We start from the raw sequence: 57671 nt of genomic DNA on the forward strand, positions 1-57671 counted from the left end.
CCAGCGCTACGAGCAGCTGGCGCGGGAGATCGACCAGGCGCTGAACTTCATGCACGCCTGCGGGGCCGACCCGGAGGAGTTCAAGACGGTCGAGTTCTACTCCTCGCACGAGGCGCTGCTGCTCGACTACGAATCGGCGCTGACCAGGGTGGACTCGCGCACCGGGCAGCTGTACGACGTCTCCGCGCACATGGTGTGGATCGGTGAGCGGACCCGGCAGCTGGACCACGCGCACATCGAGTTCGCCTCGAAGATCCGCAACCCGATCGGCATCAAGCTCGGCCCGACGACGACGGCCGAGGAGGCGCTCCAGTACATCGAGCGCCTGGACCCGGAGCGGGAGCCGGGCCGGCTGACCTTCATCGTCCGGATGGGCGCCGACAAGGTCCGTGACCGGCTCCCCGAGCTGATCGAGAAGGTCACGGCCTCGGGCGCCACGGTGGCCTGGGTGACGGACCCGATGCACGGCAACACCTTCGAGGCGGCCTCCGGGCACAAGACCCGCCGCTTCGACGATGTGCTGGACGAGGTCAAGGGCTTCTTCGAGGTCCACAAGGGCCTGGGCACCCACCCGGGCGGCATCCACGTCGAGCTCACCGGTGACGATGTCACCGAGTGCGTGGGCGGCGGCGACGAGATCTTCGTCGACGATCTGCACCAGCGCTACGAGACGGCCTGCGACCCCCGGCTGAACCGCAGCCAGTCCCTCGACCTGGCCTTCCTCGTCGCGGAGATGTACAGGGACCAGTGACGGGTTCACCTGTTACAGGCAGATGAAGTAGGGCGTGGATCACATACGATCCACGCCCTACAGCACTTTTGAGCCGCCCGAACGACGGGTAAGGTTAGGTTAGCCTCACCGATCATCGGGACGGCACGACCTTACGAATCCCGTCGGGAGGTGACCCGCGTGTACGTCTGCAACTGCTTCGGAGTGACCGAGGCCCAGGTGAAGAAGCACGCGGAAGGCGGCGCCTGCACCCCCCGCCAGATAGCCTCCGCCTGCAAGGCGGGTACGGACTGCGGATCGTGCGTACGCCGGATCCAGGCACTCCTGGGCCGCGACGCGTGCCCCCGCCGTGAGCTGGCGGACCGGGGCCAGCCGGCCCTTGCCGGACTGGAACGGCCGGACGACGGGCTGGAAAGGCTGGACGAAGCCGCCTAGTCGGCCGCCCGGCTAGCTCGGCTGCTCGATCTGCTGCGCGAGGTAGAGCGCCTCTCCGAGCTTTTCGATGAGTTCCAGCTGCGTGTCCAGATAGTCGATGTGGTGCTCCTCGTCCTCGAGGATCGACTCGAAGATGTTCGCGGACGTGATGTCGCCCTTGGTGCGCATCACCTCGATACCGCGCTTGAGGCGGTCGATCGCCTCGACCTCCACCTGCCGGTCGGCCTGGAACATCTCGGTGACCGTCTGGCCGACCCGCACATGGAACAGCCGCTGGTAGTTGGGCAGGCCGTCCAGCATGAGGATGCGCTCGGTGATCTTGTCCGCGTGCTTCATCTCGTCGATGGATTCTTCACGCGTGTACTTGGCGAGCTTGGTCCAGCCGTTGTTGTCCTGGATCCGGTAGTGCAGCCAGTACTGGTTGATCGCCGTCAGCTCACCGGTGAGCTGTTCGTTCAGAAACTCGAGGACCTCGGGGTCGCCCTGCATCGCAGAGGCTCCTTCCAAGCGGGGAACTGGCAGGTTGCGCCGCATCCTTGCACCGGCGAGAAAGATCGTCCAGTAAGTCTTCACTTAGTAAGTAAGGGCAGGCTTAGTCCGATTTGTACGGCCGAGGGTGGGGCTGGTCAGGTGCACTGCCCTGGGTCTGTCAGGATGGAGACATGGGTCAGCCGGTGGAGAGCGAATCTGGAGGAGCGGCACAGCCGGAGCTTCCACCGGGGCAGCGAGTCCAGCGCGGATGGCCGGTCACGCACTACGGTCCGGTCCCCAAGTTCCGGCCCGAGCGCTGGGAGTTCAGGGTCTTCGGCGCCACCGCGGACGGCGAGAAGCACTGCTGGACCCACGAGGAGTTCGCGGCCCTGCCGTACGCCAGCGTCGTCGCCGATCTGCACTGCGTGACGAAGTTCAGCATGCTCGGCGCGGAATGGGGCGGCATTCCGGCCCGGACGATCCTGGAGATCGCCCCGCCCGCAGCCGAGGTCACCCATGTGATGGTGTGGGCGGAGTACGGATTCAGCTCCAACCTGCGCCTCGATGACTTCGCCGCCGAGCGCACGATCTTCGCCACCCACAAGGACGGTGAACTGCTCACCGCCGAGCACGGCTTCCCGCTCCGTCTCGTCGTCCCCCATCTGTACGCCTGGAAGGGCCCCAAATGGGTCCGTGGTGTGGAGTACATGACCGCCGACCGCCGTGGCTTCTGGGAGGAGCGCGGCTATCACAACCTCGGCGATCCCTGGAAGGAACAGCGGTACTCGTACCAGGAGGGGCCGGGGGACGGGCCCGAGCTCTGAGCGCTCCCGGTACGCCGGTCAGTGGTGGTACTGGTGCACCACCGCATGCCCCTTGCCCCGGCCGATCATCCACTTGTTGACCGGCGTGGTGATCACGAAGGCGGCGGCGAGTGCCAGGGCCAGGACCCACCAGAACAGCGCGTCGTCGAGGCCGGCGTCCATGGCGCCCGGCCACAGTGCGATCACGCCGTTGTCGATCAGCTCCATCACGGCGATCGACAGGGTGTCCGCGGCCAGCGCCACCCGGATCGCGGCCTTCAGGTCGACGCCCGCCACGAGGACTCCGCGCAGGGTGAGCGCGTAACCGAAGAAGAACGCGAGCACGATCGCCAGGACCAGCGTCGGTACGTTGCCCCAGCCGAGCGCGGTGCCGATCACCATCCCGAGCACCTCGCCGATGGCGCATCCGGTGAGGCAGTGCAGGGTGGCCCGGACGGCCGTCGACCAGGTCGCCCCGGCCGCGTGCTGGTGCGCGTGTGCTGCGTGCGCCTCGTGCTCCATGTGTGCCCCCAACGTCGGGTAACGGCTCCTGTCCTCAACAGGAACCGTATACCCCCCAGGGGTATTCCGGAATCCGCTACGGCAACCCGTCGCGGAGCTTCTTGAGGCGCTCCACGTCCGCCGCGTGCCCCTGCTTGCCGCCCGGCGTCTCGATGATCAGCGGTACGCCCGCTGTCGCGGGGTGGGTCATCAGCGCGCGGAACGGGTCCTCGCCGATGTGACCGGCGCCGATGTTCTCGTGCCGGTCCTTGTGGGCGCCGACGACGTCCTTGGAGTCGTTCGCGTGGATCAGCTTCAGCCGGCCCTCGCCGACCGTGTCCACCAGCAGATCGAGCGTCTGGTGCATACCGCTCGGGCCGGTCAGATCGTGCCCGGCGGCGAAGATGTGGCAGGTGTCCAGGCATACGCCCAGCATCGGATGGGCGTCCAGCGCCTCGAAGTACGGCCCGAAGTCCCAGGTGCGTGAGCAGAGCGAGGACCCCTGGCCCGCCGTCGACTCCAGCAGCAGATACGGGTCGTCGGCATGGGTCAACTCGTCCAGCAGCGGCAGCAGATACTCCCGTACCTGCTTGAGCGCGACGGAACGCTCCCGGCCGCCGGTCGCGCTGCCCGTGTGCACGACCACGCCCAGCGCCCCGATCTCCCGGCCGCGCCGCAGCGAGTGCCGCAGCGACTCCACCGACCTCTGGGCGGTCGCCTCGGTGTGCGAGCCGAAGTTGATCAGATACGGGGCGTGCACATACGCCGGGACGGACTCGGCGGCACAGGCCGCCCGGAACTCCTCGTCCTGCCGCGGGTTCCCGGCGGGCGTCGCCCAGCCGCGCGGGTTGGCGACGAAGACCTGCACGGTCTCGGCCGCCAGGTCACGGGCGTACGACAGGCCCACGGAGTTCAGGCCGCCCGCGACGGGGACATGCCCGCCGACGGGATTGCGGAGCTGCTTGCTGGTCACGTGCGCGTGCGTCCCGTCAGCGGATCTCGAGGGTGATCGTCGACCCCTTGGGGGCCGTCTTGCCGCCCTTCACGGACTGCTTCTTGACGGTGTCGCCGAACAGTCCGAGCAGCCCGCGGTCCTCGTCGACCTGGAAACCGGCTGCTTCCAGTTCCGCCTTGGCGTCGTCCACGTTGTCGCCGACCACGTCCGGGACCTCGACCATCTCGGGGCCCTTGGACAGCGTCAGCGTCACCGTGTCGCCCTCGGCGGCCTCGCTGCCGGGGTCCAGGGACTGACGGGCGACCTGGCCCTTGTCGAACTCCGAGGTGACCTGCTCGGCGGCGACCCGCACCTTCAGGCCCGCCTCCTCCAGCTCTGCCCGCGCGTCCTCCAGGCTCGCGCCGGTGACGTCGGCCACCTCCACCGGACTGCCCTTGCTGACGGTGAGCGCGATCGCGGTGCCGGAGCGCCGGGTGGTGCCCGCGTCCGGGTCGGTGCTGATCACGAAGCCCGACTCGACGTCCTCGCTGAACTCCCGGGTGACCATGCCCGGCGCCAGCCCCTCCTGCTTCAGCACGGTCCTGGCCCGGTCGAGGCGGTAGCCCTCCACGTCGGGCACCCGCACGGTCTGCGGGCCGTCGGAGACGGTGAGTGCCACGGAGTCGTTCTGCCGTATCCGCTCGCCCACCTCCGGATCGCTGCTGATGACCGAGCCGCGCTTCACGGTGTCGCTGTATGCGTGCTTGACCTGGCCGGTCTCGAGCCCGGCCGTCTCCAGGCGCTCGCGGGCCTGTGCCTCGGTCTTGGTCACCAGCGGCGGGACCTTGGTGAACTGGCCGGAATTGATGTACCAGACGCCCGCGCCGACGCCGAAGACCAGCAGGACGGCAGCGACGATCGTCCACAGTCGGGCTCGGGGCGGCCGGGCGGAGCGCCGCCGCGGCAGGGGCGGCGGGCTCTCGAAGCGGCTGGTGCGGAGGACCTCGGGCTCGTCCTCGTTCACCGGCAGCGAGCGCAGCATGGTCAGCGCACGAGGGATCACGCTCGTACGGTCCTCGGCGCCCAGGTGTTCGGCCGTGAGCGCCTGCGGCGGCACCGCGTCCAGCTGGTCCGCACCGAGCGAGCCGCGGACCTCCCGGGCGTGTGCGAGCAGCGCCACGGCGTCGTACGGCCGCAGGTCGGGGGTGCGGGCGGTGGCCGACGCCACCAGCTCGTCCAGCTCGTACGCCAGCCCGGGCACCGCGGCCGACGGGGGCGGCACGTCCTCGTGCAGGTGCTTGTAGAGCACGATGGCGGGGGAGTCGCCCTGGTGCGGGCGGTCGCCGGTGAGCATTTCGTAGAGCATCACACCGCACGCGTACACGTCGACGCGGGGGTCGGTGGTGCCGTTCTCTATCTGCTCGGGGGCGAGATACGAGACCGTCCCGAGGACCGCACCGGTGGTGTTGGTGACCGTGTCCACGGACCGGACGAGCCCGAAGTCGGCGACCTTGACCCGGCCGTCGTCTCCTATCAACACGTTCTCCGGCTTCATGTCCCGGTGCACGAACCCGGCGCGGTGCGCGGCACCGAGCGCGGCGAGCACGGGCTCCAGGATGTCGAACGCGGCGCGCGGCTGGAGCGCCCCCCGCTCGCGCAGGACGTCACGGAGCGTGCAGCCGGCGACGTACTCCATGGCCAGATAGACATACGGCCCGTCGGTCCCCTGGTCGAAGACCTGCACCACATTCGGGTGAGCCAGCCGCGCCACGGACTTCGCCTCGCGGATGAACCGCTCCACGAAGGAGGCGTCGGCCGCGAGCGTGGGGTGCATCACCTTGAGTGCGAGGACGCGGTCGAGCCGGGTGTCCACGGCCCGGTAGACCGTGGCCATCCCGCCGACGGCGATCCGCGCGTCGACGCGGTACCTGCCGTCGAGCACCTGCCCGACCAGGGGGTCATGAAGGGTCGTATCCACGCCGGTGAGTCTACGAGCCGTCGCTGACACAACCGCAGTTTCGGCCGCGATCGGGGCGGGACTGAAGCGTACCTGTGACGCACGCCTCACCTATTCAGAAGGCCGGCCGCTCCGGGTCCAGCTGTGCGATGCCCTCCGCGGGGGACGACGCCGCCGCGAAGTGCCGCCGCGGGATCCGCCCCGCCAGCCGGGCCAGCCGCCCCGCCTCCACCGCATGCCGCATGGCCTCGGCCATCCGCGCCGGCTCCTGCGCCCGCGTCACCGCTGAGGCAAGCATCACACCCGCGCACCCCAGCTCCATCGCCAGCGCCGCGTCCGACGCCGTACCCGCACCCGCGTCCAGAATCACCGGCACGCGTGCGTGCTCCACGATCAGCTGGAAGTTGTGCGGGTTGCGGATGCCGAGCCCGGAGCCGATGGGCGAGCCGAGCGGCATGATCGCCGCGCAGCCGGCGTCCTCCAGTTTCCGTGCCAGCACCGGGTCGTCGTTCGTGTACGGCAGCACCGTGAACCCGTCGTCCACCAGCGTCTCCGCCGCCTCCAGCAGCTCGATCGGATCCGGCAGCAGCGTCCGCTCGTCGGCGATGACCTCCAGCTTGACCAGGTCGGTGCCGAGCGCCTCCCGGGCCAGCCGGGCGGTGAGGACGGCTTCCCCGGCGGTGAAACAGCCCGCCGTGTTCGGCAGGACCCGGATGCCGAGCCTCTCCAGCACCGACAGCACCGAACCGTGCACATCGGGGTTCACGCGCCGCATCGCGACCGTCGTCAGCTCCGTGCCGGAGGCGACGAGCGCCCGCTCCAGCACGTCCAGGCTGGGCGCGCCGCCCGTACCCATGATGAGCCGGGACGAGAAGGCCGTACCGCCGATGACAAAGGGGTCGTCAGCCATGGGTCAGCCTCCTTGGACGGCGGTGAGGACTTCGACGCGGTCTCCCTCGGAGAGGGACGTGGCGGACCACTCCGCGCGCGGGACGACGGTTTCGTTCAGGGCGGCGGCCACTCCGGAGGGGGCCGCGGTGAGGGACTTCACGAGCGTGTCGAGAGCCGTGCCGGGAGCGATCCGGCGAGGCTCTCCGTTGACGGAGACGTTCATACGGGCAGCTCCGAGAGGGCGTCGAAGCGCTTCGGGGTGAAGGGGCGGGCCACGTCCGGGAGTTCACCGGTGGTCAGCGCGTGCGCCATGGCGTCGCCGGTGACCGGCGTGAGCAGCACGCCGTTGCGGTAGTGGCCGGTGGCCAGCAGGAGTCCGGGGAGTTCGGTCGGGCCGAGCAGCGGCGCGTTGTCGGGGGAGCCGGGGCGCAGCCCGGCCCGGGTCTCCGTCAGCGGCAGCTCGGTGATGCCGGGGACCAGCTCGTGCGCGTCGCGCAGCAGTTCGTAGACACCGCCCGCCGTCACCGTGGTGTCCCAGCCCAGCTCCTCGCTGGTCGCGCCGACGACCAGCTCGCCGCTCTCGCGCGGCACCAGGTAGACATGGCTGCCGCGGACCATGGCGCGGACGGTGCGGCTCAGGAACGGCGCGTACCGCTCCGGCACGGTCAGTCGCAGCACCTGGCCCTTCACGGGGCGTACGGGCGGCAGTACGTCGTCCGGGACGCCCGCGAGCTGCCCGCTCAGGCTGCCGCCGGCGAGCACCACCTGACCCGCGCTCACCGCGTGGCCGTCGCGCGTGACGACACCGGCCGCCCGCTCCCGTACGACCGACAGCCGCTCGGCCCACGACCGGTGGAAGACCACCCCCGCCCGCTCGCACGCGGTCACCAGCGCACGGGCGAGGCGCCGCGGGTCGATCTGGTGGTCCCCGTCGACCCGCAGCCCGCCGCGCACACTCGGCGCGAGCATCGGCTCCAGACGCCGGCACTCCCGCCCGGACAGCCACTCGGACTCCAGCCCGGACTCCCGTTGCAGCGCGTGCAGTTCGCGCAGCTCGGCGCGGTCGTCGGCATCCAGCGCGACGGCGAGCGTGCCGCACCGGCGGTAACCGAGGTCGTGGCCCGTCAGCTCGGTGAGCTCGGCCGCGAAGTCCGGATAGCGGCGGGCCGAGGCGAGGTTCAGGCCGAGCAGGGTCTGCTCGCCGTAGTGCAGTTCCGTGACGGCGGCCAGCATCCCGGCCGCCACCTGTGCGGCTCCGCCGCCCGGTTCGGGATCCACGACGGCCGTGGCGAACCCGCGCTGCGCGGCCCGCCACGCCGTGACCAACCCGATGATTCCGCCCCCGATGACCAGGACGTCTGCTGTGTCGGATGCTTTGTCGGACGTATGCGACATGGGCGTCCAGCCCCTCCCTTCGCCGGCATGACCCGGATCAGGTTCGTACGGTCGGAGGCCGCCAGCCTCCCTCTCAGCCCGGTGCGTCCGGGCTCCCGCGAGTGCTTTACGTTGGCCACCCTAGCCCGTGGTTCCGCGCCTCTGTAAGGGAGCCTGTTGTCATGCCCCGCTCGCTCGACGGCCTCGTCCTCGCCCCGGTCGCCGACCAGGCCCCAGGTCAGGTGGGTACCCGCACCCGGTTCACGTACCACGAGGCGGACGGGACGATCTGGGCCGAGTACACGGGTGGCGATGTCGTACGCGGGCATCTGGTGGGTACGCGCGAGGGCGACCGGCTCGACTTCCGGTACGTGCAGCTCAAGCGGGACGGGACTACGTCCTGCGGGCACTGCGTGTCGACGGTCGTCGAGCTGCCCGACGGGCGGGTGCGGCTCGATGAGACCTGGGAGTGGGAGTCGCAGCCGGGCAGCGGGACGAGCGTGGTGGAGCAGGTCGACGAGGTTGGTGTGCAGCAGGTCACTGAACCTGCCGCTTACTGACAGAACGTCAGTTGTCTATGGTGATCAGGTGAGCGAGCAGACGCAGGAACGAGGCACGTCACATCCGCGGCGCGTGGTCGTGGCCGGCGCGGGCATGGCCGGCGTGCAGACCGCGGTCGCCCTGCGCGAACAGGGCTTCAACGGCAGCGTGACGCTGATCGGCGCCGAGCCCCATCAGCCGTACGACCGGCCGCCACTGTCCAAGGCCGTACTGCTCGGCAAGGCCGAGGGCTCCGCCTTCGACGTGGACTTCGAAGCGCTCGGCATCGACCTGCGACTCGGCTGCGAGGTGCTCGGCGTACGCCCCGGCGACCACGAACTGGACACCGCCGACGGGCCGGTGCCGTACGACGTCCTGGTCCTCGCCACCGGCGCGGAACCGATCCGGCTGCCGGGCACGGAGGGCGTCCCCGGCGTCCATCTGCTGCGCACCCTGGACGACGCCGAACGGCTGCGGCCGGTGCTCGCCCGGCAGCACGACATCGTGGTCGTCGGCGCGGGCTGGATCGGCGCGGAGTTCGCCACGGCGGCGCGTGAGGCGGGCTGCGCGGTGACCGTCGTGGAGGCCGCCGACCGGCCGCTCGCGGGCGCACTGCCCGCCGAGGTGGCCGCGCCCATGACCGCCTGGTACGCCGACAGCGGCGCGGTGCTGCGGACGCACGCGCGCGTGGAGCGCGTCGAGCCCGGCTCGGTCGTCCTCGACGACGGCTCGCGGCTGCCCGCGGACGCCGTCGTGGTCGGCATCGGCGCCCGGCCCGCCACCGCCTGGCTCGCCGGTTCGGACATCGCGCTGGGCAGACACGGCGAGGTCGTGGCCGACGACCGGCTCCAGACCTCCGTGCCGGACGTCTACGCGGTCGGCGACTGCGCTTCCTTCCCTTCGGGAAGGTATGGCGAGCGCCTGCTGGTCCACCACTGGGACAACGCCCTCCAGGGGCCCCGTACGGTCGCGGCGAACATCATCGGCGAGGCCCCGGCGGTGTACGACCCGGTCCCGTACTTCTGGTCGGAGCAGTTCGGCCGCTTCGTCCAGTACGTCGGCCACCACGCGTCCGCCGACACGACCCTGTGGCGCGGTGACGCCTCCGGCCCGTCCTGGACGGTGTGCTGGCTCCGTGAGAACCGGCTGGTCGCCCTGCTGGCGGTGGGCCGCCCCAGGGACCTGGCCCAGGGGCGGCGGCTGATCGAGGCGGGCGCGGAGATGGATCCGATGCTGATCTCGGACCCGGCCAGGCCGCTGAAGGCGGCGACGGCGTAAGGCGTCCGCGAGCGGAGGGGCCGGTGACGGTCTGAGCCGTCCGGGCGGGTGGAAGCGACCATGGCGTAACGTGTTCGCGCAGGTCGGACGGGCCTGGCTTCCGACTGTCAGTCCGGGATGGCACGCTTGTCCCGTGACCGAGATTGACGCAAAGATCGATGCTCTCGTCCCCGCCTGGCTCACCCTGCCCGACATCGCAGAGATGCTCGACGTCGAGGTGACGCGCGTCCGGCAGCTGGTCAAGGAGGGCCAGCTCATCGCCGTACGCCGTGGTGAGAACCGCGCGCTGCACGTCCCTGCCGCCTTCATCGACGGGGACAAGGTCGTCAAGGGCCTGTCCGGGACCCTGACACTCCTGCGGGACGACGGCTTCTCCGACGAAGAGATGCTCGAGTGGCTGTTCACCCCCGACGCGAGCCTGCCCGGCACCCCCGCGCAGGCCTTGAGCGAGAATCGCGGCACGGAGGTGAAGCGCCGCGCCCAGGCGCTCGCCGTCTGAGCACCGCACGCTGACCTGAACACCGTCCGGCGTACGGGCCGCGGCCCACGGAGGCCGCGGCCGCGGTCCAGTGCGGCCCACAGCGGCCGACGGACACCGGCGACGGCATGCGCCGTGGCCCGTGCGCCACAGACACCGATGTGGTCCGTGCGCCACAAACACCGACGTGGCCCGTACGCCACCGATCAACGGGGGAGATCCATGCCCGACACCGCCGCCACCGTGTGCGCCCGACTCGCCGACGCACGGGTCTACCTGTGCACGGACGCCCGCAAGCGCCAGGGCGACCTGCCCGAGTTCCTCGACGCGGTCCTGGCGGGCGGTGTCGACATCGTGCAACTGCGGGACAAGGGCATGGAGGCGGCGGAGGAGCTGGAGCACCTCGAGGTCTTCGCCGACGCCTGCGCCCGGCACGGCAAGCTCTTCTCGGTCAACGACCGGGCGGACGTCGCCCACGCCGCCGGCGCCGACGTACTCCATCTCGGCCAGGGTGACCTGCCCGTCCCGGCGGCCCGGGCGATCCTCGGCGACGACATCCTCATCGGCCGCTCGACGCACGCCGGGTCCGAGGCGACCGCGGCCGCCGTCCAGGACGGCGTGGACTACTTCTGCACGGGCCCCTGCTGGCCGACCCCCACCAAGCCCGGCCGCCACGCCCCCGGCCTCGACCTGGTCCGCCACACCGCTTCCCTCGGCACCGACCGCCCCTGGTTCGCCATCGGCGGCATCGACCTGTCCAACCTCGACGAGGTACTGGACGCGGGCGCCCGCCGGGTCGTGGTCGTCCGGGCGATCACGGAGGCGGCGGACCCGGGGGCCGCGGCGGCGGAGTTCGCGAAGCGGCTGAGGGCGGCCCAGGCCTGACCGGCCCCTGTCGGCCCCCGGATGAGCCCCAATATCGGCCCCGGGGGGAGCCCCGTATCGGCACAGCCCGCGGAGCGCTCCGCGGGGAAACGCCAACTTGTCCGATGGGTGGACAGTAAGACGACAAATCGGGCAAATCTTCGGAGTCCGGTTGGGGGACCGCCGGGCCGCCACTAACCTGCCGGTATGGCCCTTGGAACCGCATCCACCAGGACTGACCGCGCACGCACCGTGCGTGACATGCTCGCCAGCGGCAAGAAGACGTACTCGTTCGAGTTCTCCGCACCGAAGACCGCCAAGGGCGAGAAGAACCTGTGGAACGCGCTGCGCAGGGTCGAGGCGGTCGCTCCCGACTTCGTCTCCGTGACCTACGGCGCCGGCGGGTCCACCCGTGCCGGCACGGTCAAGGAGACCCAGCAGATCGTCGCCGACACCACCCTCACGCCGGTCGCCCACCTCACCGCGATCGACCACTCCATCGCCGAACTGCGCAACATCATCGGCCAGTTCGCCGGCGCCGGCATCCGCAACATGCTCGCGCTGCGCGGCGACCCGCCCGGCGACCCCATGGCCGACTGGGTACAGCACCCGAAGGGCCTCGCCTACGCCGCCGAACTCGTGCGGCTCATCAAGGAGTCGGGCGACTTCTGCGTCGGCGTCGCGGCCTTCCCGGAGATGCACCCGCGCTCCGCCGACTGGGACACGGACGTAGCGCACTTCGTCGACAAGTGCCGGGCCGGCGCGGACTACGCGATCACGCAGATGTTCTTCCAGCCGGAGTCGTATCTGCGTCTGCGCGACCGCGTCGCGGCCGCCGCCTGCGACACCCCGGTGATTCCTGAGGTGATGCCGGTCACCAGCGTCAGGATGCTGGAGCGGTTGCCGCAGCTCAGCAATGCCTCCATCCCGGCCGGTCTGAAAGACAGAATCCTCACAGCAAAAGACGATCCGGCCGCTGTACGCTCCATTGGGATCGAGTTCGCCACGGAGTTCTGCGCGCGACTGCTGGCCGAGGGAGTCCCCGGACTGCACTTCATCACGCTCAACAACTCCACGGCAGCGCTGGAAATCTACGAAAACCTGGGCCTGCACCACCCACCGCAGGCCTAGACCGGCCGCACCGGTATACGACACACTGCGTAACGGCCACTGGGAGAGGGGCGTACATGGGCTGGACGGTCCTCTACATCGCGTTCGGCATCGTCGCGCTGTGGCTGCTCGGCGAGGTGCTGTTGCAGTACAAGGCGCGTCTGCGCTGGCGGCTGCTTGCCTTCGTCGGCTTCCTCGGCGTCGTGCTCGGGGTGCTGATCCCTTCCGTCATCGTCATCGGCCTGGGCGCGGCCGCCTTCGCGGTCGGCCAGACCTACGTCACGCTGTCCTTCCGCCGCGGCTTCGCGGCCGGCTGGGCGGTCAGCGGCCGCCCGTCCTTCGGCGGCAGCAAGCGCCGCCGTGGCGAACCCGACCGCCAGGAGCCGACCCTCGAGGTCACCGACCTCCAGGCGAGCGACGGCGGCTACGGCCCCGACGACATCAAGTACGGCCGGCCCGACACCGGTTACGGCCACGACGACGAGTACGACCGCGACGACGTCTTCACGCCCCAGCGGGCAGCCGATCCCACGGCCGCCGAGACGACCTCGGTCTACGAACCCCAGCCCCTGCCGGACGACACCGGTTCCTACGGCATATACAGCGACACCGGCGCCTACCAGACCGTCGACCCGTCCTACGCGGCCGCCGGCCAGCCCCAGGACCAGTACGCGGCTGCTGCCCAGACCCAGGACCAGTACGCGGCCGCCGCCCAGGGCGCCGACCAGACCTACGGGTACGACTACTCGGGCTACGACCAGCAGCAGTACGGCTACGACACCACCGGTCAGCAGCAGTACGCCGCCTACTCCGACCCGTACATCGGCACCCAGACCTACGACGGCTCCGGGTACGACCCCAGCTACGGCGCCCAGCAGCAGTACGGCCAGCAGGGCTACGGCCAGGACCAGTACGCGACCGGCGGCTACAGCACGGAGACCCCGTCCGGCGGTGTGTGGGTCCCGCAGCAGCGCACCGACGAGACCTACGGCGGCGAACTGCCGCCGGAGCAGCCCTATCCGTACCAGGGCAACGGGCAGGCGCAGGGGAACGGGTACGACGAGCAGTACCGGTTCTGAGCCGCCCTCAGCCAGTCACCGCATCGGCTCACTGAGAGCCGCGGAACTCCGGCCCTTCCACGATCAGCCCGGCGACGAGTGCGCCCGACATGCCCGCGTGGGGGAGGCCCCCGCCGGGGTGCGACCAGCCACCGACGCTGAACAGGCCCGGTATCGCCGTGCCGTTGGCCGGGTGCAGAAAGGCCCCCTCCGCCGCGGCCAGCGAGGGTGTGGGGACGCCGCCGCCCTCGGCGCCGGTCTCCTGCCGTGTCTGCTCCGGTGTACGGACCTCGCGCCACAGCGTCCGCTCACGCAGCCCGGGTATCGCGCGCTCGGCCTCGGCGACCATCCGGTCCGCGAAGGCGTCGGCGGCGCCGGGCGCGCTCCAGTCGTGGTGCGTCTGTGACGGCACCGTCGCCGTGAGCACCACCGACTCGTGCGCGTCGTCGGGACGCAGGGCAGGGTCGTCCGGCCGGTCGATCCGGACCGTCGGCCGCGCGGGCGGCTCACCGAGCCCGAAGAGGTCCAACTCGCCCTCCCGGTCCGGGGTGTGGACCACCGTGCGGTGCACGGCCCCCGCCTCCCGCGCTCCGCGCAGCGCCAGGCAGACCACGACCCGGCCGGGGGACATGCCCTCCGGGCCGGGCTCGACGGCCTCTGTGGGATACAACTCGCGGCCGCGCAGCAGATCGCCCAGCCGCCACGGTCCATGACCGACCACCGTGTCCGCCTCCGCCACGCTCCCGTCGGCGAGCTCCACGCCCGCCGCCCGGCCGTCCTTCTCCACGACCCCGGTGACCTCGGCACCGAAGTGGAACTCGACCCTGCGGGCCAGACACCGCTCGTACACCGCGCGCGCCAACTCCCGCACACCGCCTCGGACATACCAGGTGCCGAAGGCGTGCTCCATGTACGGCAGCACGGCCGCACCGGCCGGGGCGACGCGTGGATCCAGGCCGTACGCGAGCGCGTGGCTCTCCAGCAGGGCGGTGAGCCGGGGGTCGCGCAACTCCCAGGCACCGACCTCGGCGAGCGTGCCGGCGCGACGGGTGCGCAGCAGGCGTTTGTGCGGGACCGCAGGATAGGGCTCGCGCTCGGCCAGCACCGACCAGTCGGGCCACAGGGGCTCTTCCAGGAGCGGCCGGCGTGTGCGGTCCCAGGCCTCGCGGGCCCGGACCAGGAAGTCGCCCCAGCGGTCGCCCGCGCCGGCGCCCAGCGCCTCGTCCAACGCTGTGACGACGCCGGCACGCGAGGCGTTCGGCAGGCGCACCTCGGTGCCGTCCGCGAAGACATGCCGCGCCGACGGGTCGACCTGGGTCAGCTCGACGCACGCCTCCAGCGGCTCCTTGCCGGTCTTGAGGAACAGGTCGCGGTAGACCGCGGGCAGCGGCAGCAGTCCGGGGCCGGTGTCGAAGGCGAACCCGTCGCGCTCGAGTCGGCGCACTGCACCGCCGTACGTCTCCGTACGCTCGTACACCGCCACCCGGTGGCCCGCGACGGCCAGCCGGGCGGCAGCCGCCAGCGCGCCCATCCCTGCGCCGATCACCGCAATTCGTGCCATGCGTGGGACTTTATCGGCCGCCACTGACAACGCCGTCGCGGGAGGTCAGTCGGGGTGCTCTTCCACCTGCCCGGCGATCCGTTTCTCCTCCCGGCGTTGGGCCCTGCGCCGCAGAAACCGCCGGATTCGGGAGATCAGGAAGAACAGCGTGCCCAGCCCGGCCACCAGCAGCACGCCCGCGATGATCGCCGCCGCCTGGGGGTTGAACATCGCGAACGTGACGATCGCGCCGACGCCGAGATCCTCGGCCAGGCTCACGATCACGTTGCTGAACGGCTCCGGCGAGGTGTTGACCGCCATCCGCGTCCCGGCCTTGACCGTATGGCTGGCCAGTGCCGTCGAGCCGCCGATCAGGCCCGCGGCGACATCGGAGAGCGAACCGCTCTGCCCGGCGAGCAGCGCCCCGACCCAGGCGCCGGCAGCGGGCCGCACCAGCGTGTGCACCGAGTCCCACGCCGAGTCGACGTACGGGATCTTGTCCGCCACCGCCTCGCACAGGAACAGCACGCCCGCTGTGACGAGGACCTCAGGGCGCTGCAATGTCTCGGGGACGTCCTCGCTCACGCCCGTCGCGCCGAACACACCGAGCAGCAACACCACGGCGTAGGCGTTGACGCCGCTGGCCCAGCCGCTGGTGAAGACAAGAGGGAGTACGGACACGGACGTGATCGTAACCAGTGGTTGGCTCAGCGTCCTGGGCATGAGAGCGCAGAGCTGAGTACCCGTACTCAGTACGTGAGATGAGTACGCGCGCGGATGGGGCGCGACCTGCGTGAACGAGAGAGTGGAGGCACGGAGAGGGGCTCGGCTTCGGCACCGACGACACGGGGCGCCGGAACGGAGCCGGCCCACGATCCGCTCCTTCCGCCGGCTGATGCCGGCGGGAGCGAGACGGGGGACCCGGGGGAACGACCGGAACGGGGTCCAACGGGGGACTACGGGGGAGCACGAGGAAGCGCCGGTTCGATGATGGCCCGCGGGGGACGCGGCCACATCGGACCGGCGCTTTTCTCTGCGCCCTCTCTCCGGTGGCTGCTCCCCGCCGCTACTTCCTGCCGCTCACGCGTCCCTGGAGCAGCCGCGAGAGCGCCGCGTGCACATCGTCCAGCGACCGTTCCGGCTGGAAGGCCTGCCAGTCGAGGGCGGCCACCAGCACCATGCCGACGAGCGCGGACGCGGTCAGCGGGATGTCGATCTCGTCGCTGAACTCGCCGCCCTCGATGCCCTCGCGCAGCACGTCCTCGACGACCGCCACGGCCTGCCGCCGCACCACCATCAGGGTGGACTGCCAGGACCGGTTGGTGCGCCACAGCTCGGCCACGTACAGCTGCGTGAACGCCGGATAGCGGTCGATGAAGACGAGCCCGGCCCGGATCATCGCGTCCAGCGCGTCGACCCTGCTGCCGCCCTCCCGGGCGGTGCGGTCGGCCGCCTCCCGCAGGGAGGCGGTGAGGAGTCCCACGCCGTGCCGCAGCAGTTCCTCGAAGAGGACGGACTTGCTGGCGAAGTTGTAATAGACCGTGCCCTTCGCGACCCCGGCGCGCTCGGCGATCTCGTCCACGGTGGTGGCGGAGAAGCCCTGCTCGGCGATGAGCGTGACGGCTGCCTCGTAGAGCTTCTGCCGGGTGGCCTCGCGGCGTGCACTGCCGCCCGACGTGGCGCTGCTGCTTTCCATGGCCCTGATTCTCACAGGAGCCGTCCCCGGAGGAGTCACCGCACGGCTCACAGGGCCAGTTCCGGGTGCAGCCGATCCAGCGTCCACACCTGGCGGCGGCAGGCCGACAGGGCGGTGAGCGCGAGGGCGCCCGCGGTGAAGGCGGTGAGCACCACGCACGCGTGCCACACGGGTTCCAGGCCGCCGCCCGTGATGAGCCTCCTCAGGGCCTCGACGACGTAACTCATCGGCAGGAAGGGGTGGATCGCGTTGAAGAAGCCCGGACTGGTCTGCACGGGGTATGTGCCGCCCGCGGACGTCAGCTGGAGCATCAGGAACGCGAGGACGAGGATCCGGCCCGCCGCTCCGAAGCGAGCGTTCAGCCACTGCACGATCGCCGCGAAGCACGCCGTCACCAGGAACAGGAAGCCCACCGTCCCGGCCGCCCGCGCCATCTCCAGGCCGATCGCCCAGTGCAGCACCGACATCAGGGCCACCGTCTGGAGCACCCCGATCGCCACCACCGGCAGCCAGCCGGCCAGCGCGATCCGCCAGGCCGAGGCGCCGGCGGCGAGCGCACGCCGGTTCATCGGAGTGATCAGCATGTAGGCCACCATCGCGCCCACCCACAGGGACAGCGGAATGAAGTACGGGGCGAAACCGGTGCCGTAGTTGGGCGCCTTGTGCAGATCCTCGGAGACGAGCCGGACGGGGTCCGCCATCACCCGGGTGCGCTCGTCGCGGTCCTGTGTGCCGTAGTCGGGGATTTGGTCCGCGCCGTCGTGCAGTCCGCCGGCGAGCTGCACCGAGCCGTCGACGAGCTTGTACATACCGCCGCTGAGGTCGTCCGCGCCGGTCTTGAGCTTCCCGACGCCCTGGTCCAGATCGGTCGCGCCGGTCCTGGCGGTGCCGAGCCCCGAGTACAGCTTCCTGGCGCCTGCGGCGACCTGGGTGGCTCCCTCGTTGAGGTCGTTGATCTTGGCGACGGCTTCGTCGAGGTCCTCCGAGAGGTGCGGCGCGCGGTCGGCGAGCGCCTGGGCCTGCTTCTGGAGTGTGCCGAGGCTGCTGTCGAGCTTCTTCAGGTCGCCGTTCTGGTCGGCGATCAGCGTGTTGAGGTCGTCGGCGATCTTCGCCACGTCGGTCGCGGCCTGCTTGGCCTTCTTGAGGTCGGCACATGCGGTATCGGGCAGCACGGCGTCCTCGCAGCGCCTTCCGTAGACGTCGTCCAGTGTCTCGCCGGCGGTGTGGGCGCCCTCCGAGGCGACCGGCGCGACCTTCACCAGGGTGTCGAGGTGATTGCGGATCGCGCCGGAGGAGTCCGCGACCAGTCGGGCGGTGTCACCGATCGTCTTCTCGTTGTCCTTCAGGAAGGGCCCGATCTTGCCGTCGACCCCGTTGACCTTGTCCGCGAGCGTCTGTGTGCCCTCCGCGACCTGCTGCGAGCCGTCCTGAAGATCCCCCGCGCCCTTGTCGAGCTTCTCAAGGCCCCTGGACAGTTCGCCGCTGCCGTCCTTGGCGTCCTTCAGACCCGCCGCGAGATCCTGGGAACCCTTCTCCGCCGTGCCGATACCGCCCTTGAGCTTGTCGGCCCCGTTCGCGGCCTCGACCGTCTTCCCATGGATGTCGGAGAACGAGATGAAGATCTTGTCGAGGAAGGACCGCGAGGCCTTTGTGGACGCGGCCTGGCGCACCTCGCCGAACACCGTCCGCGAGATCTGCCCGACGATGTAGTTGTTCGCGTCGTTCGTCCGCACCTGGAGCGCGCCCGTCTCGGGCGAGGCGCCCGCACTGGAGGCGACCCGGGCACTGAAGTCGGCCGGCATGGTCAGCGACAGGTAGTACGTGCCGTCCTCGACCCCCGCGCGGGCCTCGGCGGCGCTCACCTCGCGCCAGTCGAAGACCTCGCTGTCGCGCAGCCCCTCCGTGATGTCGTCGCCGGCCGTGAGCCTCCTGCCCTCGGCCGTCGCCCCCTTGTCGTCGTTCACCAGGGCCACGGGGATCTTGTCCAGACGGCCGTACGGGTCCCAGAACGACCACAGGTACAGCGCGCCATACAGCAGCGGCAGCAGCAGAAGCGCGACGAGCGCGGCACGCGGCAACTTCCCCCGGCCGAACCGCCTCAGTTCAAGCACGGCCAGTCGCGGCGAGCGCATCGGCTTTCCCCTCCTCGCGGGTGGTCACGGTGAACGTGTCTTCCGGGGCCTGACTGCACACCGCAATCACCGTCGTCCCGGACTCGGCGAGGGACCTCAAGAGGGCCCAGACCTCATCCCGCTCGGCGTTCGACAGCTTGAGGTCGGTGTCGTCGACGCCGAGCAACTGCGGGCGTCCGATGAGAGCGAGGGCCAGCGACAGCCGCAGCGCCTCCAGCCGCTCCAGATCACGCACGGCCGTCCGGGACCCCTTGGGCAGGGCCTCCCGGTCGAGGCCTACGGCGGTCAGGGCGGCGTCGATCCGCAGCCGGGCCTCGGTCACCCGCTCGCTGCGAGGCCGCACCAGAGCCCGGAGCGAATCGCCGAACCGGCGCTGCAGCAACGCCCGTTCGTGCAGGTGCTCCCCGACGGTCAGGGCCGGGTCGAGGTCGGTGACACCGGCGACGTGCGCGAGTGCGCTGACTCGGCGCACCACCGCCATTCGCTTCGGCAGCCCGAACCCGCCGACGTCGGCCGTTCCCTCCGTTGCCTTCATCCGCCCCGTGAGTGCGAGCAGCAGGCACGTGCGCCCGGACCCGGACGGCCCCTCGACCGCGACGAGCGAGCCCGGCCCGGCCTCGAAGGAGACCCCGCGGAAAGCCCATCCGCGGGGTCCCTCGAGCCCGAAGTCCCGGGCCGTGACAGCGAGTCCGCTCACGGCTCCCCCTCTTCGGAATTTGAACTGACTGGTCAGTGCAAAAACTAATCCGAACTGTCGATCGAAGCAAAACCCCAGGTCAGAACGGATTGTCAGTGGCATACCTCACGATGGGCACATACGGCACTTCGTAGCAGGGTGTGCCGTCCACAGACGACAGGAGGTTCGTCATGGCCAGCTATCACGCAGCAGCCGCCCGCCGGCGCCGCGCCACCGGCCCTGCCCCCTCACTGACCGGCCCGGCGAGCGACGTGCATCCCGTACTGCGCCGGGCCACGGCCCCGCCCGCCGCCCTCGACATGCTCGCCCAGGCCCGTGCCGGACTCGACGAGGCCGCCGTACTGGAAACACCGAACGAGCGCTATGCCACGGCCCATCTCGCGGCCCTGCGCACCGCTGCCGCCGTACTCGCCGCCCGGGGGCGCCCGGAGCCCGCGCCGCGGCGTCGGGCCCGCATCAGGAGCGCCTGGGAAGTGCTCCCCGAAATAGCGCCCGAGCTCGCCGAGTGGAGCGCCCTGTTCGCCGCCGGGGCCCGGCGCCGGGCCCGGGCCGAGGCGGGCATCCAGGGTGCGGCCAGCCGCCGGGACGCCGACGACCTGATACGCGACGTGGCGATGTTCCTGCGCCTCGTCGAGCGGATGCTGGTCCTCCAGCCCGTCCTCCCACAGCCACGCCAGGACGGGGATCATCGGGAGGAGGACCGGGACGCCCCACGGGACATGCCGGACGCGGGCTGACCGGCCAGTGCCCGGCACCGCGGTAACCAGGTGCGGTGCCGGAGGCAATAGGGTGGAGAGCGCCTGACGCCTTTCCTGGTCCCGCCGCCGGGGCCGGGGAGGCAGCCCGTTCGCTCCGCCGTGTGAGGCGGTGCCGCGCCGAGGAGTCAACTGCCGTGTCGGACCCGATGCGCCCACCCGTCTCCCACCCCCGCCCTCACTCGGCCTCGCTGAGCTCCGACCCCTCCCGGCCCCGCGCCTCGCTCCGTACCGCCGTGGTCTGGGACGTCCTCCAGGACGCCCTGGACCGCCGGGTCAAGGCCACGGGCCGGGAGTCGCTGGACGTTCTCGACACCGGAGGCGGCAGCGGCAACTTCGCGGTGCCCGTGGCCCGCCTCGGCCACCGCGTCACCGTCGTCGACCCCAGCCCGAACGCCCTGTTCGCCCTGGAGCGCCGTGCCGCCGAGGCCGGCGTCGCCGACCGTGTGCAGGGCGTCCAGGGCGACGCCCACGGCCTCTTCGACGTGGTCGAGCGGGGCGGCTACGACGTCGTGCTGTGCCACGGCGTCCTGGAGTACGTGGACGACCCGGCCGAGGGCGTCCGCAACGCCGTGGCCGCGCTGCGCAGCGAGGGCATCCTCAGCCTGCTCGCCGCCGGTCTCGGCGGCGCCGTCCTCGCGCGTGCCCTCGCGGGTCACTTCAAGGAGGCCAAGCAGGCGCTCGAGGATCCGAACGGCCGCTGGGGCCCCGGCGACCCCACGCCGCGCCGCTTCACCGCCGAGCAGCTCACGGAACTGGTCGAGGCCGCGGGGCTCGGCGTCGGCGCCGTGCACGGCGTACGCGTGTTCGCCGACCTCGTCCCCGGCGTGCTGGTGGACACCGAGCCCGGAGCCCTGGACGCGCTGCTGAAGCTGGAGGCCGCGGCCGCCGAGCTCGCGGCGTTCCACTCGGTGGCCACGCAACTTCATGTGCTCGGTGAGACTCGGGGTGCGCTCGAGGCCTGAGCCATCTCCCGTGGTGAGGCGCTGATCAGGTACTTGGCTGCACATGGAGTACGCCACAGGCCCCCCGATCGGGCGCTCTGCGCCGTATGATCGAGGGAGACCGCCCGGCATGACGGGTCGGCTGCTGGGGAATGGAAGCTTCAGCGGGCCGGGACGTCCATGGCGGATTCCGGTTGGCCAATTGGCGTAGAGGGGCGGGTTTCACGGGGGCGATTCCCTGCCTATCCTGAAGGGACCCCCCGGGTCGCCCCGGCGACTGCACGATGAGGAGGACTCCGTGCCGCTCTCGGAGCACGAGCAGCGAATGCTCGAGCAGATGGAGCGAGCGCTGTACGCCGAAGATCCCAAGTTCGCGACAGCGCTTGAGGGAAGCGGGCTGCGCACGTACACCCGGCGACGGGTCTACCAGGCGGTCGCGGGCTTCCTCGTAGGTATCGCGCTCCTCATGGCGGGAATGGTCGCCAAGCAGGTCTGGCTCAGTGTGGTGGGCTTCCTCGTCATGCTGGGCTGTGCGGTACTCGCCGTGACCGGCTGGCGCAAAGCTCCCAAGCCGGGTGAACAGCCCGCCGCCGGTGCCCAGCCCGCAGGCCGCCAGACACGGCAGCGGCGCTCCCTGATGGACCGTATCGAACAGCGCTGGCAGCGCCGCCGTGATGAACAGGGCGGCGGCCAATAGCTCCACGCCACGACTCGCTTGAGCATGGCGTGAGGGGGTGACCACCGGATGGTGGTCACCCCCTCACGCATGCCCTTCGACCGCCCGTCCCGCAAGGACGGGGCCCCGCCTTCCAAAGTGCTGAGACTTCGGAAGGCGGGGCCCGGGCGAGCGGATTCAGCCAGGTTCCGCGACCGGGCGCGGCCCGGCTCTCAGCTCTGCTGTCCCGACGGCTTGCGCAGGGTCGGTCGTGCGGCCGCCACGCGTGCCTTGAACCCGGTCCACCAGGCCGACGTCGCCCAGACCACCCGTATGGCCGACCGCGGAGCGAACAGCGCGCGCAGCTTCGTGCGGCGGTCGGCCGTGCTCCGCAGGGCGCCGATCACCTGGCGCACGTCGTCCGCGAGGCCCGCGGTCGGACGCGGATGCGGGGCGTAGAGGACCTGTTCCACCGCGTCCGCCACCCGGTGCACCGAGGTTGCGGCCACCGGATCGAGATGGCCGAGCCGGACGATCCGGGCGGCTGCCTTGCGCGGTGTCTGCGACTCCTCCGGCACGAAACCGAAGTCCCAGGCCGTGTCCGCCAGTTCCTGCCAGACCGACAGGGTGTGCAGCGCCGTGCCGGCCTCGCTGCGGCCGTGCGCCCCCAGGCGTACGGCCCGGATGCGCAGCCGCCACAGCATCGGTGCCAGCGGGATCGCCACGGCCGCGAGCCCGCCGAGGATCCAGGCCAGGAAGACGTACCAGTTCGGACCGTCGTCACCGCCGCCCAGTGCCGCCGCCGCGGACTCGCTCGGGCACGCCTGAAGCTTCTTCTGCTCCGGCGTGCACGTCTCGCTCGCCGAGGCGGACGCGGACGGCGCCGTGCTCGTCGACGTGGACGGCTGGGGCACGACCGGAAGCGAGCTGCCGGGGGTCTCCGGCTGGGTGTACTCCGGCGTCGTACCGCGGGTCGGGGTCGGCTCGAAGCGGGTCCAGCCCACGCCCTCGAAGTACAGCTCGGGCCAGGCGTGCGCGTCCCTCAGCGACACCGACACCGAACCGTCGGCCTGCGGCGAGCCGGGGGCGAAGCCCACCGCCACCCGGGCGGGTATGCCCAGACTGCGGGCCATCGCCGCCATCGCGAACGAGAAGTGGACGCAGAAACCCTGCTTGTCCTTGAGGAAGCGGGCGATCGCCGCGGAGCCGCTGCCCACCTGGACCTGGGTGTCGTACTGGAAGCCGCCGGTCAGCGAGAAGTACTCCTGGAGCTTGACCGCCTGCTGGTAGTGGTTCGCCGAGCCCTCGGTGACCTGGCGCGCCGTCTCGGACACCACCGTGGGCAGCGAGTCGGGCAGCCGGGTGTACTCGCGCTTCAGGGCCGCGTCGGGCTCCGGTGCCGAGGCCAGCTGTTCCGCCGTGGGCTGGATGTCGAGGCTCGTCACCTCGTACGTCTGACCGCGCGTGTTCTGGCCGTGGTCGCCGACCAGGGTCATGCCCACGGGTTCGTACCGCCAGCTGCCGTCGATGTTGACGTCGCTCGGCGGGTACGGCATCGGCAGCCAGTTCTGGGCGTACCAGTCGGCCGCGGTGATACGGGTCTGGACCGCGGAGCGCCGGACGTCGGCCCCGAGGCCGGTCGGCAGCGGGAGCTGGTCCGGTACGGCGACGATGTTGCGGCGAGACGGCTTCCAGGTGGTGCCGTCGAAGTCGTCCAGGGACACGATCCGCAAGTACAGGTCCGAGGCGTCTTCCGGGTTGGTGCGCAGGGACATGACCTGGCGGTCCTCGTCCACGTTCAGATTGTCGCGCAGGGAGACCAGCGGGTTCACCGCGGAGATCGTGCCGCCGCCTCCGCTGCCGGAGCCGACGCCCGCGCCGGTGCCGTCCAGCAGGCCGCCGTTCATCGAGGGCAGGGCGAGCGGCACCACCAGGGCGAGGCCCAGCGCGACCACTCCGATACGTCTGCCGGTGCGGATCGGCGCCACCGCGCCGCCGGTCTCCGCGGCCGGACCACGTGGAGCGCCGCCGAAGACCCGGCCCCACTGGGAGAGCCGGTCGCGCCCCTCGGCGAGGAGCAGCATCAGGTAACCCGCGGCGGCGACCACGAACCACAGCCAGTCGGTGCCGCCGTCGGACAGCCCCGCCGCGACCGAGTACAGCGCGAGCAGCGGGAGTCCGGCCGGGGCCGCGCTGCGGAACGTCACCGCGAGGACGTCCACCGCCAGCCCGATGATCAGGACACCGCCGACCAGCATCAGCCGGATGCCGGGGTTCAGCGGTGCCGGGATCGAGTAGCGGTTGATGTCGTCCGAGCCCTGCTGGAGCAGCACGCCGAACTGCTGGAATGCCTCCGGCCCGGGGATCAGTCCGACGAGGGCCTGCTCGCGGACGAAGGCGAGGGTCAGCAGCATCAGCGTGACCAACGCCTGTGCGGCCACGGTCAGCGGCCGGGCCAACGGCACCCGCCGGGTCGCCGCGCCCACGCCCGTCTGGATCGCCAGCAGGAAGGCGGCCTGGAGCAGCCAGGTCGCCGGGTCGACCAGCGGCAGCAGGGCCATGGCCGCCATCAGGGTGGCCGCCCAGGCGCACAGCGCCAGTCGTGTCCGCCCGCTCATGACCGCCCCTCCCCGCTCGCCGCGGCCACACTTGTGCGCTCGCGGTCCGCCTGACGCCACAGGTCGTTCAGCGAAGAGCCCCGCGGCACGCTCACGGCAGTCCAGCCCGCCTCGCGCAGCATCCGCAGCCGCTCCTCGCCCCTGTCCAACGGCCCGGCCACATCGGTCGGTTCCCGCACCCACGTGTCGCTGTCCAGCAGGAAGGCGACCGCACCTCCGCTGCGCTGCCGCATCTTCGCGGCCACCGCGGCCTGCTCCTCGTCGAGGTCGCCGAGGAAGGCCACCAGCAGCCCTTCGTTGCCGCCGCGCAGCACGTCGTACGCGCGCGACAGACCTGCGCCGTCCGAGTGGTCGACCACCGCGAGGGTGTCCATCATCAGCCCGGCCGCGTCCGCCGACTCCTGGCTCGCGCCCGCGAACCCTTCGGCGCCCTCGCCCGGCACCGAGGTGCCGGTGTCCGTCAACAGCCGTACCGAGAAGCCCCGTTCGAGCATGTGCACCAGCACCGAGGCGGCACCGGACACCGCCCACTCGAAGGCCGAGTCGGGGCCCGCGCCCTCGTAGGCCAGGCCCCGGGTGTCGAGCAGCACCGTGCAGCGGGAGCGCTGCGGCTGCTCCTCGCGGCGCACCATCAGCTCGCCGTAGCGCGCGGTCAGGCGCCAGTGCACCCGGCGCAGATCGTCGCCGTAGCGGTACCCGCGCGGGATCACGTCGTCCTCGCCGGCCAGGGCCAGCGAGCGCTGCCGCCCGTCGCCGTACCCCTTCGCCTCGCCGCTGAGCCGCACCGGCGGCAGCGGTTCCACGCGCGGGATGACGGTCAGGGTGTCGTACGTCGAGAAGGACCGGGTCAGTTCGCACATGCCGAACGGGTCGGTCAGACGCAGCTGGAGGGGCCCGAGCGGGTAGCGGCCACGCAGGTCGGAGCGGACGCGGTAGGACACCTCGCGCCGGCCGCCGGCCTCGACCCGGTCCAGGACGAAGCGGGGTCGCGGGCCGAGGACGTACGGCACCCGGTCCTGGAGCATCAGCAGGCCGGTGGGCAGCCGCGAGACGTTGTCCATCCGGAGATGGACCCGGGCCTCGCTGCCGGCGGGCACGCGCGCGGGGGAGAGCCGGCGGCTGCCGGCGACCCGGTAGCGGGTGCGGTACAGCACCGTCGCGCACACCAGGGGCAGGGCGGCCAGCAGCAGGCCGACCCGCAGCAGGTCGCTCTGCCCGAGGACGTACGCACAGATCGCCGCCGCCACTCCGGCGGCCAGGAACGACCGTCCCCGTGTGGTCAGCCCCGCCAGTGCCGTGCGCACCCCGCCCTTCTCGCCCCGGTCGTCCTCCGCGGCGTGCGGAGTGCCACCGGTGGTCATCACAGCCTCCGCGGCGGCTGCTGGCCGTACGCCGTCGCACCGTGGGCCAGGCCGATGCCGGGCTGCTGCTGGGGCGCCGCGGGGACCGGGGTGCGCTGGAGGATCTCCTGCACGACCTGCTCCGCCGTACGACGGTTCAGCTGGGCCTGGGCGGTGGGCAGCAGCCGGTGGGCCAGGACGGCCACGGCGAGGGCCTGTACGTCGTCCGGCAGTGCGTACTCCCGGCCGCTCAGGGCGGCGGACGCCTTTGCCGCGCGCAGCAGGTGCAGCGTCGCGCGCGGGGAGGCGCCGAGTCTGAGGTCGGGATGGCTGCGCGTGGCGGCGACCAGGTCGACGGCGTACCGCCGGACCGCCTCGGCGACGTGCACCTCGCGCACGGCCTCGACCAGCTTCACGATCTCGTGGGCATGGGCCACCGGCTGGAGGTCGTCCAGGGGGTTCACGCCGCCGTGGATGTCGAGCATCTGAAGCTCGGCCTCCGCGCTCGGGTAACCGATGGAGACACGGGCCATGAAACGGTCGCGCTGGGCCTCCGGCAGCGGGTAGGTGCCCTCCATCTCGACCGGGTTCTGCGTGGCCACCACCATGAAGGGGCTCGGCAGCTCGTACGTCTGCCCGTCGATGGTGACCTGGCGCTCCTCCATGGACTCCAGGAGCGCGGACTGGGTCTTCGGCGAAGCGCGGTTGATCTCGTCGCCGATCACGATCTGCGCGAAGATCGCGCCGGGCTTGAACTCGAAGTCACGGCGCTGCTGGTCCCAGATGGACACACCGGTGATGTCCGAGGGCAGCAGATCCGGTGTGAACTGGATCCGCCGTACCGAACAGTCGATGGACCGCGCCAACGCCTTGGCCAGCATTGTCTTGCCCACGCCCGGAACGTCTTCGATCAGAAGATGCCCCTCGGCGAGCAGTACGGTCAGCGAAAGCCGTACGACCTCGGGCTTGCCCTCGATCACTCCTTCCACCGAACTGCGGACACGCTCCACAGTGGCGGTCAGATCAGTGAGGCTCGCTCGATCGTCATAGGTCGTCACCCGGCCCTCCTCGGCCCGTTCTGTCCGGGCCGTCGCTCTGCGATGCGGACCGGCCCACCCCTGGAACACGGACACCACGCGTGAATGGTTCCGCGTGACGCCACACCCGCATTCTTGCTGCCGTTACCGATTCGTGTCACTCGCCTGTGGACAACTGGCTGCGATTTGCCGGTCTTATGGCCTTTTGGTGGCCCCAGGAGCGGAAATCAACAGCGAAACGACAGCTTTGGCGGATGGTTACACGGGGTCGATACGGATGATTACGCGGGGTCGATCTCCCGCAGCAGACCTGTCTTCACGTCGAACACGAAGCCCCGCACGTCGTCGCTGTGCAGCAGGAACGGCGAGGTACGCACCCGCTGCATCGACTGCCGTACGTCCTGGTCGACGTCCCGGAATGCCTCCACCGCCCAGGCGGGGCGCTGGCCGACCTCCATCTCCAGGTCGTGCCGGAACTCCTCGGTGAGGGTCTCCAGACCGCAGCCGGTGTGGTGGATGAGAACGACGCTGCGCGTGCCGAGTGCACGCTGGCTGATGGTCAGGGAGCGGATCACGTCGTCGGTGACCACGCCGCCCGCGTTGCGGATGGTGTGACAGTCGCCCAGCTCCAGGCCGAGCGCGTCGTGCAGGTCGAGCCGGGCGTCCATACAGGCCACGACGGCGACCTGGAGAACGGGCCTGGCGTCCATCCCTGGATCGGTGAAGGCGGCGGCGTACCGCTCGTTGGCATCGATGAGGCGGTCGGTAACGGTCTCGCCGGCCGATATGGCGCCCTCGGGACCAGCGGGTACCGATGCAGAAGTCGTCATACCCATGACGGTACTGGTCACCTCCGATCCGGGCCCGCTGTGAGAGGGGACAAAGAACGTCATTGCCTCTTGTTGTGAGGTAACCCACAAGAGGGAACGGAGAGCGTCCGGACGAGTGGTTTTCCGCGCCGGACCGCTTCGTGCGCGCCCCGAGCCGCGACGCGCAGGCCGGTTGATTGACCGCGAGACACGGTGGACTAAAGTGACGCGAAGCGGGAGGCGAGACTCTCCCTGCTGGACTGAATTCCCCGGAGACCCCGGTGATTTTCCGGAGATCTCCCCGCGTGCGCGGCGCGTACGTACGGCTCGGCCTCCTCCCGCTCCCGGTCGGCTGACGCTTCCGGCGCCGGCAGGCCTCCCCTTCTCGAGCGGGCGGGGACCCGGCGGTGCGTACGGGCCCGCCGGAACTGAGAGGGCCCCTTGAGCCAGAGTCGACATGTCCCGGTGATGCTCCAGCGGTGCCTGGACCTGTTGGCCCCCGCTCTCCAGGCCCCGGGATCAGTGGTCGTCGACTGCACGCTCGGCCTCGGCGGCCACAGCGAAGCCCTGCTCACCCGGTTTCCCGAGGCCCGGCTGGTCGCCCTCGACCGGGACAAGGAGGCCCTGCGCCTGTCCGGCGAGCGGCTCGCCCCCTACGGCGAGCGGGCCACCCTGGTGCACGCCGTGTACGACGAACTGCCCGACGTCCTTGAGCGGCTCGGCATCGCGCGCGTGCAGGGCGTTCTGTTCGACCTCGGCGTCTCCTCCATGCAGCTCGACGAGGCCGACCGCGGCTTCGCCTACGCCCAGGACGCACCGCTCGACATGCGCATGGACCAGACGACCGGCGTCAGCGCCGCCGAGGTCCTCAACACCTACCCGGCGGGCGAACTCGTCCGGATCCTGCGCGCCTACGGCGAGGAGAAGCAGGCCAAGCGGATCGTGGGCGCGATCGTGCGCGAGCGCGAGAAGGAGCCGTTCAGCAACAGCGCCCGGCTCGTGGAGCTGATCCGGGACGCGCTGCCGCAGGCCGCCAAGCGCACCGGCGGCAATCCGGCCAAGCGCACCTTCCAGGCCCTGCGTATCGAGGTCAACGGAGAACTGTCGGTCCTGGAGCAGGCGATCCCGGCCGCCGTGAAGACGCTCGACGTGGGTGGACGGATCGCCGTCCTGTCGTACCACTCGCTGGAGGACCGGCTGGTCAAGCAGGTGTTTGCGGCCGGCGCCGCCACCACCGCGCCCCCCGGGCTGCCGGTCGTGCCCGAGCAGTACCAGCCCCGGCTCAAGCTGCTCACCCGCGGTGCCGAACTTCCCACGGAGGAAGAGGTCGCCGAGAACCGGAGAGCGGCACCGGCGCGACTGCGCGGAGCGCAGCGCGTCAGGGAGGACGTTGAGTGAAGGGGCGTGAGGGGCGTGAGTGAGTTGGGGAACCGGACTCGGGGGACTCGGGGGAGGGGGAGGGCCAGTGAGTAGGAAACCCCAACTGAGGGGTCGGGCGGCCCGTCTTGCCCGGCTCTTCCCGGGAGCGGCGGGCCGCAGCCAGGCCGCCCGAACCCCCTTCGTCCTCCTGGTCGTCCTCCTGCTCGGCGGCGGCCTCATCGGGCTCCTCGTGCTGAACTCGGCGCTCAGCGAAGGGGCGTTCCAGCTCGACGACCTCCAGAAGGAGACCAAGAGCCTCACCGACGAGGAACAGGCCCTGCAGCGGGACGTGGACGCCTACTCGGCCCCCGACGCCCTCCAGCGGCGCGCCCGCGAACTCGGCATGGTCCCCGGCGGCGACCCCGTCTTCCTCGACCCCGACGGCACCGTGAAGGGCGTCCCCTCAGCCGCAGCAGGGGGCCTCCAGTCCGCCGCGTACACCCCGCTCGTCCTCGCCCCCGAGGCGTTGCCGGCCGGCTCGGCGGCGCCTCCGACGCCCACCGCGCCGGCCGCCGCGCCCGCACCGCAGGCTCCGCTCGCCACCCCCACCCCGACCACGATCCCCGGCAGGTGACGGAAGTGTCCGACAGGGAACCGCCGCGCCGCCGAGTGCCCGGCCCGGCCCGGCCCGACCGCCCTCGCGGCCAGCGACGTCCGGGCCCCGGAGCCCGCCCGCCCCGCCGCCCCGGCCGGCCCACCGCCCGTCCCGGTGTCATCCGGCTGGGCAGCCCCCGCCCCCGGCTGCGCCTGGTCAGCCTCGCGCTGACCCTCGTACTGATCGCGTTCGTCGTACGGCTGCTCCAGGTCCAGGCCGTCGACGCCGACACCCTGGCCGCCAAGGCCGGGCAGAACCGGTACGTCGGCCGCACCCTGGCCGCCGAGCGCGGCGAGATCACCGACCGCAACGGCGTCGCACTCGCGACGAGCGAGGACGCGTACGACATCACGGCCGATCCCACGCTGTTCACCCGTGAGCAGCTGAAGATCGACGACGCACCCGAGCAGGCCGCCGCGCTCCTCGCGCCGATCCTCGGCGTGGACCAGGACGGCCTGGTGAAGAAGCTCAGGCCGGAGAACAAGGAGCTCCGCTACGCCCTGCTGGCGCGTCGGCAGACGCCCCAGGTCTGGCAGCAGATCAAGGACCTGAAGAGCACGCTGGCCAGCAAGGCCGAGACCGACAAGGGCACGGTCAACGTCCTCGCGGGCATCCTCGCCGACCCCACCAGCAAGCGGGTCTACCCCAACAGCGACCTCGCCGCCGGGATACTGGGCTGGGTCAACGCCGACGGCAAGGGCGGCGGCGGTGTCGAGCAGCAGTTGAACTCCGAGCTGGCCGGCAAGGACGGCAAGATCCGCTACGCCCAGTCCGGCGGTCGTCAGGTCCCCACCGTGGGCTCCACCGAGACGCCCGCCGTGCCCGGCAGCGACGTCGAGCTGACCATCGACCGCGACATCCAGTGGGCCGCGCAGCAGGCGATCACCGACCAGGTGCGGGAGTCCGAGGCGGACCGCGGGTACGTGATAGTTCAGGACACCCTGACCGGCGAGATCCTGGCCATGGCCAACTCGCCCGGCTTCGACCCGGGCGACCTCGCCCAGGCCGATGCCGAGTCCCTGCACAACTGGGCCATCGAGGACGCGTACGAGCCCGGCTCCACCGCCAAGGTCATGTCGATGGCCGCCGTGCTCGAGGAGAACGTCGCGACTCCGCTGACGCATGTCGTCGTGCCCAACCGACTGCACCGCGGTGACCGGCTGTTCAAGGACGACATCGACCACGACACCTGGTACCTGACGCTCAACGGCGTGCTCGCCAAGTCCAGCAACATCGGCACGATCCTGGCGACCGGCCAGCTCGGCAAGACCCAGGCCGAGTCCAACCAGGTCCTCTACTCCTACCTGCGCAAGTTCGGCCTCGGCAGCTACACCGGGCTGGGTATCCCCGGTGAGACCAAGGGCATCCTCGCGCCGCCCGGCCAGTGGTCGACCTCGCAGCAGTACACGATTCCTTTCGGCCAGGGCGTGTCCATCAACGCGATGCAGGCGGCGTCCGTCTACTCCACGATCGCCAACGGCGGCGTACGCGTGGAGCCCTCGCTCGTACGCGGCACCACGGGCGCCGACGGCCGCTTCACCCCCGCCGCGACGCCCAAGAAGAGCAGGGTGGTCAGCGAGAAGACGGCCAAGACGCTCGCCCAGATGCTGGAGTCCGTCGTGGACGACCGGGACGGCACCGGCACCAAGGCACGGATTCCCGGCTACCGCGTCGCGGGCAAGACGGGCACTGCCAACCGGGTGGATCCGGCCACCGGCCAGTACCACGGCTACACCTCGTCGTTCGCCGGGTTCGCGCCCGCCGACAACCCCCGCATCACCGTCTACTGCGCCATCCAGAACGCGACCGCGGGCAGCTATTTCGGCGGCCAGATCTGCGGACCCGTCTACAAGCAGGTCATGGAGTTCGCGCTGAAGTCCCTCCAGGTCCCGCCGACCGGGGCCAAGCCCGCCAAGCTCCCGGTCAACTACGCACCCTGATCAGTACCGAGCCACCAGGAACCACCTCGTGACAACGACCACCCCCGATCCCGGGAACCAGGGCCTGCCGCCCTCACTTCGCTCCGAAGCGGGTGGGCCCGGTACGCTCACCGCCGTGCCACAAGCTGATCAGTCCCAAACCACCCAGAAGGGCGCACCCGTGACATATCCGGGACCGCCCAGGCCGACCCAGGTCTCCGCCTCACCCCTCGCGGACCTCGCCGACCAGCTGGGTGTCGCGCAGCCGGAAGTCGCCGCCGAGGTCACGGGCATCACCCACGACTCGCGCGCGGTCCGCCCCGGCGACCTGTACGCCGCCCTCCCGGGGGCCCGTCTGCACGGCGCCGACTTCGTGACCCAGGCCGCCGGCCTCGGCGCGGCCGCCGTGCTGACCGACCCGACCGGCGCCGAACGCGCCGGAGCGACCGGGCTCCCGGTCCTGGTCGTCGACGACCCGCGCGGACAGATGGGCGAACTGGCGGCCACGATCTACGGCCATCCCGGCCGCGATCTGCTCCAGATCGGCATCACCGGCACCTCCGGCAAGACCACGACCGCCTACCTCGTGGAGGGCGGCCTGAAGACGGTCAAGGCCACCGGACTCATCGGCACGGTCGAGATGCGCATCGGCGACGAACGCATCAAGTCCGAGCGCACCACCCCCGAAGCCACCGATCTCCAGGCCCTGTTCGCCGTCATGCGCGAGCGCGGCGTCGAGGCGGTCGCCATGGAGGTCTCCAGCCACGCGCTGGTCCTCGGCCGGGTCGACGCCTGCGTCTTCGACATCGCCGTCTTCACCAACCTCAGCCCGGAACACATGGAGTTCCACTCCGACATGGAGGACTACTTCCGGGCCAAGGCACAGCTGTTCACGCCGAAACGCAGCAAACTCGGCGTCGTCAACCTCGACGACGAGTACGGCCGTCGGCTCGCCAAGGAGTCCGCCGTCCCGGTCGTCACCTTCTCCGCCGAGGGCCACCCCGACGCCGACTGGCGTGCCGATGACGTACAGGTCGGGCCCATGGACTCGACGTTCACCGCGATCGGTCCCGAGGGCGAGCGGATCGCCGCCAGGTCGCCGCTCGCCGGGCCCTTCAACGTGGCCAACACCCTCGCCGCGATCGTCTCCCTCGCCGTGGCGGGCCTCGACCCGCAGGCCGCCGCCGACGGCATCGCCGCGGTGCCGGGCGTGCCGGGCCGCCTTGAGCGCGTGGACGCCGGACAGCCGTATCTCGCGGTCGTGGACTACGCCCACAAGACCGACGCCGTCGAATCGGTGCTCCGGGCCCTGCGCAAGGTCACCGAGGGCAAGCTGCACATCGTGCTCGGCTGCGGCGGCGACCGTGACAAGACCAAGCGCGAGCCGATGGGCGCCGCCGCGGCCCGGCTCGCCGACACCGCCGTACTGACCTCCGACAACCCCCGCTCGGAGGACCCCCTGGCCATCCTCGCAACCATGCTTCAGGGCGCGGCGTCCGTGCCAGTACACGAGCGCGGCGAAGTCCAGGTCTTCGAGGACCGGGCCGCCGCGATCGCCGCCGCCGTCGCCCGCGCGCAGCCCGGGGACACCGTGCTGGTCGCGGGCAAGGGCCACGAACAGGGCCAGGACATCGCCGGGGTGGTCCGTCCCTTCGACGACCGCCAGGTGCTTCGCGAAGCTATCCAGAAGACCCAGGGATGAACTTGTGATCGCCCTCTCTCTCGCCGAGATCGCAGCAGTCGTCGGCGGGCAGACCCACGACATACCGGATCCGTCCGTCCAGGTCACGGGACCGGTCGTGCGGGACTCCCGCGAGGCGGGACCCGGCAGCCTCTTCGTCGCCTTCGTCGGCGAGCGCGTGGACGGCCATGACTTCGCGGCCGCGGTCGTCGAAGCGGGAGCGGCCGCCGTCCTGGCGTCCCGTCCCGTGGGCGTCCCCGCCATCGTCGTCGAGGACGTCCAGGCGGCCCTCGGCGCGCTCGCGCGACATGTCGTCAGACGGCTCGGCACGACCCTCGTGGCGCTCACCGGCTCCGCGGGCAAGACCAGCACCAAGGACCTCATCGCCCAGGTGCTCCAGCGCAAGGCGCCGACCGTGTGGACGCCCGGCTCGTTCAACAACGAGATCGGGCTGCCGCTGACCGCGCTCAGCGCCACCGAGGAGACGAGGTTCCTCGTCCTGGAGATGGGCGCCCGCGGTATCGGCCACATCCGCTACCTCACCGATCTGACACCGCCGAAGATCGGCCTCGTCCTGAACGTCGGGACCGCCCACATCGGCGAGTTCGGCGGCCGCGAGCAGATCGCACAGGCGAAGGGCGAACTCGTCGAGGCCCTCCCCGAGGACGGCGCCGCGATCCTCAACGCGGACGATCCCCTCGTACGGGCCATGGCATCCCGTACGAAGGCGAAGGTGATCCTTTTCGGAGAGTCAGGCGAAGCGGACGTACGCGCCGAGAACGTGCGGCTCACGGACAGTGGACAGCCTGCTTTCACTCTCCACACACCCTCCGGTGCAAGCGACGTGACCATGCGCCTGTACGGTGAGCACCACGTGTCGAACGCGCTCGCCGCGGCCGCCGTCGCCCATGAGCTGGGCATGTCCGCGAAAGAGATCGCCACCGCGCTCTCCGAGGCGGGCTCCCTCTCCCGTTGGCGGATGGAGGTCACGGAGCGCCCGGACGGCGTGACGGTCGTCAACGACGCCTACAACGCGAACCCCGAGTCCATGCGAGCCGCCCTGCGCGCGCTCGCGGCCATGGGCAAGGGGCGGCGGACCTGGGCGGTGCTCGGCAAGATGGCCGAGCTCGGGGACGAGGCTCTCGCCGAGCACGACGCGGTCGGACGGCTTGCCGTCCGGCTCAACGTCAGCAAGCTCGTCGCGGTCGGGGGCAGGGAAGCGTCCTGGCTCCAACTGGGCGCATATAACGAGGGTTCGTGGGGTGAGGAGTCGGTGCACGTGTCCGACGCACAGGCGGCGATCGACCTGTTGCGCAGCGAGCTGCGCCCGGGAGACGTCGTACTCGTGAAGGCGTCCCGGTCGGTCGGGCTCGAGAGCGTGGCGCAGGCGCTCGTCGAGACCGGTGCCGAGGGTGAGGTTTCCGCCCGATGATGAAGCAGATCCTGTTCTCAGGAGTCATTGGCCTCTTTCTGACCCTGGTCGGCACCCCGCTGCTGATCAAGCTGCTGGCCCGCAAGGGCTACGGCCAGTACATCCGGGACGACGGCCCGCGTGAGCACGCCAGCAAGCGCGGAACGCCGACGATGGGCGGTATCGCCTTCATCTTCGCGACCATCGCCGCCTACTTCCTCAGCAAGGTGATCACCGGCTACGAGCCCACCTTCTCCGGGCTGCTGGTGCTGGGCCTGATGACGGGTATGGGTCTCGTCGGCTTCCTCGACGACTACATCAAGATCGTCAAGCGTCGGTCGCTGGGCCTCAGGGCGAAGGCGAAGATGGCCGGCCAGCTGATCGTCGGTATCTCCTTCGCGGTGCTCTCGCTCCAGTTCGAGGACGCCCGCGGACAGACGCCGGCCTCGACGAAGCTGTCGTTCATCACGGACTTCGGCTGGACGATCGGCCCGGTGCTGTTCGTCGTCTGGGCGCTGTTCATGATCCTCGCGATGTCGAACGGCGTGAACCTGACGGACGGTCTGGACGGCCTGGCCACCGGCGCCTCCGTCCTGGTCTTCGGCGCCTACACCTTCATCGGCGTGTGGCAGTTCCAGGAGTCCTGCGCCAACGGCGAGACCCTGACGAACCCGAACGCGTGCTACGAAGTGCGCGATCCACTCGACCTCGCCGTCATCGCCTCCGCGCTGATGGGCGCCTGCCTCGGCTTCCTGTGGTGGAACACCTCGCCCGCCAAGATCTTCATGGGCGACACCGGTTCGCTCGCGCTCGGCGGTGTGCTCGCGGGTCTCGCGATCTGCTCCCGCACCGAGCTGCTGATCGCCATCCTCGGCGGCCTCTTCGTCCTGATCACCATGTCGGTGGTCATCCAGGTCGGCTCCTTCCGCATGACCGGCAAGCGCGTCTTCCGAATGGCGCCACTCCAGCACCACTTCGAACTCAAGGGCTGGTCAGAAGTGCTCGTGGTGGTCCGCTTCTGGATCATTCAGGGCATCTGTGTGATCGTCGGACTGGGCCTCTTCTACGCGGGATGGGCAGCAGAGAAGTGACCGACTGGCAGGGGAAGCGTGTCACCGTCGCCGGACTCGGCGTCTCCGGCGTCCCGGCGGCCAAGGTCCTGCACGGCCTCGGCGCGCACGTCACCGTCGTCAACGACGGCGATGACGCACGCGCGCGTGAACAGGCCGCGGAACTGGAGGCACTCGGCATCACCGTCCGCCTCGGCGACGGCGCCACCCTGCCCGAGGGCACCGACCTGATCGTCACCGCACCCGGCTGGAAGCCCGACAAGCCGCTGTTCACGGCGGCCCATGAGGCGGGCGTCCCCGTCTGGGGCGACGTCGAGCTCGCCTGGCGGCTCCGTGGCCCGGACGCGGCCCCCTGGCTGGCGGTCACCGGCACCAACGGCAAGACCACCACCGTCCAGATGCTCGCCTCGATCCTGAAGGCGGCGGGCCTGCGCACGGCCGCCGTGGGCAACATCGGCATCTCCCTGCTGGACGCGGTCCTCGGCGAGGAGCAGTACGGCGATCTCGATGTACTGGCGGTCGAACTCTCCAGCTACCAGCTCCACTGGGCGCCCTCCCTGCGCGCCCACTCCGCCGCCGTCCTGAACCTCGCCCCCGACCACCTGGACTGGCACGGCTCCATGGAGGCGTACGCCGCCGACAAGGGCCGTATCTACGAGGGCAATCGCGTCGCCTGCGTCTACAACGTCGCCGACAAGGCCACCGAGGACCTGGTCCGGGCGGCCGACGTCGAGGAGGGCTGCCGGGCGATCGGCTTCACCCTCGGCACCCCCGGCCCCTCCCAACTGGGAGTCGTGGACGGCATCCTGGTCGACCGCGCCTTCGTGGAGAACCGGCAGCAGAGCGCCCAGGAGCTGGCCGAGGTCACGGACGTCAATCCGCCCGCCCCGCACAACATCGCCAACGCCCTTGCCGCGGCGGCCCTCGCGCGTGCCTTCGGGGTGCCCGCCACGGCCGTACGGGACGGGCTCAGGAGCTTCACGCCGGACGCCCACCGCATCGCGCACGTCGCCGATGTGGACGGGGTCGCCTACGTCGACGACTCCAAGGCGACCAACACGCACGCGGCCGAGGCGTCGTTGGCGGCCTACGAGTCGATCGTCTGGATCGCGGGCGGTCTGGCCAAGGGAGCGACCTTCGACGAACTGGTCGCCAAGTCGGCGAAGCGGCTGCGCGGGGTGGTGCTGATCGGCGCCGACCGGGCGCTGATCCGTGAAGCCCTTGTGCGACACGCCCCCGAGGTACCCGTCGTCGACCTCGACCGGACCGACACTGGGGCGATGCTCGCGGCGGTGCAGGAGGCGCGGCGACTCGCTGTTGCGGGAGACACTGTGCTGTTGGCACCCGCCTGTGCCTCCATGGACATGTTCGCCAACTACAACAAGCGCGGAGACGCGTTCGCGGAGGCGGTTCGCGAACTCGGCGCCTGACCCGGCCGCCGCCTGCCGGGCGACCTTGGGAGGGACGCGTGGAGCCGTCGAGGCCGACGTACAGCGGAGGCACCGATGTCCAGTAGCCGTACCGGGCGCCCGCCCGTGCAGCAACGGGACCGGCGGCCGGCTTCGTCCCGGACCCCGCACGAGAACCCCGTACAGCGGCTGTACGAGCGCACCCGAAAGGCCTGGGACCGCCCGCTGACCGCGTACTACCTGATCCTGGGCGGCAGCCTGCTGATCACCGTGCTCGGTCTGGTGATGGTCTACTCGGCCTCCCAGATCACCGCGCTCCAGCTGTCGTTGCCCGGGTCGTATTTCTTCCGCAAGCAGTTCCTGGCCGCCGTCATCGGCGCGGCGCTGCTGTTCGCCGCCTCGCGGATGCCGATCAAGCTGCACCGGGCGCTGGCCTACCCGATACTGGCGGGCGCCGTGTTCCTGATGGCCCTGGTCCAGGTGCCCGGGATAGGGCTGGCGGTCAACGGCAACCAGAACTGGATCTCCATCGGAGGCCCCTTCCAGCTCCAGCCCAGTGAGTTCGGCAAGCTGGCACTGGTGCTGTGGGGCGCCGATCTGCTCGCCCGCAAGCAGGACAAGAAGCTGCTCACCCAGTGGAAGCACCTGCTGGTGCCGCTCGTTCCGGTGGCGTTCATGCTGCTCGGGCTGATCATGCTCGGCGGCGACATGGGTACGGCGATCATCCTCACCGCGATCCTGTTCGGCCTGCTGTGGCTGGCGGGGGCGCCCACCAGGCTGTTCGTCGGAGTGCTGTCCGGCGCGGCCTTCGTCGGCGCGATCCTGATCAAGACCAGCCCGAACCGCATGGCCCGCTTCGCCTGTATCGGCGCCACCGAGCCCGGCACGGGCGCCGCGGACTGCTGGCAGGCCGTGCACGGGATCTACGCGCTGGCCTCCGGCGGACTCTTTGGTTCGGGGCTCGGCGCGAGTGTGGAAAAATGGGGCCAACTCCCCGAAGCGCACACGGACTTCATCTTCGCCGTCACCGGTGAGGAACTCGGTCTGGCGGGGACGCTGTCGGTGCTCGCCCTCTTCGCGGCTCTAGGCTATGCGGGTATCCGCGTGGCCGGACGCACGGAGGACCCCTTCGTGAGGTATGCCGCGGGAGGTGTGACCACCTGGATCACCGCTCAGGCGGTGATCAACATCGGTGCGGTGCTCGGTCTGCTGCCGATCGCCGGTGTCCCCCTCCCGCTGTTCTCCTACGGAGGTTCCGCCCTGCTGCCGACCATGTTCGCCATCGGGCTGCTGATCGCCTTCGCGCGCGACGAGCCCGCTGCGCGGGCGGCGCTGTCGATGCGGCAACCCCGCTTTGGTAGAAAGCGGGCGGGAGGCCCTGTGCGGGGGCCTCGGAGATGGAACACGATGCGACGGCGTGCCTCGGCGGCGCGCTCGTCCGGAGAGCGGTGAATTTCGGTGCATGTCGTACTCGCCGGTGGGGGGACCGCCGGCCACATCGAGCCCGCGCTCGCCCTCGCGGACGCCCTGCGCAGGCAGGACCCCACCGTGGGAATCACGGCCCTGGGCACGGAGCGCGGTCTGGAGACCCGACTCGTACCCGAGCGCGGTTACGAACTCGCGCTGATCCCCGCCGTACCCCTGCCGCGCAAGCCAACCCCCGAGCTGATCACCGTCCCGGGCCGGCTGCGCGGCACGATCAAGGCGGCCGAGCAGATCCTGGAGCGCACCAAGGCGGACGCGGTCGTCGGCTTCGGCGGCTATGTCGCCCTGCCCGGCTACCTCGCCGCCAAGCGCCTGGGAGTGCCGATCATCATCCACGAGGCCAACGCCCGCCCCGGCCTCGCCAACAAGATCGGCTCGCGGTACGCCGCCAAGGTCGCCGTCTCCACCCCGGACAGCAAGCTGCGTGACGCCCGCTACATCGGCATCCCGCTGCGCCGCTCCATCGCCACCCTGGACCGGGCCGCCGTCCGCCCCGAGGCCCGGCACATGTTCGGCCTCGACCCCAACCTGCCCACGCTGCTGGTCTCCGGTGGCTCCCAGGGCGCCCGCCGCCTCAACGAGGTGGTCCAGCAGGTGGCCCCCTACCTCCAGCAGGCCGGGATCCAGATCCTGCACGCGGTCGGCCCGAAGAACGAACTGCCGCACGTACAGCAGATGCCGGGAATGCCCCCCTACATCCCGGTAGGTTACGTTGACCGGATGGACCTCGCGTACGCCGCGGCCGACATGATGCTCTGCCGCGCGGGCGCGATGACCGTCGCCGAACTCTCCGCCGTCGGACTCCCGGCCGCCTATGTCCCGCTGCCCATCGGCAACGGCGAACAGCGGCTGAACGCCCAGCCGGTGGTCAAGGCCGGCGGCGGACTGCTGGTCGACGACGCGGAACTCACCCCCCAGTGGGTGCAGCAGAATGTCCTGCCCGTGCTCGCCGACCCGCACCGGCTGTACGAGATGTCCCGCGCCGCCAGCGAGTTCGGCCGCCGGGATGCCGACGAACTGCTCGTCGGGATGGTGTACGAGGCGATCGCCTCGCGTCGTGCACATCACTAGGACCTCATGACGGAGGGCAGGGAGCGTGGCCGGACCGACGACCGCCGAACGCGGTGAAAGCCAGCAGGAGTCGGCCGGCCCGCCTCCCGTACGGAGCCTGCGGCGACGGAGGCTTCGTATGATCGTCATTCTGGCTGTGGCCCTGATGCTCGTCGGGGTCGGGTCGGTCTGGCTGCTCTACGGCTCGAAATGGCTGCGCGTGGAGCGCGTATCGATCGCCGGGACACGGGTTCTGACGCCGTCTCAGGTACGTGAGGCCGCCGACGTACCGGTCGGGGCGCCACTGATTTCCGTCGACACCGATGCGATTGAGGCACGACTCAGCCGAAAATTGCCCCGAATTGACTCGGTTGACGTGACCCGCTCGTGGCCCCATGGAATCGGCCTGAAAGTGATTGAGCGCGTTCCGGTTCTGATTGTCGAAAAGGGCGGAAAGTTCGTCGAAGTGGACGATGAAGGTGTCCGGTTCGCCACGGTTTCCGAGGCGCCGAAAGGCATCCCCACACTCGAATTGACCCCGGCCCGCAAGGGCTCCAGCGCCGCGAGCCTGCGCCGCTTCGGCGAGGCCCGACTGGTGCGCGAGGCCGTACACGCCGCCGGTGCCATTCCGGCCGCCGTCGCCCGTGACACCCGGACCGTCAAGGTGAGTTCGTACGACCGGATCTCACTGGAGTTGGGCGACGGCCGGACCGTCGACTGGGGGAGTGCGGAGAACGGAGCCGCGAAGGCACGCACTCTCACCGCTCTCATGAAAGCATCGCCGGATGCGCGGCACTTCGATGTCAGCGTTCCCACCGCCCCTGCGTCATCGGGGAGTTGACGCACATCCGCGCAGGCCAGCACCCTGGTTGGGCAGTGCTACGCCTGATCACATAGGGTGAAAAGAAAAACGGGAGGTTCGGCGTGTTCGTTGAACGTGCGCCACTTGTCGACTTAGTGTCCTGTTCAGAAGAGTCCAGGGAACAGACACACTGGTAACCCTAAACTTCAGCGTTAGGGTTCGGGTCGGCGTTCGGACCGTCCCAATCGGCATCAGTCGTCGGATCGCGGCGCACCCGCGAGAAGGCGACACGTAACTCGAGGCGAGAGGCCTTCGACGTGGCAGCACCGCAGAACTACCTCGCAGTCATCAAAGTCATCGGTGTCGGCGGCGGTGGTGTCAATGCCATCAACCGGATGATCGAGGTCGGTCTCAAGGGTGTCGAGTTCATCGCCATCAACACCGACGCCCAGGCCTTGTTGATGAGCGACGCCGACGTCAAGCTCGACGTCGGCCGCGAACTCACCCGCGGACTAGGCGCCGGAGCCAACCCGGCCGTCGGCCGAAAGGCCGCCGAGGATCACCGCGAGGAGATCGAAGAGGTCCTCAAGGGGGCCGACATGGTCTTCGTGACGGCCGGTGAAGGCGGCGGCACCGGCACCGGCGGCGCGCCCGTCGTGGCCAACATCGCCCGGACACTCGGCGCCCTCACCATCGGCGTGGTCACGCGCCCGTTCACCTTCGAGGGACGGCGTCGCGCCAATCAGGCCGAGGACGGCATCGCCGAACTCCGCGAAGAGGTCGACACCCTCATCGTCATCCCGAACGACCGGCTGCTGTCCATCTCGGACCGCCAGGTCTCGGTCCTCGACGCCTTCAAGTCGGCCGACCAGGTCCTGCTCTCCGGTGTTCAGGGCATCACCGACCTCATCACCACGCCCGGTCTGATCAACCTCGACTTCGCCGACGTCAAGTCGGTCATGTCCGAGGCCGGTTCGGCCCTGATGGGCATCGGCTCGGCCCGCGGCGACGACCGCGCGGTGGCCGCCGCCGAAATGGCGATCTCCTCGCCGCTGCTGGAGGCGTCCATCGACGGCGCTCGCGGCGTCCTGCTCTCCATCTCCGGCGGCTCCGACCTCGGCCTGTTCGAGATCAACGAGGCCGCCCAGCTGGTCAGTGAGGCCGCCCACCCCGAGGCCAACATCATCTTCGGCGCGGTCATCGACGACGCCCTCGGCGACGAGGTACGGGTCACCGTGATCGCGGCCGGCTTCGACGGGGGCCAGCCGCCGTCGAAGCGGGACAACATCCTCGGCTCGTCCTCGGTCAAGCGCGAGGAGCCGACTCCGGTACGGCAGACCGAGAGCCGTCCGTCCTTCGGCTCGCTCGGCAGCGTCAAGCCGAAGGAGGAGCCGGAGCCCGCTCCGGAGCCGGTGAACGACATCCCGGTCGCCCCGCCGGTCCCGCCGTCCCGGTCCTACTCGGACAGCGCTGCCGAGGAGCTGGATGTGCCGGACTTCCTGAAGTGATAGGACAGCGCGAACACGCGAGCGGCGCGCACTTCGCCTTCACCGACCGGTGGGGCGGGGTGAGCGCCGCTCCGTATGAGGAGCTCAACCTCGGCGGCGCGGTCGGCGACGACTCCGACGCCGTACGGACCAATCGCGAACTGGCCGCCAAGTCACTGGGTATCGACCCGGCCGACGTGGTCTGGATGAACCAGGTGCACGGCAACGACGTCGCGGTGGTGGACGGGCCCTGGGGAGACCGGCCCGCCGCGCAGGTCGATGCGATCGTGACCGTGCGGCGCGGACTCGCCCTGGCCGTCCTCACCGCCGACTGCACGCCCGTGCTCCTCGCCGACCCTGTCGCCGGGGTCGTCGCCGCAGCTCACGCGGGTCGGCCCGGCATGATCGCCGGAGTCGTCCCGGCCGCGCTACGCGCGATGACCGACCTGGGTGCCGAGCCGTCCAGGATCGTCGCCCGCACCGGACCCACCGTCTGCGGGCGGTGCTACGAAGTGCCGGAGGCGATGCGCGCCGAGGTGGCCGCCGTCGAGCCGACGGCGTACGCCGAGACGAGTTGGGGCACGCCCGCGGTCGATGTGAGCGCCGGTGTGCACGCGCAACTCGACCGGCTCGGGGTGCGTGACCGGGAGCAGTCGCCGGTGTGCACGCTGGAATCGGGCGACCACTTCTCGTACCGCCGCGACCGCACCACCGGTCGGCTCGCGGGCTATGTCTGGCTGGACTGATGGGGCATGACGGACCGTAAGGATGAACTCGCCGTAAACCTGGCGAAGGTGGAGGAGCGCATCGCCGCCGCATGTGTGGCCACCGGGCGGAAGCGCGAAGAGGTGACCTTGATCGTGGTCACCAAGACATACCCGGCGAGCGATGTGCGAATCCTGTCGGATCTCGGTGTGCGTGACGTCGCCGAGAACCGCGACCAGGACGCGGCGCCCAAGGCCGCCGAATGCTCGGATCTGCCCCTTGCCTGGCATTTTGTCGGCCAGTTGCAGACCAACAAGGTGCGCTCGGTGGTCGGTTACGCGGATGTCGTGCAGTCCGTCGATCGTTCCAAGCTGGTGACGGCACTCTCGCGGGAGGCCGTGCGGGCCGGGCGCGAGGTGGGCTGTCTGATCCAGGTCGCGCTCGACGCGGGCGCGAGCGGGAGAGGGGAGCGGGGCGGCGTGGCACCGGGCGGAATCATGGAGTTGGCGGATCTGGTGGCCGGATCCGAGGGGCTGCGGCTCGACGGTCTGATGACCGTCGCGCCGCTCACCGGCGAGTACGCCGGGCGCGAACTGGCGGCGTTCGAGCGCATGATGGATTTGTCGACTGACCTGCGCCGGACACATCCGGCTGCGAACATGGTCTCGGCAGGAATGAGCGCGGACCTCGAACAGGCCGTGGCAGCCGGAGCGACACATGTGCGCGTCGGCACCGCGGTACTCGGAGTCCGCCCTAGGCTCGGGTAACGTCGCCAAGAGTCGGACCACAGCAGAAAATATGGTCATTACCGCTGAACAGCGGGCGTAACGACCTCGTGGATCCCTGGCACTTGGCAGTCGTCAGCCGATCCACCACAGAGCGGAGGACTCAGAGCATGGCCGGCGCGATGCGCAAGATGGCGGTCTACCTCGGCCTCGTGGAGGACGATGGGTACGACGGCCGCGGTTTCGACCCCGACGACGACTTCGAACCCGAGCTGGATCCGGAGCCCGAGCGGGACCACCGGCGACATGAATTGTCGCACCAGTCCCACGGATCACATCAGTCTCAAAGGGATGAATCGGTACGAGTGGTGCAGCCTCCGGCGCCACGCGATCCGGTGCCCCACGCTGCCGCACTGCCCGCGGAATCGGGGCGTCCGGCGCGCATCGCGCCCGTGGCGTCCATCACACAAGAACGTCAGAGCCTGGAGAAGAACGCACCGGTGATCATGCCCAAGGTCGTGTCGGAACGAGAGCCTTACCGGATCACCACACTCCACCCGCGGACCTACAACGAGGCCCGTACCATCGGGGAACACTTCCGTGAGGGCACCCCGGTGATCATGAATCTGACTGAGATGGATGACACAGACGCCAAGCGACTTGTCGACTTTGCGGCCGGTTTGGTGTTTGGTCTTCACGGCAGCATCGAGCGGGTGACGCAGAAGGTGTTTCTGTTGTCGCCTGCTAACGTCGATGTCACGGCGGAGGACAAGGCCCGTATCGCAGAGGGCGGGTTCTTCAACCAGAGCTGAGACGCACCACCGGAAACAGCAGTACCGAACAGCATGGATCAGGGGAGAGGGAAGCAAGGGTCATGAGCGTGGTCCTGGATGTCGTCTACATCGCGCTGATGTGCTTCCTCATCGTGCTGATCTTCCGGTTGGTCATGGACTACGTCTTCCAGTTCGCCCGCTCATGGCAACCCGGCAAGGCGATGGTGGTCGTTCTGGAGGCCACCTACACTGTCACTGATCCACCGCTCAAGCTTCTGCGGCGGTTCATTCCGCCGCTGCGTCTCGGGGGCGTGGCGCTCGACCTGTCCTTCTTCGTACTGATGATCATCGTCTACATCCTGATCTCGATCGTGAGCCGGCTGTGATGAGCGATGTGACCTACCGTCTTGCCGAATGCCGACGACTACGTTGAGGTGAAGAGATGCCGTTGACCCCCGAGGACGTGCGGAACAAGCAGTTCACGACCGTCCGCCTCCGAGAAGGCTATGACGAGGACGAGGTCGATGCCTTCCTCGATGAGGTCGAAGCCGAACTGACCCGCCTGCTCCGCGAGAACGAGGACCTGCGCGCCAAGCTGGCCGCGGCGACGCGTGCTGCTGCCCAGAACCAGCAGAACATGCGCAAGCCCCCGGAGGGTCCCGGTCCGCAGGACCAGCAGCAGGGTGGAATGCCGCAGGGCGGTATGCCGCAGCAGGGCATGCGAGGGCCGGGTGCCCCCGTGCCCGCCGGCATATCGGGCCCGCCGCAGCAGCAGATGGGTGGCCCCATGGGTGGTCCGCCCCAGCTGCCGAGCGGTGCACCGCAGCTGCCCGCCGGTCCCGGCGGTCAGGGTGGCCCGCAGGGTCCCGGTCCGATGGGCCAGGGTCCGATGGGTCAGGGCCCCATGGGTGGCCAGCCCCCGATGCAGCAGCAGATGGGTGGCCCGATGGGCGGCCCCATGGGCGGTCCGATGGGCGGCCCCGGTCAGGGCCCTGGTGGCGACAGCGCCGCCCGTGTCCTCTCGCTGGCCCAGCAGACCGCCGACCAGGCGATCGCCGAGGCCCGTTCCGAAGCCAACAAGATCGTCGGCGAGGCGCGTTCACGTGCCGAGGGCCTCGAGCGTGACGCTCGTGCCAAGGCCGACGCCCTTGAGCGGGACGCGCAGGAGAAGCACCGTGTCGCGATGGGCTCCCTGGAGTCCGCCCGCGCCACGCTGGAGCGCAAGGTCGAGGACCTGCGCGGCTTCGAGCGCGAGTACCGCACGCGGCTGAAGTCGTACCTGGAGTCGCAGCTGCGTCAGCTGGAGACCCAGGCCGACGACTCGCTGGCTCCGCCGCGCACGCCGGCCACGGCGTCCCTCCCGCCGTCCCCGGCGCCTTCCATGGCTCCGGCCGGTGCGAGCGCGCCGTCGTACGGCAACCCGGCGATGGGCGGCGGCCCGTCTCCTGCCGGTCCGTCCTACGGCGGTCAGCAGCAGATGTCGCCGGCGATGACCCAGCCGATGGCGCCGGTGCGGCCGCAGGGTCCCGGCCCGATGGGGCAGGCTCCCTCGCCGATGCGGGGGTTCCTCATTGACGAGGACGACAACTGACGGTTCGTAGTACGGCGTAGACGTCGGCAGCGTTCAGGGCGGGGCCCCGGGTTTTTGATCCGGGGCCCCGCCCTTTTGCCGTGCGCGTTCGCGGGAGTCTGAGCTTTTGTTCGGGCCTGGGTGCCGTGTCCGACGTACACAACGCCGAAGGCCCGGGCCCACCAAGATTTCTTGGCGGGCCCGGGCCTCCCAGCGGGGTGCTACGCCTTGCGGAGGCGGAACGTCAGGCTCAGACCCTCGTCCGTGAACGGAGAGCCGTACGTGTCGTCCGCCTCTCCCTGGGCGAAGTCCGTGGACAGGACCTCGTCGGCGATCAACTCCGCGTGCTCCGACAGGGCGGCGATCACTGCGGGATCCGTCGCCTCCCAGCGGAGCGCAATGCGGTCGGCCACGTCGAGGCCGCTGTTCTTGCGGGACTCCTGGATCAGGCGGATCGCGTCACGGGCGAGGCCAGCCTGACGGAGTTCCTCGGTGATCTCCAGGTCCAGGGCGACCGTCGCTCCGGAGTCCGACGCCACGGACCAGCCCTCGCGCGGGGTTTCCGTGATGATCACCTCGTCGGGGGCGAGGGTGACGGTCTCGCCGTCGACCTCCACCGACGCCGTGCCCTCGCGCAGCGCGAGGGACAGCGCCGCCGCGTCCGCGTCGGCGACGGCCTTCGCCACGTCCTGGACGCGCTTGCCGAACCGCTTGCCCAGGGCGCGGAAGTTGGCCTTCGCCGTCGTGTCCACCAGGCTGCCGCCGACTTCGCTCAACGACGCGAGCGAAGAGACGTTCAGCTCCTCCGTGATCTGCGTGTGCAGCTCGCGGTCCAGGGAGTCGAAGCCCGTCGCCGCCACCAGCGCCCGTGACAGTGGCTGACGGGTCTTGACGCCCGACTCCGCGCGCGTGGCACGGCCCAGTTCGACCAGCCGCCGTACGAGCACCATCTGCTGCGACAGCCCCGGGTCGATGGCGGACAGGTCCGCCTCCGGCCAGGACGTCAGGTGCACCGACTCAGGGGCGCCCGGCGTGACCGGCACGACCAGGTCCTGCCAGACCCGCTCCGTGATGAACGGCGTCAGCGGGGCCATCAGCCTCGTGACGGTCTCGACGACCTCGTGCAGCGTGCGCAGCGCGGCCTTGTCGCCCTGCCAGAAGCGGCGACGGGAGCGTCGTACATACCAGTTGGAGAGGTCGTCGACGAACGCCGACAGGAGCTTGCCGGCGCGCTGGGTGTCGTACGACTCCAGGGACTGGGTCACCTGGTCGGTGAGCGCGTGCAGTTCGGACAGCAGCCAGCGGTCCAGGAGCGGGCGGTCGGCCGGGGCCGGGTCGGCCTCGCTCGGGGCCCAGTCGGAGGTGCGGGCGTAGAGGGCCTGGAAGGCGACCGTGTTCCAGTACGTGAGGAGGGTCTTGCGGACGACCTCCTGGATCGTGCCGTGACCCACGCGGCGTGCCGCCCACGGGGAGCCGCCGGCCGCCATGAACCAGCGGACCGCGTCGGCGCCGTGGCGGTCCATCAACGGGATCGGGTCCAGGGTGTTGCCCAGGTGCTTGGACATCTTGCGGCCGTCCTCGGCGAGGATGTGGCCGAGGCAGACCACGTTCTCGTACGACGACTTGTCGAAGACCAGGGTGCCGACGGTCATCATCGTGTAGAACCAGCCGCGGGTCTGGTCGATGGCCTCGCTGATGAACTGCGCCGGGTAGAGGGACTCGAAGAGTTCCTTGTTCTTGTGCGGGTAGCCCCACTGCGCGAACGGCATCGAACCCGAGTCGTACCAGGCGTCGATGACCTCCGGCACGCGCGTGGCCGTCTCCCCGCACTGCGGGCAGGCGAAGGTGACCGCGTCGATGAACGGGCGGTGCGGGTCGAGAGCCGACTGGTCGGTGCCCGTCAGCTCGGTCAGCTCCGCGCGGGAGCTCACGACCGTGAGGTGGTCGTCCGCGCAGCGCCAGATCGGCAGCGGGGTGCCCCAGTAACGGCTGCGGGACAGCGCCCAGTCGATGTTGTTGTTCAGCCAGTCGCCGTACCGGCCGTGCTTGACGGTGTCCGGGAACCAGTTGGTGTTCTCGTTCTCCTGGAGGAGGCGGTCCTTGATGGCCGTGGTGCGGATGTACCAGGACGGCTGCGCGTAGTAGAGGAGCGCGGTGTGGCAGCGCCAGCAGTGCGGGTAGCTGTGCTCGTACGGGATGTGCTTGAAGAGCAGGCCGCGCTGCTGGAGGTCTTCGGTGAGCTGTTCGTCCGCCTTCTTGAAGAAGACGCCGCCGACGAGCGGGACGTCCTCCTCGAAGGTGCCGTCCGGGCGGACCGGGTTCACGACGGGCAGGCCGTACGCCCGGCAGACCTTGAGGTCGTCCTCACCGAAGGCGGGGGACTGGTGGACCAGACCGGTGCCGTCCTCGGTCGTGACGTACTCGGCGTTGACCACGTAGTGGGCGGGCTCGGGGAACTCGACCAGCTCGAAGGGGCGTTGGTACGTCCAGCGCTCCATCTCGGCGCCGGTGAAGGTCTGCCCGGTGGTCTCCCAGCCCTCGCCGAGCGCCTTGGCGACGAGCGGCTCGGCCACGACGAGCTTCTCCTCGCCGTCGGTCGCGACGACGTAGGTGACCTCGGGGTGGGCGGCGACGGCCGTGTTGGAGACCAGGGTCCAGGGGGTCGTCGTCCAGACGAGGAGCGCGGCCTCGCCGGCGAGCGGACCGGAGGTGAGGGGGAAACGGACGAACACGGACGGGTCGACGACCGTCTCGTAGCCCTGCGCCAGCTCGTGGTCGGACAGGCCGGTGCCGCAGCGCGGACACCAGGGGGCGACACGGTGGTCCTGGACCAGCAGGCCCTTGTTGAAGATCTCCTTCAGCGACCACCAGACGGACTCGATGTACTCGGGGTCCATCGTGCGGTAGGGGTCATTGAGGTCGGTCCAGTAACCCATGCGGGTCGTGAGCTCTTCGAAGGCGTCCGTGTGGCGGGTCACCGACTCGCGGCACTTGGCGTTGAACGCGGCGATGCCGTACGCCTCGATGTCCTTCTTGCCGGAGAAGCCGAGCTCCTTCTCGACCGCCAGCTCCACCGGCAGGCCGTGGCAGTCCCAGCCCGCCTTGCGGCCCACGTGGTGGCCGCGCATGGTGCGGAAGCGAGGGAAGACGTCCTTGAAGACGCGGGCTTCGATGTGGTGGGCGCCCGGCATGCCGTTCGCGGTGGGCGGGCCCTCGTAGAACACCCACTCGGGGCGGCCCTCGGACTGCTCCAGGGTCTTGGCGAAGATCTTCTGCTCACGCCAGAAATCGAGCACGGCGTGCTCGAGCGCGGGCAGGTCGACCTGGGCGGGCACCTGGCGGTACGTAGGCGTTGTCATCAGCGAGCTTCCTCCGGCGGACTTTCTGCCTTCCGACCGGAGGGACGAGAGCTACGTCTTTCCTTACGCCGCCTTCGGCGCGCTCCCGCGGTACCACCCTCCTTGGCTCCCCGATGTGCCGTGCACACCAGTGAGCCCCCTCATTGGGGTCGCGATGCCGGGTCTACGGCCCCTCACGGGGCTTCTTCCGGCGGCTCCGGGGTGATCTTCACGTCGCGCTCGCCCCCGGGCTCTCACCGTCCCCGGGTCGCTCTGGGCTGCGTACGCCGCTACTCGTCCCCATCCACGCTTTTCGCTCCGCCCAGTGTACGGCGCCGCACGGACAGCGGCCGACCGGATTTCCGGTCGCCCGGGGAGGACTGGCGGCGGGTCCCGGGATGACCCGATTGGTCAGATGCGCGCGATCGGATCCTGGGACGGCGGGCTGGGCGGATTACCCGGCGGCGAGCTGGGCACAACGGATGAAGGCTTCCCGCCCGGCGCTTGCGGGGCGGGCGAATCGGGCGGCGTGCCCCGTTGCCGCGGGACTCAAGTCGATTTATCGTCCCAGCACGATTCGCGAGCAAGATCACAATATGTGAAGGGGCCGCGGCCATGGTGGCGAAGAAGACCGCTGTACAGCAGTCGGCGTCCGGCAAGGCCGCGAGTACCTCTGGTGGTGCGGCCAAGGACGTGAGCGGCAAGAAGAGCGCGCAGGGGGGTCCCGCGGGGAAGGCTGCGAAGGCGGCGAAACCGGTGAAGACGGCGCGGGGGGCTGCCGCCCGAGGGGAGGCGGCGGCTGAGAAGAAGGCAGCTGAGAAGAGGGCAGCGGCTGGCAAGACGGCGGAGGCATCCGAGGCGGCCGTGAAGAAGTCGGCCACCAAGGAGACGGCCGCCAAGAAGACAGCTACCAAGGAGACGGCCGCCAAGAAGACAGCGGCCAGGAAGACCGCCGTCAAAAAGACCGCCGTCAAGAAGAAGACGGCGACATCGAAGGCTGCGGCCGAGAAGGCGACCGCAGAGGAGACGACTGCCAAGAAGGCTGCGGCCAAGGAAGTCGTACCGAAGAAGGCCGCCGCGAAGAGCGATGCCACGGCGGCTGCCACCAAGAGGACGGGCGCGAAGAAGACGGCTGCTCCGAGGAGTGCCGCCGAACAGGGCGGCACCCCGAAGGGCACAGCTGCGAAAAGCACCTCCAAGAAGAGTGCGGCCAGGAAGAGCACGGCCAAGACGGTGGGCGCGGCCGAGGCCGCGAAGCAGACGGGAGCCACGACGGTGGTTGCGAAGAAGACTTCTGTAACGGCCACGGCGGCGAAGACCGCCGTTCCCAAGGCACGGGTTTCCGCGGCGGTGGAGCCGGGCGAGCTCGCGGTGCGCCCGGGTGAGGACCCCTGGACCCCGGAGGAGGTCGCGGAGGCACGCGCCGAGCTGCTGTCCGAGGGGACGCGGCTGCGCACCGAGATCACGTCGTCCGAGGAGTCGCTCGCGGGTCTGATGCGGGACTCCGGGGACGGCGCCGGCGACGACCAGGCGGACACCGGCACCAAGAACATCACGCGCGAGCACGAACTGGCCCTCGCCGCCAACGCCCGCGAGATGCTCATCCAGACCGAGCGCGCCCTGAAGCGGCTCGACGCGGGCACGTACGGCCTGTGCGAGAACTGCGGGAACCCCATCGGCAAGGCCCGCATGCAGGCCTTCCCGCGGGCCACCCTGTGCGTCGAGTGCAAGCAGAAGCAGGAACGCCGGTACTGACCGGCGGCGGCCGAGTCGTCGTACGCCTCCTGCGCACGTCGGTCCCAGGAGGCGTGCCGTACCCTCGTGCTCAGTCAGGCACCTAGGTTGAGGGACTCACGTGGCAGAGGCGGAGCGCATCATCGGTACGCCGGATTCCCCGGAGGGGGCGGGAGCGGAGTCGGAGCATCCGTCCAGCCCGGACGGGCAGGGGAGCACCGGTGAGCGGCCCAGGGGCAAGCGCCGGATCGCCGTTCTGTTCGCCGTCGCCGCGTTCGCGTACGCCCTGGACCTGATCAGCAAGATGATCGTGGTCGCCAAGCTGGAACACCACGAGCCGATCGAGATCATCGGGGACTGGCTGAAGTTCGAGGCGATCCGCAACGCGGGCGCGGCCTTCGGCTTCGGCGAGGCCTTCACGATCATCTTCACCGTGATCGCGGCCGCCGTGATCGTCGTGATCGCCCGCCTCGCCCGCAAGCTCTACAGCCTGCCCTGGGCGATCGCGCTCGGCCTGCTGCTCGGCGGTGCGCTCGGCAACCTCACCGACCGCATCTTCCGCTCGCCGGGCGTCTTCGAGGGCGCGGTCGTCGACTTCATCGCGCCCAAGCACTTCGCGGTCTTCAACCTGGCCGACTCGGCGATCGTGTGCGGCGGCATCCTGATCGTGCTGCTCTCGTTCCGGGGGCTCGACCCGGACGGCACCGTCCACAAGGACTGAGCCGGGCGGCTGCCGTACGGGGCTGTCGGACCCGTCCGGCATACTCGACGGGTGAGCACCGTTCCCGAGATCCGTACCCTGCCCGTGCCCGACGGCCTGGAGGGCGAGCGCGTCGACGCCGCCATCTCCCGCATGTTCGGCTTCTCCCGTACGAAGGCCGCCGAGCTGGCAGCGGCGGGGAAGGTCACGGTCGACGGCTCGGTGGTCGGGAAGTCCGAGCGGGTGCACGGCGGCGCCTGGCTCGAGGTCGAGATGCCGCAGGCGCCCGCCCCGGTGCAGATCGTGGCCGAGCCGGTCGAGGGCATGGAGATCATCCACGACGACGAGGACGTGGTCGTGATCGACAAGCCGGTGGGCGTGGCCGCGCACCCGAGCCCGGGCTGGTCGGGGCCGACCGTCATCGGCGGGCTCGCCGCCGCCGGGTACCGCATCTCCACGTCCGGCGCGGCGGAGCGCCAGGGCATCGTGCACCGCCTCGACGTCGGTACGTCGGGTCTGATGGCGGTCGCCAAGTCCGAGCGTGCGTACACCTCGCTGAAGCGCCAGTTCAAGGAGCGCACGGTCGACAAGCGCTACCACACGCTGGTCCAGGGCCACCCCGACCCGACCAGCGGCACCATCGACGCGCCCATCGGCCGTCACCCCAACCACGACTACAAGTGGGCGGTCACGGCCGACGGCAAGCCCTCCGTGACGCACTACGACCTCATCGAGGCGTTCCGCGCGGCGTCCCTGCTGGACGTGAAGCTGGAGACCGGCCGCACCCACCAGATCCGCGTCCACATGGCCGCTCACCGCCACCCCTGCGTCGGCGATCTGACCTACGGCGCCGACCCGACCCTCGCCAAGCGGCTGCACCTGACCCGCCAGTGGCTGCACGCCGTACGGCTCGGCTTCGAGCACCCCGGGGACGGGCAGTGGGTCGAGTTCGCGAGTGACTACCCGGCCGACCTCCAGAAGGCGCTGGACCAGGTCCGCGAGGAGACATACGGATGAGCTCCGCCGCACCTTCGTACGTGGTCCGGGTCGCCGACGGTCCCGCCGACCGTGAGATCTGCTTCGCCGTGCGCAAGGAGGTCTTCGTCGTCGAGCAGGGCGTGCCCGAGGATCTCGAGTACGACGCCTACGACGCCGTAGCGGTGCATGTGCTGGCCGTTCGGGACGACGGGGTGCCGCTCGGGGCCGGGCGCCTGCTGTGCGGGGAGGCGGCCGCCGCGAAGAACGGCGGTGATCCCTCGGTGGGCTCGCTCGGCAGGCTCGCGGTCACGGAGGCGGCCCGCGGGCTGGGCCTGGGGGCCGCGCTGGTGCGGGCCATCGAGGACGCGGCACGCGCGCGTGGGCTGCGGGCCGTGGATCTGCATGCGCAGACGCACGCGATGGGGTTCTACGAACGGTTGGGGTACACGGCGTACGGGCCGGAGTTCCCGGACGCGGGGATACCGCATCGGGCGATGCGACGGTCTCTGTAGGAGCCGGGGCGGACCGGAAACAGCGAGTGTGCGTGGCACGCTGGGCGTCTGGGTGTACTTGATCGTCTAGACCGCCGGAGTGCTGACCGTGGATCAGTTGGCCCTGCTGTTCGTGATGTTGCTCGGGGCCGTGGTGAGTGTCCCGGTCGGGGATCGGCTGGGGCTGCCGGCTCCGGTGCTGATGACGCTGCTCGGGATCGTGCTCGCGTTGCTGGAGTTCGTGCCCAACGTCAGTGTCGAGCCGGAACTGATCCTGCCGCTGCTGCTTCCGCCGCTGCTGTACGCCGCCGTACGAAGGACGTCGTGGCGGCAGTTCGCGGCCAATGTGAGGCCCATCTTCCTGCTCGCCGTGGCGCTGGTGTTCGTCACCAGCGTGTGCGTGGCCGTCGTCGCCAACGCGATCGTGCCGGGGCTGCCGATCGCCGCCGCTGTCGCGCTGGGTGCGCTGGTCGCGCCGCCCGACCCGGTGGCGGCGACCGCTGTCGCCGGGCAGCTCGGGCTGCCGCGCCGGCTGGTGTCCATCCTGGAGGGCGAGGGGCTGTTCAACGACGTCACGGCGATCGTGCTGTACCACGTGGCGATCGCCGCCGCCGTCAGCGGCACGTTCTCGCCCTGGCGGGCCGGGCTCGATCTGGTGCTGTCGGCGGTCGTCGCGCTCGTCGTCGGGCTCGCGCTCGGCTGGGGTGCGAACAAGCTGATGGATCTGCTCGGGGACGCGACACTTCAGATCGGGCTGACGCTGCTGGTGCCGTACGCCTCGTATGTGCTGGCGGAGGAGTTGCACGGGTCCGGGGTGCTCGCCGTGCTGGTCACCGCGCTGTTCCTCGCCGAGTACGCGACGGATGCCGACGATGTGCTCACGCGGCTGGCCGGGCACACCTTCTGGGACGTCGTCGACACGCTGGTGACCGGTGTCGCCTTCGGTCTGATCGGGCTCGAACTGCACAACGCCATCCGGACGGCGTCCGGGCGGTGGGGCGAGCTGCTCGGGTGGGCCGCGGCGATCGTGGGTGTGGTCGTGGTCGTACGGCTGCTCTGGCTGCTGCCGGCCACCTGGCTCACCAAACGGTTGCATGCGCGGCGGGACTACGACGAGGAAATCCCGGTGAGTTGGCGGGAGACCGTCGTGATGTGGTGGTCGGGGATGCGCGGGGTGGCGTCCGTGGCGCTGGCGCTGGCGATTCCGCTGGAGACGGATTCCGGGGCCCCGTTTCCCGATCGGGACGAGATCGTCTTCATCGCGTTCGGGGTGATCATGGCGACCCTGGTGGTGCAGGGTCTGACGCTGCCGTGGCTGGTGAAACGGCTGGGCGTGCAGGCCGACACCGAGCACGAGAAGCAGTTCGAACGGGCGCTGGCCGTGCGGGCGGCGAAGGCGGCCAAGGGGAGGCTTCGGGAGATCGAGGCGGTGGAGGAGCTTCCGGAGGAGTTGTCCGAGCAGTTGCTGCGGAGGGCCTTTGACATCGGGCTGCGGATCAGTCCCGGGCTGGGGGAGGAGGAGCGGCGCGAGGGGCATGAGCAGCGGGTGCGGCGGATCAAGCGGGTACGACGGATTCAGAGCGAGATGCTGAGCGCGGCACGGCACGAGGTGCTGGCCGCGCGGAGTGAGGCGGGGGCGGATCCCGAGGTGGTGGACCGGGTGCTTCGGCAGTTGGATGTACGGAGTTTGCGGTGACCTATTGAGAGGGGTGCGTCAGCGGCCCGTCGCGCGCGGTGGTTCGTGGGCCCGCCTGGGCGCCGAGCCGTCTCGCGGTACGCGGCCGTTGGACTGGTTCGGTGGCAGTACCGCGTCCGCCGTGTTCACGCGGGGCAGGGCGTACGGGTGGTGCTCGGCCAGCCAGCGGATCATCCGCTCGCGGACCGTGACCCGTACCGTCCAGATGTCGTCCGCGTCCTTGGCCGTCATCAGCGCCCGTACCTCCATGGTGCTCGCGGAGGCGTCCGTGACGTCCAGGCCGTAGTGGCGGCCGTCCCAGGCCGGGCATCCGCGCAGGATGTCGCGCAGTTGCTCGCGCATCGCCTCCACCGGGGCCGAGTGGTCGACCTGCCAGTAGACGATGCCGGTCATCTGGGCGCCGCCGCGCGACCAGTTCTCGAAGGGCTTGGACGTGAAGTACGACACCGGCATGGTGATCCGGCGCTCGTCCCAGGTCCGTACGGTCAGGAACGTCAGCGTGATCTCCTCGACGGTGCCCCACTCGCCGTCCACCACGACGGTGTCGCCGATGCGCACCATGTCGCCGAACGCGATCTGAAGCCCCGCGAACATGTTGCCCAGCGTGGACTGTGCGGCGACACCGGCGACGATGCCGAGGATGCCCGCCGACGCCAGCAGCGAGGCGCCGGCGGCGCGCATCGCCGGGAACGTCAGGAGCATGGCGGCGACGGCCATCACGCCGACGATCGCCGCGACCACCCGTGTGATGAGCGTCACTTGCGTACGGACCCGGCGGACCCGGGCCAGGTCGTGGTGGGCGCGTGCGAAGCGGGAGTACGACGTCTCGACGACCGCCGCGGCGATCCCGACCACCAGCCAGGCGGCCGACCCGATCAGCACCAGCGTCAGGAAGCGCCCGACGCCGACCTCGTGGTCCTCCAGCAGTTTCGCCGCGTCGTACGACCCTCTGAGCATCGCCGCGCACAGCACGAGCTGGTAGGGAACCCGGGCGCGGCGCAGCAGGCCCCACAGCGGCGTCTCGCTGTGCCGTTCGTCCGCTTTGCGCAACAGCAGGTCGGTGGCCCAGCCGATGAGCAGCGGCAGCACGATCGAGCCGCCGATGACGATCAGCGGGCGGAGTATGTTCTCCATGCCTTCGAACGTAACCGGCCGACCGGGGTCGTGAACATGCCGCCCCCCGTGCAGGGGGTCCTGGAGGCGGGGTGCCCCCTCGTGTCCGGTGCCTCGTGTCCGGTGCCGCGCGGCGTTGTCGTACCCGGCTGGCACCATGGCCTCATGAACATCGTGCTCTTTCATTCGACCTTCGGTCTCCGGCCCGCGGTGCGCGAGGCGGCGGACCGGCTGCGCGACGCCGGCCACGAGGTGTGGACGCCGGACCTCTTCGAGGGGCGTACGTTCGAGACGGTCGAGGAGGGCATGGCCCACAAGGACGAGGTCGGCAAGGACGAGCTGCTGAAGCGGGCCGTGCTGGCCGCCGCGCCGTATTCCGAGCGGGGGTTGGTGTACGCCGGGTTCTCGCTCGGCGCCTCCGTGGCGCAGACCCTGGCGCTGGGCGACGAGAAGACACGCGGGCTGCTGCTCCTGCACGGCACGTCGGACCTCGCGCCGAACACCTCGGTGGACGATCTGCCGGTGCAGCTGCATGTCGCCGAGCCGGACCCCTTCGAGACGGACGACTGGCTGAGCGCCTGGTACCTGCAGATGGGCAGAGCGGGGGCCGACGTGGAGATCTACCGATACGCAGGGGCGGGCCATCTGTACACCGACCCCGGCCTGCCGGACTACGACGAGGAGGCCGCCGAGGCCACCTGGCGGGTGGCGCTCGGCTTCCTCGACAGCCTGGACTGAGCGTCCGCTACACCGGGTCGTAGGTGCGCTCGACCTTCTGCGTGCCGCTGCGGGTGCGGTAGGAACGCGCCCAGGACGCGGTCGCGTTCTGCTTCGTCTTGTCGGACAGGGCGTAGTAGTCCATCTGTGCGCGGTCGGCCGTGATGTCCAGGACGCCGAAGCCGTGACGATCGGTGTCGACCCAGTGGACGTGTCGGTTGGCGGCCTTGATGATCGGCGAGGCGATCGCGGAGACCGTGCCCTCGGGGACCTTCACTATGTCGTCGAGGTTGTCGGAGGTGACGGAGGTGACGACGAACTCCGTGGCGGCCGAGGCGGACAGCGGATAGGTCCCGGCGTCCACCGGCACGTCGTTGGCCCACGCCATGTGGATGTCGCCGGTCAGGAACACGGTGTTGCGGATCGCGTTCGACCGCAGATGCGCGATGAGTTCGCGGCGGTCGTCCGTGTAGCCGTCCCACTGGTCGGTGTTGAGGGCGAGGCCCTCCTGCGGCAGGCCCAGCAGCTTGGCGAGCGGCTTGAGCAGGTCCGCGGAGAGCGAGCCGATGGCGAACGGCGAGATCATCACCGAGTTGCCGACCAGCCGCCAGGTGGTGTCGGAGGACTTCAGGCCCGCCTTCAGCCAGTCGAGCTGGGCGCGGCCGGTGAGCGTACGGTCCGGGTCGTCGACGTCGCCGTTGCCGACGGAGACCTGCTGGGAGCGGAAGGAGCGCAGGTCGAGCAGGGAGAGGTCGACGAGCTTGCCGAAGCGGAGGCGACGGTAGGTGGTGCCGGCGATCGCCGGACGGACCGGCATCCACTCGAAGTACGCCTGCTTGGCGGCGGCCTGGCGCGCGGCCCAGGTGCCCTCCGTGCCCTCGGTGTGGTTCTCGGCGCCGCCCGACCAGGAGTCGTTGGCGATCTCGTGGTCGTCCCAGATCGCGATGACGGGTGCCTTCGCGTGCAGGGCCTGTAGGTCCGCGTCCGTCTTGTACGTGCCGTGCCGGATGCGGTAGTCGGCGAGCGTGAGGATCTCGTGGGTGGGCGCGGTCTGCCGTACGACGGTGCCGCGCGTGCCGTACTCGCCGGTGCCGTACTCGTAGATGTAGTCGCCCAGGTGCAGCCAGGCGTCCAGGTCGCCGCGGGCCGCGAGATG

53 protein-coding genes and 1 riboswitch (2 of these 54 only partly in view) are annotated in these 57671 nt (G+C 70.3%); of the genes, 34 read left to right on the top strand and 19 right to left on the bottom strand.

Features of this window, described 5'->3' with window-relative positions; genetic code table 11:
• Positions 1-751 carry the 3' portion of a class II 3-deoxy-7-phosphoheptulonate synthase gene (locus ACIHFB_RS10410; RefSeq protein ID WP_365277377.1) on the top strand. The gene continues 602 nt to the left of window position 1, outside the view, so only the last 751 of its 1353 coding nucleotides appear in the window; the start codon falls outside the window, past its left edge; it ends in the stop codon at positions 749-751.
• Between the two features lie 150 nt (positions 752-901).
• Positions 902-1165, top strand: coding sequence for a bacterioferritin-associated ferredoxin (locus ACIHFB_RS10415; protein ID WP_400126341.1), 264 nt, complete (start codon positions 902-904; stop codon positions 1163-1165).
• 12 nt (positions 1166-1177) lie between these two features.
• Here ACIHFB_RS10415 and bfr read toward each other — a convergent pair whose 3' ends face one another.
• Positions 1178-1654: a bacterioferritin gene (bfr, locus tag ACIHFB_RS10420; protein ID WP_365277383.1), complete on the bottom strand. Its 477-nt coding sequence runs from the start codon at positions 1652-1654 to the stop codon at positions 1178-1180.
• Between the two features lie 173 nt (positions 1655-1827).
• Here bfr and ACIHFB_RS10425 point away from each other — a divergent pair, with 173 nt between their 5' ends.
• Positions 1828-2460, top strand: a complete 633-nt coding sequence (locus tag ACIHFB_RS10425) for a sulfite oxidase-like oxidoreductase (protein WP_365277386.1) — start codon at positions 1828-1830, stop codon at positions 2458-2460.
• An 18-nt stretch (positions 2461-2478) separates the two neighbouring features.
• Here the strand turns inward: ACIHFB_RS10425 and ACIHFB_RS10430 are convergent, their stop codons facing one another.
• From ACIHFB_RS10430 to thiO, 6 genes are all read right to left on the bottom strand, one after another.
• Positions 2479-2961: a DUF4396 domain-containing protein gene (locus ACIHFB_RS10430; protein WP_400126343.1), complete on the bottom strand. Its 483-nt coding sequence runs from the start codon at positions 2959-2961 to the stop codon at positions 2479-2481.
• Positions 2962-3037: 76 nt separating this feature from the next.
• The gene (locus ACIHFB_RS10435) at positions 3038-3913 is read right to left on the bottom strand and encodes a deoxyribonuclease IV (RefSeq protein WP_365277392.1); all 876 of its coding nucleotides are present in this window, start codon (positions 3911-3913) and stop codon (positions 3038-3040) included.
• A 16-nt stretch (positions 3914-3929) separates the two neighbouring features.
• Positions 3930-5852, bottom strand: coding sequence for a Stk1 family PASTA domain-containing Ser/Thr kinase (gene pknB / locus ACIHFB_RS10440; RefSeq protein ID WP_400126345.1), 1923 nt, complete (start codon positions 5850-5852; stop codon positions 3930-3932).
• 94 nt (positions 5853-5946) lie between these two features.
• Positions 5947-6741 carry a thiazole synthase gene (locus ACIHFB_RS10445; RefSeq protein ID WP_365277398.1) on the bottom strand — a complete coding sequence of 265 codons (795 nt, stop codon included), beginning with the start codon at positions 6739-6741 and terminating at the stop codon, positions 5947-5949.
• A 3-nt stretch (positions 6742-6744) separates the two neighbouring features.
• Positions 6745-6945, bottom strand: coding sequence for a sulfur carrier protein ThiS (gene thiS, locus ACIHFB_RS10450; protein ID WP_365277400.1), 201 nt, complete (start codon positions 6943-6945; stop codon positions 6745-6747).
• A complete protein-coding gene (gene thiO, locus ACIHFB_RS10455) occupies positions 6942-8117 on the bottom strand; it encodes a glycine oxidase ThiO (protein WP_400126347.1) in 1176 nt (391 codons plus the stop codon). The genes thiS and thiO overlap by 4 nt, the downstream gene beginning before the upstream one ends.
• A riboswitch (TPP riboswitch) is annotated at positions 8115-8226 on the bottom strand. Its footprint overlaps the gene before it by 3 nt.
• A gap of 52 nt (positions 8227-8278) precedes the next feature.
• On the opposite strand from thiO, the gene ACIHFB_RS10460 reads away from it, so the two are divergent.
• The 6 genes from ACIHFB_RS10460 (at position 8279) to ACIHFB_RS10485 (ending at position 13445) form a co-directional block, all read left to right on the top strand.
• On the top strand, positions 8279-8656 hold the full coding sequence (locus ACIHFB_RS10460) for a hypothetical protein (RefSeq protein ID WP_365277406.1): 378 nt from the start codon (positions 8279-8281) through the stop codon (positions 8654-8656).
• Between the two features lie 28 nt (positions 8657-8684).
• Positions 8685-9914 carry an FAD-dependent oxidoreductase gene (locus ACIHFB_RS10465; protein ID WP_365277409.1) on the top strand — a complete coding sequence of 410 codons (1230 nt, stop codon included), beginning with the start codon at positions 8685-8687 and terminating at the stop codon, positions 9912-9914.
• Positions 9915-10047: 133 nt separating this feature from the next.
• Positions 10048-10413 carry an Rv2175c family DNA-binding protein gene (locus ACIHFB_RS10470; protein ID WP_210587362.1) on the top strand — a complete coding sequence of 122 codons (366 nt, stop codon included), beginning with the start codon at positions 10048-10050 and terminating at the stop codon, positions 10411-10413.
• A 201-nt stretch (positions 10414-10614) separates the two neighbouring features.
• Positions 10615-11277, top strand: a complete 663-nt coding sequence (thiE, locus tag ACIHFB_RS10475) for a thiamine phosphate synthase (protein WP_365277412.1) — start codon at positions 10615-10617, stop codon at positions 11275-11277.
• A 186-nt stretch (positions 11278-11463) separates the two neighbouring features.
• Positions 11464-12387: a methylenetetrahydrofolate reductase [NAD(P)H] gene (gene metF, locus ACIHFB_RS10480; RefSeq protein WP_365277415.1), complete on the top strand. Its 924-nt coding sequence runs from the start codon at positions 11464-11466 to the stop codon at positions 12385-12387.
• 56 nt (positions 12388-12443) lie between these two features.
• Positions 12444-13445: a hypothetical protein gene (locus tag ACIHFB_RS10485; protein WP_365277418.1), complete on the top strand. Its 1002-nt coding sequence runs from the start codon at positions 12444-12446 to the stop codon at positions 13443-13445.
• 28 nt (positions 13446-13473) lie between these two features.
• On the opposite strand, the gene ACIHFB_RS10490 is transcribed toward ACIHFB_RS10485, so the two are convergent.
• The 5 genes from ACIHFB_RS10490 to ACIHFB_RS10510 form a co-directional block, all read right to left on the bottom strand.
• Positions 13474-14985: an NAD(P)/FAD-dependent oxidoreductase gene (locus ACIHFB_RS10490; protein WP_365277421.1), complete on the bottom strand. Its 1512-nt coding sequence runs from the start codon at positions 14983-14985 to the stop codon at positions 13474-13476.
• 45 nt (positions 14986-15030) lie between these two features.
• A complete protein-coding gene (locus ACIHFB_RS10495; RefSeq protein WP_400126351.1) occupies positions 15031-15645 on the bottom strand; it encodes a DUF4126 domain-containing protein in 615 nt (204 codons plus the stop codon).
• Positions 15646-16030: 385 nt separating this feature from the next.
• A complete protein-coding gene (locus tag ACIHFB_RS10500) occupies positions 16031-16660 on the bottom strand; it encodes a helix-turn-helix domain-containing protein (RefSeq protein ID WP_365277427.1) in 630 nt (209 codons plus the stop codon).
• A gap of 47 nt (positions 16661-16707) precedes the next feature.
• A complete protein-coding gene (locus tag ACIHFB_RS10505; RefSeq protein ID WP_400126353.1) occupies positions 16708-18792 on the bottom strand; it encodes a YhgE/Pip family protein in 2085 nt (694 codons plus the stop codon).
• Positions 18764-19489, bottom strand: a complete 726-nt coding sequence (locus ACIHFB_RS10510; RefSeq protein WP_400126355.1) for an ATP-binding cassette domain-containing protein — start codon at positions 19487-19489, stop codon at positions 18764-18766. The genes ACIHFB_RS10505 and ACIHFB_RS10510 overlap by 29 nt, the downstream gene beginning before the upstream one ends.
• A gap of 170 nt (positions 19490-19659) precedes the next feature.
• Here ACIHFB_RS10510 and ACIHFB_RS10515 point away from each other — a divergent pair, with 170 nt between their 5' ends.
• The 3 genes from ACIHFB_RS10515 (at position 19660) to ACIHFB_RS10525 (ending at position 21885) form a co-directional block, all read left to right on the top strand.
• Complete coding sequence (locus ACIHFB_RS10515) at positions 19660-20226, top strand: SAV_6107 family HEPN domain-containing protein (RefSeq protein WP_365277436.1); 567 nt, start codon at positions 19660-19662, stop codon at positions 20224-20226.
• Between the two features lie 155 nt (positions 20227-20381).
• Positions 20382-21209 carry a methyltransferase gene (locus tag ACIHFB_RS10520; protein WP_365277439.1) on the top strand — a complete coding sequence of 276 codons (828 nt, stop codon included), beginning with the start codon at positions 20382-20384 and terminating at the stop codon, positions 21207-21209.
• Positions 21210-21486: 277 nt separating this feature from the next.
• Positions 21487-21885, top strand: coding sequence for a DUF3040 domain-containing protein (locus ACIHFB_RS10525; protein WP_365277443.1), 399 nt, complete (start codon positions 21487-21489; stop codon positions 21883-21885).
• 191 nt (positions 21886-22076) lie between these two features.
• Here ACIHFB_RS10525 and ACIHFB_RS10530 read toward each other — a convergent pair whose 3' ends face one another.
• The 4 genes from ACIHFB_RS10530 to ACIHFB_RS10545 form a co-directional block, all read right to left on the bottom strand.
• Positions 22077-24461: a DUF3488 and DUF4129 domain-containing transglutaminase family protein gene (locus ACIHFB_RS10530; protein ID WP_400126358.1), complete on the bottom strand. Its 2385-nt coding sequence runs from the start codon at positions 24459-24461 to the stop codon at positions 22077-22079.
• A complete protein-coding gene (locus tag ACIHFB_RS10535) occupies positions 24458-25822 on the bottom strand; it encodes a DUF58 domain-containing protein (RefSeq protein ID WP_365277449.1) in 1365 nt (454 codons plus the stop codon). Before ACIHFB_RS10535 ends, ACIHFB_RS10530 begins: the two co-directional genes overlap by 4 nt.
• Complete coding sequence (locus ACIHFB_RS10540; RefSeq protein ID WP_365277451.1) at positions 25822-26859, bottom strand: MoxR family ATPase; 1038 nt, start codon at positions 26857-26859, stop codon at positions 25822-25824. The genes ACIHFB_RS10535 and ACIHFB_RS10540 overlap by 1 nt, the downstream gene beginning before the upstream one ends.
• Before the next feature lie 260 nt (positions 26860-27119).
• Positions 27120-27668, bottom strand: a complete 549-nt coding sequence (locus ACIHFB_RS10545; RefSeq protein ID WP_365277454.1) for a carbonic anhydrase — start codon at positions 27666-27668, stop codon at positions 27120-27122.
• Positions 27669-28088: 420 nt separating this feature from the next.
• On the opposite strand from ACIHFB_RS10545, the gene rsmH reads away from it, so the two are divergent.
• The 16 genes from rsmH to ACIHFB_RS10625 all read left to right on the top strand — a co-directional run bounded on the left by rsmH (position 28089) and on the right by ACIHFB_RS10625 (position 45769).
• Entirely contained in the window at positions 28089-29045 is a 957-nt protein-coding gene (gene rsmH / locus ACIHFB_RS10550; RefSeq protein ID WP_365277457.1) for a 16S rRNA (cytosine(1402)-N(4))-methyltransferase RsmH, read from the top strand.
• Between the two features lie 67 nt (positions 29046-29112).
• A complete protein-coding gene (locus ACIHFB_RS10555; protein ID WP_400126359.1) occupies positions 29113-29640 on the top strand; it encodes a septum formation initiator family protein in 528 nt (175 codons plus the stop codon).
• Positions 29641-29645: 5 nt separating this feature from the next.
• Positions 29646-31601 carry a penicillin-binding protein 2 gene (locus ACIHFB_RS10560; RefSeq protein WP_365277463.1) on the top strand — a complete coding sequence of 652 codons (1956 nt, stop codon included), beginning with the start codon at positions 29646-29648 and terminating at the stop codon, positions 31599-31601.
• Between the two features lie 160 nt (positions 31602-31761).
• Entirely contained in the window at positions 31762-33282 is a 1521-nt protein-coding gene (locus tag ACIHFB_RS10565) for a UDP-N-acetylmuramoyl-L-alanyl-D-glutamate--2,6-diaminopimelate ligase (RefSeq protein ID WP_365277466.1), read from the top strand.
• Positions 33283-33286: 4 nt separating this feature from the next.
• Positions 33287-34693, top strand: coding sequence for a UDP-N-acetylmuramoyl-tripeptide--D-alanyl-D-alanine ligase (gene murF / locus ACIHFB_RS10570; RefSeq protein ID WP_400126361.1), 1407 nt, complete (start codon positions 33287-33289; stop codon positions 34691-34693).
• Positions 34690-35763, top strand: coding sequence for a phospho-N-acetylmuramoyl-pentapeptide-transferase (gene mraY / locus ACIHFB_RS10575; RefSeq protein ID WP_210587382.1), 1074 nt, complete (start codon positions 34690-34692; stop codon positions 35761-35763). Before murF ends, mraY begins: the two co-directional genes overlap by 4 nt.
• Positions 35745-37172 (top strand): UDP-N-acetylmuramoyl-L-alanine--D-glutamate ligase, encoded by a 1428-nt coding sequence (gene murD, locus ACIHFB_RS10580; RefSeq protein WP_400126363.1) that lies wholly within the window; start codon positions 35745-35747, stop codon positions 37170-37172. Before mraY ends, murD begins: the two co-directional genes overlap by 19 nt.
• A gap of 75 nt (positions 37173-37247) precedes the next feature.
• Entirely contained in the window at positions 37248-38603 is a 1356-nt protein-coding gene (gene ftsW, locus ACIHFB_RS10585) for a putative lipid II flippase FtsW (RefSeq protein ID WP_365277473.1), read from the top strand.
• A gap of 6 nt (positions 38604-38609) precedes the next feature.
• Positions 38610-39707 (top strand): undecaprenyldiphospho-muramoylpentapeptide beta-N-acetylglucosaminyltransferase, encoded by a 1098-nt coding sequence (gene murG / locus ACIHFB_RS10590; RefSeq protein WP_365277476.1) that lies wholly within the window; start codon positions 38610-38612, stop codon positions 39705-39707.
• 25 nt (positions 39708-39732) lie between these two features.
• Entirely contained in the window at positions 39733-40527 is a 795-nt protein-coding gene (locus tag ACIHFB_RS10595) for an FtsQ-type POTRA domain-containing protein (RefSeq protein ID WP_365277479.1), read from the top strand.
• Positions 40528-40805: 278 nt separating this feature from the next.
• Entirely contained in the window at positions 40806-41996 is a 1191-nt protein-coding gene (gene ftsZ, locus ACIHFB_RS10600; protein WP_365277481.1) for a cell division protein FtsZ, read from the top strand.
• Positions 41993-42721 (top strand): peptidoglycan editing factor PgeF, encoded by a 729-nt coding sequence (pgeF, locus tag ACIHFB_RS10605; RefSeq protein ID WP_365277484.1) that lies wholly within the window; start codon positions 41993-41995, stop codon positions 42719-42721. The genes ftsZ and pgeF overlap by 4 nt, the downstream gene beginning before the upstream one ends.
• Positions 42722-42727: 6 nt before the next feature.
• A complete protein-coding gene (locus ACIHFB_RS10610) occupies positions 42728-43447 on the top strand; it encodes a YggS family pyridoxal phosphate-dependent enzyme (RefSeq protein WP_400126365.1) in 720 nt (239 codons plus the stop codon).
• A 128-nt stretch (positions 43448-43575) separates the two neighbouring features.
• Positions 43576-44217, top strand: a complete 642-nt coding sequence (locus tag ACIHFB_RS10615; protein ID WP_400126367.1) for a cell division protein SepF — start codon at positions 43576-43578, stop codon at positions 44215-44217.
• Positions 44218-44279: 62 nt separating this feature from the next.
• Positions 44280-44564, top strand: a complete 285-nt coding sequence (locus ACIHFB_RS10620) for a YggT family protein (RefSeq protein WP_007448661.1) — start codon at positions 44280-44282, stop codon at positions 44562-44564.
• Between the two features lie 56 nt (positions 44565-44620).
• Positions 44621-45769, top strand: a complete 1149-nt coding sequence (locus ACIHFB_RS10625; RefSeq protein ID WP_365277494.1) for a DivIVA domain-containing protein — start codon at positions 44621-44623, stop codon at positions 45767-45769.
• Positions 45770-45969: 200 nt separating this feature from the next.
• Here the strand turns inward: ACIHFB_RS10625 and ileS are convergent, their stop codons facing one another.
• Positions 45970-49107, bottom strand: a complete 3138-nt coding sequence (gene ileS / locus ACIHFB_RS10630; RefSeq protein ID WP_400126369.1) for an isoleucine--tRNA ligase — start codon at positions 49105-49107, stop codon at positions 45970-45972.
• Between the two features lie 594 nt (positions 49108-49701).
• On the opposite strand from ileS, the gene ACIHFB_RS10635 reads away from it, so the two are divergent.
• From ACIHFB_RS10635 to ACIHFB_RS10655, 5 genes are all read left to right on the top strand, one after another.
• Positions 49702-50841 (top strand): TraR/DksA C4-type zinc finger protein, encoded by a 1140-nt coding sequence (locus tag ACIHFB_RS10635; protein WP_400126370.1) that lies wholly within the window; start codon positions 49702-49704, stop codon positions 50839-50841.
• A gap of 100 nt (positions 50842-50941) precedes the next feature.
• Positions 50942-51541, top strand: a complete 600-nt coding sequence (gene lspA / locus ACIHFB_RS10640; RefSeq protein ID WP_365277502.1) for a signal peptidase II — start codon at positions 50942-50944, stop codon at positions 51539-51541.
• Between the two features lie 51 nt (positions 51542-51592).
• Positions 51593-52537 (top strand): RluA family pseudouridine synthase, encoded by a 945-nt coding sequence (locus ACIHFB_RS10645; RefSeq protein WP_365277505.1) that lies wholly within the window; start codon positions 51593-51595, stop codon positions 52535-52537.
• Entirely contained in the window at positions 52534-53010 is a 477-nt protein-coding gene (locus ACIHFB_RS10650; protein WP_400126373.1) for a GNAT family N-acetyltransferase, read from the top strand. The genes ACIHFB_RS10645 and ACIHFB_RS10650 overlap by 4 nt, the downstream gene beginning before the upstream one ends.
• An 88-nt stretch (positions 53011-53098) precedes the next feature.
• The gene (locus tag ACIHFB_RS10655) at positions 53099-54685 is read left to right on the top strand and encodes a Na+/H+ antiporter (RefSeq protein WP_365278267.1); all 1587 of its coding nucleotides are present in this window, start codon (positions 53099-53101) and stop codon (positions 54683-54685) included.
• Between the two features lie 18 nt (positions 54686-54703).
• Here the strand turns inward: ACIHFB_RS10655 and ACIHFB_RS10660 are convergent, their stop codons facing one another.
• Positions 54704-55819: a mechanosensitive ion channel domain-containing protein gene (locus ACIHFB_RS10660; RefSeq protein WP_365277511.1), complete on the bottom strand. Its 1116-nt coding sequence runs from the start codon at positions 55817-55819 to the stop codon at positions 54704-54706.
• A gap of 144 nt (positions 55820-55963) precedes the next feature.
• Here ACIHFB_RS10660 and ACIHFB_RS10665 point away from each other — a divergent pair, with 144 nt between their 5' ends.
• Positions 55964-56536 carry a dienelactone hydrolase family protein gene (locus tag ACIHFB_RS10665; protein ID WP_400126375.1) on the top strand — a complete coding sequence of 191 codons (573 nt, stop codon included), beginning with the start codon at positions 55964-55966 and terminating at the stop codon, positions 56534-56536.
• Between the two features lie 7 nt (positions 56537-56543).
• Here ACIHFB_RS10665 and ACIHFB_RS10670 read toward each other — a convergent pair whose 3' ends face one another.
• Positions 56544-57671, bottom strand: the 3' portion of a protein-coding gene (locus ACIHFB_RS10670; RefSeq protein WP_400126377.1) for an alkaline phosphatase D family protein. The gene runs 534 nt beyond the window's last position; only the last 1128 of its 1662 coding nucleotides appear in the window; the start codon falls outside the window, past its right edge; its stop codon occupies positions 56544-56546.

The sequence above is a fragment of the Streptomyces sp. NPDC051963 genome, assembly GCF_044593495.1.
In the GTDB taxonomy this organism is placed as follows: Bacteria; Actinomycetota; Actinomycetes; order Streptomycetales; family Streptomycetaceae; genus Streptomyces.

Bases quoted from the DNA above. Each gene is read 5' to 3' on its own strand.
- bfr (WP_365277383.1), bottom strand. From the start codon at position 1,654: ATGCAGGGCGACCCCGAGGTCCTCGAGTTTCTGAACGAACAGCTCACC.
- ACIHFB_RS10425 (WP_365277386.1), top strand. From the start codon at position 1,828: ATGGGTCAGCCGGTGGAGAGCGAATCTGGAGGAGCGGCACAGCCGGAG.
- ACIHFB_RS10430 (WP_400126343.1), bottom strand. From the start codon at position 2,961: ATGGAGCACGAGGCGCACGCAGCACACGCGCACCAGCACGCGGCCGGG.
- ACIHFB_RS10445 (WP_365277398.1), bottom strand. From the start codon at position 6,741: ATGGCTGACGACCCCTTTGTCATCGGCGGTACGGCCTTCTCGTCCCGG.
- thiS (WP_365277400.1), bottom strand. From the start codon at position 6,945: ATGAACGTCTCCGTCAACGGAGAGCCTCGCCGGATCGCTCCCGGCACG.
- thiO (WP_400126347.1), bottom strand. From the start codon at position 8,117: ATGTCGCATACGTCCGACAAAGCATCCGACACAGCAGACGTCCTGGTC.
- ACIHFB_RS10460 (WP_365277406.1), top strand. From the start codon at position 8,279: ATGCCCCGCTCGCTCGACGGCCTCGTCCTCGCCCCGGTCGCCGACCAG.
- thiE (WP_365277412.1), top strand. From the start codon at position 10,615: ATGCCCGACACCGCCGCCACCGTGTGCGCCCGACTCGCCGACGCACGG.
- metF (WP_365277415.1), top strand. From the start codon at position 11,464: ATGGCCCTTGGAACCGCATCCACCAGGACTGACCGCGCACGCACCGTG.
- ACIHFB_RS10485 (WP_365277418.1), top strand. From the start codon at position 12,444: ATGGGCTGGACGGTCCTCTACATCGCGTTCGGCATCGTCGCGCTGTGG.
- ACIHFB_RS10490 (WP_365277421.1), bottom strand. From the start codon at position 14,985: ATGGCACGAATTGCGGTGATCGGCGCAGGGATGGGCGCGCTGGCGGCT.
- ACIHFB_RS10500 (WP_365277427.1), bottom strand. From the start codon at position 16,660: ATGGAAAGCAGCAGCGCCACGTCGGGCGGCAGTGCACGCCGCGAGGCC.
- ACIHFB_RS10505 (WP_400126353.1), bottom strand. From the start codon at position 18,792: ATGCGCTCGCCGCGACTGGCCGTGCTTGAACTGAGGCGGTTCGGCCGG.
- ACIHFB_RS10515 (WP_365277436.1), top strand. From the start codon at position 19,660: ATGGCCAGCTATCACGCAGCAGCCGCCCGCCGGCGCCGCGCCACCGGC.
- ACIHFB_RS10530 (WP_400126358.1), bottom strand. From the start codon at position 24,461: ATGAGCGGGCGGACACGACTGGCGCTGTGCGCCTGGGCGGCCACCCTG.
- ACIHFB_RS10535 (WP_365277449.1), bottom strand. From the start codon at position 25,822: ATGACCACCGGTGGCACTCCGCACGCCGCGGAGGACGACCGGGGCGAG.
- ACIHFB_RS10545 (WP_365277454.1), bottom strand. From the start codon at position 27,668: ATGACGACTTCTGCATCGGTACCCGCTGGTCCCGAGGGCGCCATATCG.
- mraY (WP_210587382.1), top strand. From the start codon at position 34,690: ATGATGAAGCAGATCCTGTTCTCAGGAGTCATTGGCCTCTTTCTGACC.
- murD (WP_400126363.1), top strand. From the start codon at position 35,745: ATGGGCAGCAGAGAAGTGACCGACTGGCAGGGGAAGCGTGTCACCGTC.
- ftsW (WP_365277473.1), top strand. From the start codon at position 37,248: ATGTCCAGTAGCCGTACCGGGCGCCCGCCCGTGCAGCAACGGGACCGG.
- ACIHFB_RS10610 (WP_400126365.1), top strand. From the start codon at position 42,728: ATGACGGACCGTAAGGATGAACTCGCCGTAAACCTGGCGAAGGTGGAG.
- ACIHFB_RS10615 (WP_400126367.1), top strand. From the start codon at position 43,576: ATGGCCGGCGCGATGCGCAAGATGGCGGTCTACCTCGGCCTCGTGGAG.
- ACIHFB_RS10620 (WP_007448661.1), top strand. From the start codon at position 44,280: ATGAGCGTGGTCCTGGATGTCGTCTACATCGCGCTGATGTGCTTCCTC.
- ACIHFB_RS10625 (WP_365277494.1), top strand. From the start codon at position 44,621: ATGCCGTTGACCCCCGAGGACGTGCGGAACAAGCAGTTCACGACCGTC.
- ileS (WP_400126369.1), bottom strand. From the start codon at position 49,107: ATGACAACGCCTACGTACCGCCAGGTGCCCGCCCAGGTCGACCTGCCC.
- ACIHFB_RS10635 (WP_400126370.1), top strand. From the start codon at position 49,702: ATGGTGGCGAAGAAGACCGCTGTACAGCAGTCGGCGTCCGGCAAGGCC.
- ACIHFB_RS10650 (WP_400126373.1), top strand. From the start codon at position 52,534: ATGAGCTCCGCCGCACCTTCGTACGTGGTCCGGGTCGCCGACGGTCCC.
- ACIHFB_RS10660 (WP_365277511.1), bottom strand. From the start codon at position 55,819: ATGGAGAACATACTCCGCCCGCTGATCGTCATCGGCGGCTCGATCGTG.
- ACIHFB_RS10665 (WP_400126375.1), top strand. From the start codon at position 55,964: ATGAACATCGTGCTCTTTCATTCGACCTTCGGTCTCCGGCCCGCGGTG.